Origin of the sequence: Streptomyces sp. HNM0575 (genome assembly GCF_012726265.1) — a bacterium.
In the GTDB taxonomy this organism is placed as follows: Bacteria; Actinomycetota; Actinomycetes; order Streptomycetales; family Streptomycetaceae; genus Streptomyces.
This window is the reverse complement of record NZ_JAASAG010000001.1, coordinates 1-57671: the sequence shown is the minus strand read 5'-3', so window position 1 is coordinate 57671 and position 57671 is coordinate 1. Positions and strand designations below refer to the sequence as shown.

The 57671-nt window shown below is 71.3% G+C and carries 43 protein-coding genes, 1 other RNA gene and 2 pseudogenes (1 of these 46 running past the window's edge); 8 read left to right on the top strand and 38 right to left on the bottom strand.

The genetic code is table 11. The features are described 5' to 3' along the window. Together HCC61_RS00230 and HCC61_RS00225 are read left to right on the top strand one after the other, a co-directional pair. On the top strand, nt 1-62 hold the end of the coding sequence (locus HCC61_RS00230) for a hypothetical protein (protein WP_169133170.1). The gene continues 661 nt to the left of window position 1, outside the view; 62 of the gene's 723 nt are visible here — the last part of the coding sequence; its start codon lies off the left edge, out of view; the stop codon is at nt 60-62. After that, nucleotides 59-1165 carry a hypothetical protein gene (locus tag HCC61_RS00225; protein ID WP_169133169.1) on the top strand — a complete coding sequence of 369 codons (1107 nt, stop codon included), beginning with the start codon at nt 59-61 and terminating at the stop codon, nt 1163-1165. Before HCC61_RS00230 ends, HCC61_RS00225 begins: the two co-directional genes overlap by 4 nt. A 182-nt stretch (nt 1166-1347) precedes the next feature. On the opposite strand, the gene HCC61_RS00220 is transcribed toward HCC61_RS00225, so the two are convergent. The 13 genes from HCC61_RS00220 to HCC61_RS00160 all read right to left on the bottom strand — a co-directional run bounded on the left by HCC61_RS00220 (nt 1348) and on the right by HCC61_RS00160 (nt 19255). Beyond that, nucleotides 1348-2607, bottom strand: a complete 1260-nt coding sequence (locus HCC61_RS00220; RefSeq protein WP_240968328.1) for a S8 family serine peptidase — start codon at nt 2605-2607, stop codon at nt 1348-1350. 115 nt (nt 2608-2722) lie between these two features. Then, a complete protein-coding gene (locus tag HCC61_RS00215; protein ID WP_169133167.1) occupies nt 2723-4123 on the bottom strand; it encodes a hypothetical protein in 1401 nt (466 codons plus the stop codon). 21 nt (nt 4124-4144) lie between these two features. Beyond that, nucleotides 4145-4474, bottom strand: coding sequence for a hypothetical protein (locus tag HCC61_RS00210; RefSeq protein ID WP_169133166.1), 330 nt, complete (start codon nt 4472-4474; stop codon nt 4145-4147). A gap of 432 nt (nt 4475-4906) precedes the next feature. Continuing rightward, complete coding sequence (locus HCC61_RS00205; RefSeq protein WP_169133165.1) at nt 4907-6238, bottom strand: hypothetical protein; 1332 nt, start codon at nt 6236-6238, stop codon at nt 4907-4909. A gap of 139 nt (nt 6239-6377) precedes the next feature. Continuing rightward, nucleotides 6378-8708 carry a molybdopterin cofactor-binding domain-containing protein gene (locus HCC61_RS00200; protein WP_169133164.1) on the bottom strand — a complete coding sequence of 777 codons (2331 nt, stop codon included), beginning with the start codon at nt 8706-8708 and terminating at the stop codon, nt 6378-6380. A 274-nt stretch (nt 8709-8982) separates the two neighbouring features. After that, the gene (locus HCC61_RS30370) at nt 8983-11265 is read right to left on the bottom strand and encodes a (2Fe-2S)-binding protein (protein ID WP_240968327.1); all 2283 of its coding nucleotides are present in this window, start codon (nt 11263-11265) and stop codon (nt 8983-8985) included. Then, complete coding sequence (locus tag HCC61_RS00190; protein WP_240968326.1) at nt 11262-12122, bottom strand: FAD binding domain-containing protein; 861 nt, start codon at nt 12120-12122, stop codon at nt 11262-11264. Before HCC61_RS00190 ends, HCC61_RS30370 begins: the two co-directional genes overlap by 4 nt. Nucleotides 12123-12607: 485 nt before the next feature. Continuing rightward, nucleotides 12608-14371, bottom strand: coding sequence for a beta-N-acetylhexosaminidase (locus HCC61_RS00185; RefSeq protein WP_346777006.1), 1764 nt, complete (start codon nt 14369-14371; stop codon nt 12608-12610). 143 nt (nt 14372-14514) lie between these two features. Beyond that, complete coding sequence (locus HCC61_RS00180; RefSeq protein WP_346776948.1) at nt 14515-15384, bottom strand: carbohydrate ABC transporter permease; 870 nt, start codon at nt 15382-15384, stop codon at nt 14515-14517. A gap of 41 nt (nt 15385-15425) precedes the next feature. Next, nucleotides 15426-16448 carry a sugar ABC transporter permease gene (locus HCC61_RS00175; RefSeq protein WP_346776947.1) on the bottom strand — a complete coding sequence of 341 codons (1023 nt, stop codon included), beginning with the start codon at nt 16446-16448 and terminating at the stop codon, nt 15426-15428. Then, a complete protein-coding gene (locus HCC61_RS00170) occupies nt 16445-17779 on the bottom strand; it encodes an extracellular solute-binding protein (RefSeq protein ID WP_169133163.1) in 1335 nt (444 codons plus the stop codon). The genes HCC61_RS00175 and HCC61_RS00170 overlap by 4 nt, the downstream gene beginning before the upstream one ends. Before the next feature lie 484 nt (nt 17780-18263). Next, complete coding sequence (locus HCC61_RS00165; protein WP_169133162.1) at nt 18264-18569, bottom strand: DUF3039 domain-containing protein; 306 nt, start codon at nt 18567-18569, stop codon at nt 18264-18266. A gap of 11 nt (nt 18570-18580) precedes the next feature. Continuing rightward, nucleotides 18581-19255 carry a YqgE/AlgH family protein gene (locus HCC61_RS00160; protein ID WP_169133161.1) on the bottom strand — a complete coding sequence of 225 codons (675 nt, stop codon included), beginning with the start codon at nt 19253-19255 and terminating at the stop codon, nt 18581-18583. 366 nt (nt 19256-19621) lie between these two features. Here HCC61_RS00160 and murA point away from each other — a divergent pair, with 366 nt between their 5' ends. Next, nucleotides 19622-20941 (top strand): UDP-N-acetylglucosamine 1-carboxyvinyltransferase, encoded by a 1320-nt coding sequence (gene murA / locus HCC61_RS00155; protein WP_169133160.1) that lies wholly within the window; start codon nt 19622-19624, stop codon nt 20939-20941. Nucleotides 20942-21114: 173 nt separating this feature from the next. On the opposite strand, the gene HCC61_RS00150 is transcribed toward murA, so the two are convergent. Continuing rightward, entirely contained in the window at nt 21115-21396 is a 282-nt protein-coding gene (locus tag HCC61_RS00150) for an HU family DNA-binding protein (RefSeq protein WP_028433116.1), read from the bottom strand. A gap of 455 nt (nt 21397-21851) precedes the next feature. Beyond that, a complete protein-coding gene (locus HCC61_RS00145; protein WP_169133159.1) occupies nt 21852-23333 on the bottom strand; it encodes an NAD-dependent malic enzyme in 1482 nt (493 codons plus the stop codon). Between the two features lie 340 nt (nt 23334-23673). On the opposite strand from HCC61_RS00145, the gene HCC61_RS00140 reads away from it, so the two are divergent. Continuing rightward, entirely contained in the window at nt 23674-23880 is a 207-nt protein-coding gene (locus HCC61_RS00140; RefSeq protein WP_169133158.1) for a cold-shock protein, read from the top strand. Nucleotides 23881-24205: 325 nt separating this feature from the next. Here HCC61_RS00140 and HCC61_RS00135 read toward each other — a convergent pair whose 3' ends face one another. Continuing rightward, nucleotides 24206-26638, bottom strand: coding sequence for a UvrD-helicase domain-containing protein (locus tag HCC61_RS00135; RefSeq protein ID WP_240968325.1), 2433 nt, complete (start codon nt 26636-26638; stop codon nt 24206-24208). Nucleotides 26639-27042: 404 nt separating this feature from the next. On the opposite strand from HCC61_RS00135, the gene HCC61_RS00130 reads away from it, so the two are divergent. Beyond that, complete coding sequence (locus HCC61_RS00130; protein ID WP_206321913.1) at nt 27043-27558, top strand: DUF4190 domain-containing protein; 516 nt, start codon at nt 27043-27045, stop codon at nt 27556-27558. A 122-nt stretch (nt 27559-27680) separates the two neighbouring features. Here the strand turns inward: HCC61_RS00130 and HCC61_RS00125 are convergent, their stop codons facing one another. The 5 genes from HCC61_RS00125 to HCC61_RS00105 all read right to left on the bottom strand — a co-directional run bounded on the left by HCC61_RS00125 (nt 27681) and on the right by HCC61_RS00105 (nt 34912). Continuing rightward, nucleotides 27681-29015, bottom strand: coding sequence for a uroporphyrinogen-III synthase (locus HCC61_RS00125; protein ID WP_240968323.1), 1335 nt, complete (start codon nt 29013-29015; stop codon nt 27681-27683). Nucleotides 29016-29102: 87 nt separating this feature from the next. After that, nucleotides 29103-30527: a nitrate/nitrite transporter gene (locus tag HCC61_RS00120; RefSeq protein ID WP_169133157.1), complete on the bottom strand. Its 1425-nt coding sequence runs from the start codon at nt 30525-30527 to the stop codon at nt 29103-29105. A 97-nt stretch (nt 30528-30624) separates the two neighbouring features. Then, on the bottom strand, nt 30625-31944 hold the full coding sequence (locus tag HCC61_RS00115; RefSeq protein ID WP_169133156.1) for an acyltransferase: 1320 nt from the start codon (nt 31942-31944) through the stop codon (nt 30625-30627). Further along, nucleotides 31941-34199, bottom strand: a complete 2259-nt coding sequence (locus HCC61_RS00110) for a glycosyltransferase (protein WP_169133155.1) — start codon at nt 34197-34199, stop codon at nt 31941-31943. Before HCC61_RS00110 ends, HCC61_RS00115 begins: the two co-directional genes overlap by 4 nt. Beyond that, nucleotides 34196-34912 (bottom strand): hypothetical protein, encoded by a 717-nt coding sequence (locus HCC61_RS00105; protein WP_169133154.1) that lies wholly within the window; start codon nt 34910-34912, stop codon nt 34196-34198. The genes HCC61_RS00110 and HCC61_RS00105 overlap by 4 nt, the downstream gene beginning before the upstream one ends. A gap of 264 nt (nt 34913-35176) precedes the next feature. On the opposite strand from HCC61_RS00105, the gene HCC61_RS00100 reads away from it, so the two are divergent. Together HCC61_RS00100 and HCC61_RS00095 are read left to right on the top strand one after the other, a co-directional pair. Continuing rightward, on the top strand, nt 35177-36547 hold the full coding sequence (locus HCC61_RS00100; RefSeq protein WP_169133153.1) for an MFS transporter: 1371 nt from the start codon (nt 35177-35179) through the stop codon (nt 36545-36547). A gap of 160 nt (nt 36548-36707) precedes the next feature. After that, nucleotides 36708-38075, top strand: a complete 1368-nt coding sequence (locus HCC61_RS00095; RefSeq protein WP_169133152.1) for a lipase family protein — start codon at nt 36708-36710, stop codon at nt 38073-38075. 132 nt (nt 38076-38207) lie between these two features. Here HCC61_RS00095 and HCC61_RS00090 read toward each other — a convergent pair whose 3' ends face one another. The 13 genes and pseudogenes from HCC61_RS00090 to ftsE form a co-directional block, all read right to left on the bottom strand. Then, the gene (locus HCC61_RS00090) at nt 38208-38696 is read right to left on the bottom strand and encodes a carbonic anhydrase (protein ID WP_169133151.1); all 489 of its coding nucleotides are present in this window, start codon (nt 38694-38696) and stop codon (nt 38208-38210) included. Between the two features lie 124 nt (nt 38697-38820). Then, a complete protein-coding gene (locus HCC61_RS00085) occupies nt 38821-40188 on the bottom strand; it encodes an LLM class flavin-dependent oxidoreductase (RefSeq protein ID WP_169133150.1) in 1368 nt (455 codons plus the stop codon). Between the two features lie 263 nt (nt 40189-40451). After that, nucleotides 40452-41051, bottom strand: a pseudogene (locus tag HCC61_RS00080) (ABC transporter ATP-binding protein); the annotation flags it as partial. Between the two features lie 158 nt (nt 41052-41209). Then, on the bottom strand, nt 41210-42022 hold the full coding sequence (locus tag HCC61_RS00075; protein WP_206321964.1) for an ABC transporter permease: 813 nt from the start codon (nt 42020-42022) through the stop codon (nt 41210-41212). A 29-nt stretch (nt 42023-42051) separates the two neighbouring features. Beyond that, the gene (locus HCC61_RS00070; RefSeq protein ID WP_169133148.1) at nt 42052-43290 is read right to left on the bottom strand and encodes an ABC transporter substrate-binding protein; all 1239 of its coding nucleotides are present in this window, start codon (nt 43288-43290) and stop codon (nt 42052-42054) included. Nucleotides 43291-43659: 369 nt separating this feature from the next. After that, nucleotides 43660-44652, bottom strand: coding sequence for an oxygenase MpaB family protein (locus HCC61_RS00065; protein WP_169133147.1), 993 nt, complete (start codon nt 44650-44652; stop codon nt 43660-43662). Between the two features lie 52 nt (nt 44653-44704). Next, a complete protein-coding gene (locus tag HCC61_RS00060; RefSeq protein WP_169133146.1) occupies nt 44705-45388 on the bottom strand; it encodes a GPP34 family phosphoprotein in 684 nt (227 codons plus the stop codon). Between the two features lie 208 nt (nt 45389-45596). After that, nucleotides 45597-46937, bottom strand: coding sequence for an MFS transporter (locus HCC61_RS00055; RefSeq protein ID WP_346776946.1), 1341 nt, complete (start codon nt 46935-46937; stop codon nt 45597-45599). A gap of 990 nt (nt 46938-47927) precedes the next feature. Then, nucleotides 47928-48298, bottom strand: a transfer-messenger RNA (tmRNA) gene (gene ssrA, locus HCC61_RS00050). A gap of 244 nt (nt 48299-48542) precedes the next feature. After that, entirely contained in the window at nt 48543-49073 is a 531-nt protein-coding gene (gene smpB, locus HCC61_RS00045; RefSeq protein WP_169133145.1) for an SsrA-binding protein SmpB, read from the bottom strand. 18 nt (nt 49074-49091) lie between these two features. Continuing rightward, complete coding sequence (locus tag HCC61_RS00040; RefSeq protein ID WP_169133144.1) at nt 49092-50384, bottom strand: S41 family peptidase; 1293 nt, start codon at nt 50382-50384, stop codon at nt 49092-49094. Nucleotides 50385-50452: 68 nt separating this feature from the next. Then, nucleotides 50453-51364, bottom strand: coding sequence for a permease-like cell division protein FtsX (gene ftsX, locus HCC61_RS00035; protein WP_169133143.1), 912 nt, complete (start codon nt 51362-51364; stop codon nt 50453-50455). A 106-nt stretch (nt 51365-51470) separates the two neighbouring features. Beyond that, nucleotides 51471-52160 (bottom strand): cell division ATP-binding protein FtsE, encoded by a 690-nt coding sequence (gene ftsE / locus HCC61_RS00030; protein ID WP_169133142.1) that lies wholly within the window; start codon nt 52158-52160, stop codon nt 51471-51473. A gap of 431 nt (nt 52161-52591) precedes the next feature. Between ftsE and HCC61_RS00025 the strand changes: the two genes are divergently transcribed. Beyond that, nucleotides 52592-52786: a hypothetical protein gene (locus tag HCC61_RS00025; protein ID WP_169133141.1), complete on the top strand. Its 195-nt coding sequence runs from the start codon at nt 52592-52594 to the stop codon at nt 52784-52786. A 173-nt stretch (nt 52787-52959) separates the two neighbouring features. On the opposite strand, the gene HCC61_RS00020 is transcribed toward HCC61_RS00025, so the two are convergent. The 4 genes and pseudogenes from HCC61_RS00020 to HCC61_RS00005 all read right to left on the bottom strand — a co-directional run. Beyond that, nucleotides 52960-53688: an LPXTG cell wall anchor domain-containing protein gene (locus HCC61_RS00020; RefSeq protein ID WP_206321912.1), complete on the bottom strand. Its 729-nt coding sequence runs from the start codon at nt 53686-53688 to the stop codon at nt 52960-52962. Nucleotides 53689-53962: 274 nt separating this feature from the next. After that, nucleotides 53963-55081, bottom strand: a complete 1119-nt coding sequence (gene prfB / locus HCC61_RS00015; protein WP_169133140.1) for a peptide chain release factor 2 — start codon at nt 55079-55081, stop codon at nt 53963-53965. A gap of 205 nt (nt 55082-55286) precedes the next feature. Then, complete coding sequence (locus tag HCC61_RS00010) at nt 55287-56747, bottom strand: serine/threonine-protein kinase (RefSeq protein ID WP_169133139.1); 1461 nt, start codon at nt 56745-56747, stop codon at nt 55287-55289. Nucleotides 56748-56878: 131 nt separating this feature from the next. Continuing rightward, a pseudogene (locus HCC61_RS00005) lies at nt 56879-57671 on the bottom strand (serine/threonine protein kinase); the annotation flags it as partial.

Sequence of the window (57671 nt, the reverse complement as noted above, 5' to 3'; positions counted from 1 at the left end):
TGCCTCAGACGGAGCAGATCCCTGCTTTCCACATCACGGAGGAGAACGCACCCGCACGATGAGGACGGAGACTCTGGAAACCCGGGGCCGTCTGCGGGTCGGCTGGATCATGCCGCCCTTCTTTCTGGACCTCCCTGTGCAGGCCACCGACGCAGACGATGTGGCTCGGCGGGTGCACTCGCTGGCCACCGAAATCCTGGCCGACCGCAGCACGGAAGAGCAGTACCGATTCGCCCGGATGCTGCTCGGCGAGACCGGCCAACTGATGGACGCACAGGCGGAGTACGCCGGGCTCTGCTTCCTCGACCAGGACGGGCGTACGAGCATGGCGACCGTCATCGCGAACCGCATTCCGCAGGAAAGCGGCACGCCTGAGGAGATCTGCGCCCTGACGGTCACCACGCTGCGCGGCACATATCCCGAGGACGACGTACAGGCCGTCCAGCTGCCGAAGGGGGACGCGGCGATCCGCGTCGGTTCCTCGCCCTTCCTGCTGCCCGCGGACGCAGCGCCCGACGGCCAGTCCCACGTGATTCCAAGGAACCTGATCCAGGCCTACGTTCCGCTTCCCGGCGAGCCGGAAATGCTTGTCTTCGAGATGAGCACGACGTCACTCGAAGACTGGGATCTCTACTCGGAGATGTTCGCCGAGATCCTCAAGACGCTCGACTGGACCACCGACCAGGAGGTCGAAAAGGCGGCGACGCTCGCGCAGCAGAGCAGCTTCCAGCGGGCCGGCAACGAGGGACATGACGAGTCGGCCAGGCGACAACTCACCCGAATATCGGCCCGGTTGCTGGATACGTTGGCTGTGGCGAACGGTCTCTCCGGCCTCGCCCCGGAAGCCGAGCGGCTGTCCGACACCACATGTTCGAACTGCTCGGCCAAGGGACACCGTTCGCCGTGCGAGACCACGCACGAATGGCAGGTCAGCGGCGAGGCGGAAGAGGACCTCGCTACGTCACTGGCAGAGACGGCGAGTCGCTTCGCCGAACTCGGCTGGCAGGTCGAAGAGTTGGGAGCGCCAACAGTCCTCACTCTCGGCAAGGGCACCCACAGGATCGTGGTGTCGACCGCGCTGAACACGGACAACGGCTTGCACGCCGAAGTCACGGCTCTGTGCACAAGGATGTCCAGCACGGCCGTGGCAGACGATTTCGGATGACTGGCCACAACGAGACGAAGCGAAGCGAGGTGTATGGCTGACGCATCGGTCGAAGAACGCGTCAGCCACGCCCTGGCGGGGGTGCTGCGTCCGGAGCACCGGCGCCGTGCGGAGCTTCCTCTGGCCATCAATACTGCTCGCGCAAGCAACCACGCGAGCCGTCTTGATGCCGGTCAGTCGCGTCAGTGGTACGGCGGCTGCTGCGGCGGAGCCGTCGGCTGGGCGTACGGCCCCTGCTGCTGCGGGAACTGCCCGGGCGGGTACGCGTAGCCCCCACCGGCTCCGGGGCCTCCGGGGCCTCCTGGGCCGTTGTTGCGGTTCCTCTTGCGGCGCCGAACAACGACGACGATCAGGACGATGCCGCCGACGAAGAGGACGGCGAGGATGCCCGTGATGGTCCAAAGAATCACGAACTGCCGGTCTGCCTCCGCCTGTTGGGCCTTGGATTCCCGCTCCTTCTCGGCGACCTTTGCGTCGTTCTTGAGCTCCTCGGGGAGAGAGAGCGGACCGTACTTGGAGCCCTTCGGGACGTCCTTCTGGAGCGCTGCGAGCGGGCGGATGGCGCCGTAACCGTATCGCTCGTCGGGGAGCTTCGCCCCCTTCTCGGAGGCGGGCATCTCAGCGGTCTTCGTCAGGCGGTTGACGACCTGGCCGGCGGTGAGATGGGGGTACTTCGAGCGGACGAGGGCTGCGGCGGCGGACGCAAGAGCGGTCGAGTCGGACGTGCCCGTGCCACTGCGGTAGGAGCCGCTCTTCCCGCCGGCCGAGAAGATCCGCGTGGCAGGCGCTGTCAGGAGCGTCTGGGGGCCCTTGTTGGAGTTCCGCCAAATGGTTCCGTCTTGGTTCACGCCGCCGACCGCGACCGCGCCCGGATTCACGGCCGGATACTCAATTTCCCCACCTGAGTTTCCAGTTGAGGCGAAAACCGGCACGTCCTTCTTCAGGGCATAAGAAATCGCCGAAGCCTCGTCAAGGGAGTTGGAACTGGTCCCTCCGCGAGAGATATTGATGACCGAAGCGCCTTGATCCACTGCGTACTTGATCGCCTCGGCAAAGCCGTTCTTGCCGCCGGCGTCGTCGCGGATCGGCAAGATTTTCGCCTCAGGAGCGAGGCCCATGATCCCACTCGCGCTCCCGGGGCCATGACCGTGTCCTGCAATGAGCGCCGCCATCGCCGTACCGTGGTCGTCTCCGCCCTCGGGAGTCGCGGGACCGCCGTCGATGAAGTCCTTGCCCTTGAGTACGTTGCCCTTGAGGTCGGGATGCTGGGCGTTGACACCGTCATCGATGACAGCGACCGTCTCACCGTTGCCTTTAGTCACCTTCCCGATGGATTCGGCATCGAGCGCGTCAAGCACCCACTGCTTGTCTCTGACGTCGTCTGCCGCGGTGTTCGGTGCTGAAGCGAAAACGAGCGCACTTGCCAGCGCCGCGCTGCTCATGACGCGCAGAGTCCGCGTGATGCCCATCTGTGAGTCCTCTGTTCCGGCGGAAGGGGTGCGGCCTGATGGCCGCACCCCCCGAGCTTGCGGTAATTCGTAGTCTGCCGGTACTTCGTCAGCCGATCGTGGGCGGGGCCACGTCGCGCCGCTCGGGCATCCACGTCTCCTCGTCCTCGACAAGGTAGTCCGGACGCTCTCCCTGGCTCGTTTCACCCTGCTTGCGCCGGGAGTTGTTGCCGGCGGCACCCGCGCCCAGCGCGCCCCGCCCGGCGTTGCCGCGGGCACCCGCCTGTGTGCCGCCACGGCTGGAGTGCAGACCCTGACCGCCCTGCTTGGCAGCGCCCTTCCCCTGCTGCGGGGTGTCGAGGACACCGCCTCGCGAACGCGCGAGCGGTCCCCGGCCTGCCGCGCCGGCCGCGCCCTTGCCCGCGGCTCCGCCTGCTCCTCCGGCACCGAGGCCGCCGGGAACACGCCCGGCGGCGCCTCGACCGGCACGAGCACCGAGACCGGCAGCACCGCGACCGGCTCCGGCCTGGCCGACATAACCCGGACCTCCGGGCACGCCACCCATGCCACCGGCGCCTGCTCCCGCGGCACCGCCAGCGCCTGCAACGCCTCCGGCGGGTGCTCCCGAACCCGCGCCTCCGGGGCGAGGAGTCGTGGCGGTACCGCCAGAGACTCCGTCCACCTTCGTGGCCGCGGCGGGCGTGCCAGAAGCACCAGGCGACGTCGACTTGGGCGTGCCCTTTCCGACAGCGCCGCCAGTCCTGGACGCACCGGGGACCGCTGCACCGAACCCGCCGTCGTCAGGAGTCACGCCGATCGGGACCGGAGCCACTCCACCGGGATCGCCCGGGTAGTCCTCCCCCGGGTCATCTCGCCGCGGCTTTCTCCACGACCCCATCGTCTTCGCCTGAGACGTATACGTCAGAGCCAGGTTCTCCATGTGCGCGGCGGCCTTGAGCTGCTCTTCCTTGCCCGCCGAGAGACCGCCGTCGTGGTTGTCCAGGGCCTTCTGCGCGCCCTGGTTGCCATGGATCTCGCCCCGCCAGTCCTCGTCACGCGAGAAGCCGTCGCCGATCTTGTCCATGGCCTTGCCGAAGCCGCTCGGCTTCTCGATCGCGTCGACCTTCGGCTTGATGTCGCTCAGCTTGTGGCCGACGTTCCGCATCACGGTGGAGGTGCGGGTGGCGTACGTGGCGCAGTCGGTGATCGACTTGCTGATCTGCTTCGCCCTCTTGGCGAACTCGTCGGCGGACTCACCCTCCCAGTGCTGAAGGATGTGGTCGACGGCCTTGTCGAAGTCGCCCTTGACGCTGCCGCTGCCCCCGGCCAGATGTTCGTGGATGTTCTGCCACGCGTCGGCCACGTCGAGGACCTGTCCCGGGTTGGCGTCCGCGAGCATCGCCTTCATCGAGTCGAGGTCTTCCCCGGTCGCGAACGGGGTCTTGACCTCCCCCATGTAGCACATGTTGCCGGTGTCGTTGAACTCCGGCAGCCCAGCGTTGTCGCCCATGTCGTCCTCGCCCCCTGACCGTTAGTTCCCGGACCCTGAACGGCCGCCGTCCATGCCGTACTTCGCGTCGTGCTCAGCGTTCTGATACCGGCCGTGCGCGTGCTTCGTCTTCGTGCCGAAGTCGTCGATCATCTCGTGGATGGCCTTGACGACCTGCTCGATGTGCGACTTCATCTCCGCGTGCGCGTTGTCGATGTCTGTCTGCTCGGCGAAGCCCTTGCCCAGCGCATTCTTGGGAAGGAAGGTGTTGTACTCGCTCTTGGTCACCGACTCGCCCATGGCGGTCGTCACCCGACCGAGTTTGCGTACCGTCTCCTCTAGTTCACTGAGGTCGACTCGCATCTCACCCACGACTGCGCCTCCCCGTTCCCGTCTCCGTCATGCGGCTGCGCCGCTCCACCCTGCGCTTTGCAGGTGCGTGCCGGCCGTCCAAGTCGCCGCGGGGCGAACAGCCGTACACCATGGTGCCTTACGCGCGTATCAGGTACACCCTAGTAAGTGCCACTGACAGTCTGTCATCGGCCCAGAGTGACCTGCACTACCGTGCACGGAATCCGGCCGCCGGGACGGGTACTGCCCGCACCGTGCGGGAACCCGCTGGCAGCAGCCGAAGCGGACTCCGGGCACCCCGGAGCAAAGGGTGCAAATGCCGCACGGCGGCGGCCAGTTGCACGGGATCAGCGATACCGGATCGTGATGCTGCTCTTGTCACACACGTCAGCGGCCCTCATCGAGTCCTCACTTAGGGACTGCGCCGGTGGCGAGTAGAGGATGTCGGGAGCGTTATCGGGTCTTGTTCATGCCGACCGAGGGCGGTTCGGATACAGCCTCGTCCAGGTACATCCCGCGGGCGATGTACACGGCGAAGGAGGCCAGCGGCAGCATTGCCCAAGCCACGGTGAGGGCGATCCATGAGCCGAGGTACGCGTAGGCCAGGAGGGCGGCCACGGCAGTGGTGATGAAAGGGACAGCTGCGGCTTGGACCCGGGGTTGCCAGGTGATCGGGTGGATGACTGGGCGACGTTCCAGCGGCCGGGGGTCGGCACGGTCGACCTGCGTGCCGGCGATCTGCCAGGCGAAGGCATCGGAGCGCTGTATGACACCGTCGATCTCCTCGCCCGAGTCCAGGACGAACAGCGCCCAGGTCGAGTCGGCACCGCGGACAGGTGGCGTGGCGTCCCAGTAAAGGGTGCCGTGCCCTTCCCTCAACTGCCGTGCCAGTGTGTCCGGTTCGATGGACTTGGTGACGAACAGCCGGACGGCCGTTCCGTCGAGCAGGGCGAGTTCCACGTACGGGCCGGCTTTTTCGGGGAGTTCGGAGCGGTCCTTGCGGTTATTGGTCCGCTCCGGCGCCCGGTGGCGGGCGATTCCCGTACGGCCCGCATTGGCTGAAGCGGACCGGAGCGATCCCCGCCGACTGCCGTCCCTCACCGACTTGTTGCCGGCGAACAGGCCAAGTGCGACGAACATCCCGGCAAGGCCGAGGTTCCCGACCGTGATCAGCTTCCACCAGAAGTCGGCGACCCCGCCCCGCAGGGCTTCGAGCTGGTCCCTGCTCTCTTCCGTGTGCCCGCCGATGTCGGGCTTGCCGGGGTCGTAGAGGACCCAGACCGTGCTGCCGGGCGAGATCTTCTGGAAGGAGTCGACTGTGCTCTCGACCGTCTCCGTCCCGGAGTCGAATCGGACCCGATGGTGGATGGTGTACGAGAGCTGGTCCGGGCCTCGTCCGCTGTCGTCGCCGGTGACCCTGGTCACTTCGGTCACCTGCGACGAGCGGATCACCGGATCGGCATCGAGGATGCGCTGGACCTTGGGAGTGAGATCAGAGACCCCCGATCCGAGAAAGAGACCGACCACCGCGGCTGCAAAGGCGCCGGCGAAAACCATCATGGGCCGCCCGTAGTGCCACCGTGAGGAACGCACCTCGCGCCCCACCGGGCCAGAAGCCCTGCGCACGCGCCACACCACCAGTGCCGCGACGGCCAGGACGGCGGTCCAGGCGATCATGTCCCAACGGGGCGCCGAGGCCACGTACTTCACCATTCCCTGGACGAGCAGTCCCACCAGGGCGAGGACACACAGCCACGGGCCGTGGCGGCGCAAGGCACGCTGCATTATCCGAAGTCCTTCCTGACCTGGCAGCGTGGAGTCTCCGGCCATGCCGCCGACCGCGCTGGCCGGGCGAAGCCGAGACGCGCGAAGAACCTCTCGCGCCACAAGTCGGGGGGCCCTGATCTTGCCGTGGTCCCGCCCCTCAGCCCCCCACCGCCGTCTGCGGGCGGATCGGGAGGCGGTTGACCGGCATGCCCGTGGCCGCGCGGACCGCTGCCGCTACCGCCGCCGGGGAGACGACCACCGGGATCGCCGAGGCGGCCTTGGCGCCGAAGGGGGCCACCACGTCCTGTTCCTCGATGAGTTGGACGATGCGGATGTCCGGTGCGTCCAGTGCCGTCGGCAGGGCGTAGCCCGTGAAGTCGGGCTGGCGGACCACTCCGCGGTTGATGCGGAGGTGTTCGGTGAGGGCCGCGCCGACGCCCTGGGTGACGCCCGCCTCGATGCGGGCGATGAGCTGACGCGGGTTCAGCACGCGGCCGACGTCCTGCGCGATGGCCATCTCCACGACCCGGATGGAGCCGAGTTCGACGTCGACGTCGACCACCGCCCGTACGGCGGCGAAGGCCAGTCCGACGAAGGCGTCGCCCTGCCCGGTCTCGTCGAGCGGTTCCGTGGGGTGCGGGCGGCACTGGGCGGTGGCCCAGAGCTCCTTGTCCTCCAGTGCCTCGGCGACCGTCGTGGACAGGACGCCGTCGTAGGAGGTGATCTTCCCGTCGGCGATGGTCAGCAGCTCCGTCGACATTCCGAACTTCGCGGCCAGCGGCTGGAGAAGCTGCGTACGCACCATCTTCGCCGCCCGCTCGACCGCGCCGCCCGACACCCACGTGTGTCTGCTGTGCGAGCCCGCGCCCGCAGGCGGCTGGTCGGTGTCGACGGGCGCGACGTACACCTCGTCGATGCCGAGGGTCTCCTGCACGATCTGCCGGGCGAGCGTCGTGAAGCCCTGACCGCTCTCGACGGCGGCGCACATCACCGTCGCCACGGGTCCGTTGACCTTCACGGTGGCCGTCGAGACCTCGTCGGCGCCCTCCGCGCCGAGCATGTGCACCATGCCGAGCGCGTAGCCGACGCCGCGCCGCACGGCGCCCGGTTCGCCTGCTCCTTCGGGCCCGCCGGGCAGCAGCCAGTCGCGTTCGGGGCTGTCCTTCGGCAGGGCGGGCAGGGGCGTCTCCCGTACGGCGCGCAGGAGTTCGGCCACGGGCGCCGGGCAGGTGACGGTCTGGCCGATGGGCAGCAGGTCGCCGGTGGCCAGTACGTTGCGCATGCGCAGATCGGCCGGGTCCATCTGCAACTGGGCGGCCAGCTTGTCCATTTGGCCCTCGTAGGCGGCGCACACCTGCATCGCGCCCTCGCCGCGCACATGCCCGGACGGCGGGTTGTTCGTGCGTACGGCCCAGCCGTCGATCGTCGCGTGCGGCACGACGTACGGACCGGCCGCGAAGGAGACGGCGGCGGCGAGCGCGTCGGCGGTGGTGTCGGCGTAGGCGCCCGCGTCGAGGAGGATCTGGGCCTCGACCCGCACCAACCGGCCCTCGCTGTCGGCGTGATGGCGGTAGCGCAGCAGCGTCGGATGGCGGTGCGCGTGGCCGAGGAAGGACTCCTCACGGGTCGCGGCGAGCTTCACGGGGCTGCCGGTCTTCATCGCGAGCAGGCCCAACGGCACCTGGAGCGCGGTGTCTTCGCGGTCGCCCATCGCCCCCGGCACGCCCGTGACGACGATCTTGACCTGCTCGGGCGGCAGTCCGAAGCACGCGGCGGCCAGGTCGCGGTCGGTGTGCGGGTCGGTGGAGGCGGTGTAGATCTCCACGCCGCCGTCGGGGCGCGGCACCGCCAGGCCCGCCTCGGCGCCGATGGGTGCCGGGTCCTGGCGGCCGATGCGGTAGAGGCCCTCGACGACGACGTCGCCCGTGACCTCCTGGTCGCCGAAGCGCAGCGGGATGTGGCGGATCAAGTTGCCGTCAGGGTGCAGCGGTTCGGCCTCGAAGGACTTCTCCGGGTCGGTGACCGCCTCCAGCGGCTCGTACTCCACGGCGATGGCCGCCGCCGCCAGGCGCGCGGTGTCCGGGTGGTCGGCGGCCACCGCGGCGACGGGCTCTCCGTAGTAGCGCACCATGTCGCGGGCGAAGGCCGGCTGGTCGGCGACCCTGCGGCCGTGGCCCGCGTCGCCCGGAACGTCCTCGTGGGTGACGACGGCGTGCACGCCGGTGAGCGCGGCCGCGGCTTCGGTGTCGATGGAGACGATTCGGGCGTGCGGGTGCGGTGCGCGCAGCACGGCGGCCCACAGCAGGCCCTCGGCCCACAGGTCGGCGGCGTAGGGGAAGGTGCCCTCGGCCTTGGAGGGCGCGTCGGCGGAGGGGAGGGACGCGCCGATTCCGTGGGTGACGGGGCCGCCTTCGGGGCCGTCGGGCAGCGGCGTGCCCTGCGCCGGTGTCGCTGTGACGGCGCCGGGGCCGTCGGCCGTGCTGGTCATGCCGCTGCTGCCTTCCCGCGTCGGCCGCCGGCGCGTCGTCCCCGCACGCGGTGCTCCTGCTCCTGTTCCTGTGGCTGTCGCCGTGCCTGTGCCTGTGTCTGTGCTTGTACGTGGTCACGCGCTCGTACGTCGTCACGTGCTCGTACGTCGTCACGCGCCCGTACGTGGTCACGCGCTCGTACGTGGTCAAGTGCCCGTGCCTGTACGTGATCCCGTGCCCGTGCGTCCCGTGCCGGTGCCCGGGCCGGCAGCGCCGCCGGGGTGTCCCCGTGCCTCATGCGCCGCCTCCCCCCGGGTACTGCCCGGTGCCGCCGGGGGACGCCTGGTGCGGGATGCGTGCCGACGCCTCCGCCAACTCCCGTTCGTACGCCTCCGCTTCGGCCTCCGCCTCGGCTTCCTCGCGGGCGGCCTGCTCGGCGCGCTCGGCCACGACCGTACGTACGGCGTCGAGCACCCCGCGGTAGCCGGAGCAGCGGCACAGGTTGCCGCAGATCGCCTTGCGGGTCTCCAGCTCGCTGGGCGCGTGGTTGCCCTCCAGCAGGTCGTGGACCGTCATGGCGAGTCCGGGCACGCAGAAGCCGCACTGCACGGCGCCCGATTCGGTGAGCGCACGCTGCACGTCGGAGGGGACGCCTTCGGCGGCGAGGCCCTCGACCGTACGGATCTCGCTGCCCGCGGCGGTCGCGGCCGGTACGAGGCACGAGGCGACGAGACGGCCGTCGACCTGCACCGAGCACGCGCCGCACTCGCCCTGCGAGCAGCCGTCCTTGGCGCCGGCCAGGCCGAGGCGCTCGCGCAGTACGTAGAGGAGGGATTCGCCGATCCAGGCGTCGGTGACCGGGCGGTCGACGCCGTTGACGTGCAGGACGTAGGAGACGTGGGGGTGTTCGCCGCCGAGTTCGGGGGCGAGTTCCAGAGGGGGTTCCTCGGAGACCTCGGCGTCGGTGGCGCTCTCGCCCTGGCCGCGCTCCCCGGGCTCCGGGGCGGGCTCACGGGTAGCTGCGTCCGGGGCCCGGGTCTGCGCCGGGTCGGGGCCGACGCCCGTACCGGCACCGGGGCCGGTCCCGGTGCCGATGTGGGCTTCGGGCCCGTGGTCCTGAGCGCCCGCGTCGAAGCGGGCGGCGTCCGGCGGGGACCCGGCGTCCGCGACGGCGCTGCCCGCCGCGCTGCTTCCGGCGGTGTCGGCGACGTCGCCGGCGGCGCCCGCGTCTCCGAGGTCCGGGACCGTCACGCTGCCGGTGCCCGACGACGGCGTGAACGGAAGCCCGGAGCGCACGGTCCCCATCGGGCGGGCCTCGCCCTCCCCGGTGTCTCCGTCGTCCTCGGTACGGCCGTCCTGAACTCCGCCGTCGTCGAAGGGCGCGGCGCCCGCGCCGAGGCCGACGCCGCCGAGTCCGGTACCCGTGCCGGCACCGGGGGTCGCGTCGCTCTCGTGCGGCCGGGCCGTGTAAGCGTCCGGGCCGTCACCGGGCGCCGGGAACGCGCCGGGACCCGCGGCGGTGCCGGGGGTGCCGGGGGTGGTGCCAGCGGTGGGCACGGCCTCGTGCTCATGCCCGTCGAACGGCACCTGCCGCCGGGCGTGCGCCTCCGCTTCGGCCTCCGCGAAGTGGGCGCCCGCGGGGTTCGGCGCACCCGCCCCACCCGCCGCGCCTCCCCCGGGAGACTGCTGTGCCGCGGGCCGCTGCGGAGCGGCGGGACCGCCCGGCTGCGGGCCGGGTCCTATCGCTTCCGCTTCGTCGGTGGCCGCGCCGCCGCCCGTGCCGAGCGGCCGGCGCGTACGTGCCTCGTGCGAGCCCGCGAGTGCCGCGGCGGCGCCCTGTCCGGTGGGACCGGCACCGCCCTGGCCTCCCTGATCACCCGGACCGCCCTGACCACCCGGGTCGCCCTGGTCGCCGAACGCCGAAGGCATGCCCGGCTGTTGGTCGTGCTGCCCGGGGTGCTGCGGGTGCTGTTCGTACTGCCCGCCGTACTGCTGCTGACCGTATGCCGCCGGGTCCTCGCCGAACGGCATCGCCCACTGCCCGCCGGACGCGGGGCCGCCCTCCGCGGGCGGCGGCACGGCCTGCCCGCCCGGGTCCTGACCCGCGACCTCCGCCGGGTCGAGCGGCGGCGGCGTGTAGCCGCCCTGACCCGTGCCGGGCGCGGCCAGCGGACCCCAGGCGTCCACTCCGGCGCCGGGCGGCGGCAGCGGACCGGCGGGCAACTGCACGAAGGCGGTGGCGTCCTGGTCGGACTCGCCGCCCCAGCCCTCCTGCGGGTACGAGACGTCCTGCGGGTACGAGGCGTACTGCTGCTGCCCCGCCTGCGGGTGCCCGTGCTGCTGATGCGGGTGCTGTTGATGCGGGTGCTGCTGATGCTGTTGCAGGTGGTGCTGCCGCTGTTCTCCGTAGTCCCCGTAATCGCCGTATTCGGAGCCGTACTCCGGTCCGTATTCCGGGTATTCGCCGTAGCCCCCGTACTCGGAGTACTCGCCGTATCCGCCGCCGTAGGCGTCCGCGTACCCCTGCCCGTACCCGTCGCTGTGGGCGTTGGGATCGTGCGGGCTGCCGTTGCTCATGCGAGCGCCCTCCCGAGTCCTCGGCGGGCCAGTGTCGCCACGGTACGCCGCAAGTGGAAGGCCGCGGGCGGAAGTGCGGGAGCCTCTCCGCCGTCCTCGGCGGGGGCGGGGTCGGGGATGCAGGCCATGGCCACGTAGTCGCCGAACGCGGCGAGCGCCTCGGGGGCCAGCCCGCGCTGCCCGTCCCAGTCGATCAGCGACGCGATCCAGCGCTCGGCCTCCAGCGGACGCAGCGGCATCGGGGCCACCGCGCCGACCGCACAGCGCACCCCGCGCCGCACCGGGTCGAGCACGACCGCGACGGAGGCCATGGCACGGCCGGGTCCCGTACGCCCCGTGGCCTTCAGGAAGGTCTGCGGCGCGTGCAGCAGCGGCACCCTGACATGCCCGACGACCTCGCTGGGCCGCAGCATGTCCACGTTCGCGAGCAGGTGGCTCACCGGGATCTCCCGCCGCTCGCCCTCCGGGCCCGCGACGACGAGCGTGGCCTCCAGCGCGGCCAGCACCGGCAGGGTGTCGCCGGTCGGGTGGGCGCTGACGACGTTGCCGCCGAGCGTGCCGGCGTTACGGATCTGGGGCGGCCCGGCGGCGCGTGCGCTCGCCGCCAGCGCGGGGATGAGGGCGGAGAAGTCGGGGCGTCCCATGCGGGCGTGGGTGAGGCCGGCGCCGAGCAGCGCCTCCCCGTCCAGGTACTGCCAGCCGCGGATCTCGCTGATGCGTCCGAGGCCCACGAGCGCGGCGGGGCGCAGATGCCCGGCGTTGACCCCGGTCATCAGGTCCGTGCCGCCGGCTACGGGCACCGCCGCGGGCACCGCGGTGAGCGCGGCCACGGCCTCGTCGAGTGTGGTGGGCAGCATGACCGACGGCACAGCCTGTGGCGCATGTTGTTCATGCTGTGCTTGCGTGCTCAATCCAGCCGCCCCTTCCCCGGTCGACCCGGCTGCCGTGCCCGTACGGTACGTGCTCACCGGTCGGACGAGGCAACTCTGGCACATCTCGGCGGGCAGTCGGAGCGGGGGCCCGGTATGGGCTGTTCCGTCAGCTGACATCACTCTCGTCCCATGTCCGGAACGAGAACCGGTAATCCCCAGCTCACAAGGGACGGCCCGGAATCAGCACTCTCGGGGACTCTTGTGCGGATCGCCGCTGCCGTGCGGACTTTCGTGCTACGGACCATGGTGGCCACTCCCGGTTACACGGCGGTTCACGCGGGAGGCCGGGCGGGCGCCCGTGCCGGAGATCACGCGGGACGTCCCGCGGGGGCTCGTACGGCTCGTACGGCTCGTACGGAAGGCCGTGCACGGCTTTCCGCGGGAGGCCGTGCGGGGTGTCATGGGGAAGGTCATGCGGGCCCGCCCTCCGGTCCGGCGCGCGGCGCAGCTTCCTCCGGTCCGGAGCGCGGCCGTCCCACGATGCCCGGCCGTCGCTGCCACGGGTGCGGGCCCCCTGGCGGGCGGAAGTCCACGCCCATCGCGTCCAGTCGTGCGTAGTGGGCGTCCGTCATGCGCCGCTCGAAGTCCGCGAAGTCCCGCCCGGCCAGGGCCTCGTGACCGGCGTCACCGGCAGGACCGGCGTCACCGGCAGGACCGGCAGGACCGGAGCCGCCGTGCGCCGGCGGCGACCAGACGGTCTCCGCGAAGGCGGCCAGCCGCGGAAAGGTCTGGTAGTCGACGCGCTGCTGGTTCTCGGCGCACTCGGTCCACATGTTGGCCTGCGCGCCCAGCACATGACGTTCGTACGAAGTTCCCGCCAACTCCGGGGGCACGGGCTCGAATTCGTAGACGTCGCGGAGCGTGCGCACGTACCCGAGCGGCACCGGCTCGCTCTCTCCCGCGTCCTGCCGGTGGTCCAGGTACACCTGCTGCTCGGGGCACATCACCACGTCGTGCCCGGCCAGCGCGGCCGCGATACCGCCGGTCCGGCCGCGCCAGGAGGAGACGGCGGCGCCCTCGGCGAGGCCGCCCTCGAGGATCTCGTCCCAGCCGATGAGGCGGCGACCGCGTGCGGTCAGCCAACGGTCGAAGTGCCCCATGAACCAGGCCTGGAGCCCTTCCTCGCCGTCGAGTCCCAGCTCCCGTATGCGGGCCTGCGCGGCGGCCGAAGCACGCCACTGGTCCTTGGGGCACTCGTCGCCGCCGAGGTGGACGAAGCGGGAGGGGAAGATCTCCAGCACCTCCTCCAGCACGCCCTCGTAGAAGCGCAGCACGTGGTCGCCGGGGGCCAGCACGTTGGGGCTCACGCCCCACTCCGTCCACACCCCGAGAGCAGCGGTGTCGACGACGTCGGTGTTGCCGAGCTCCGGGTACGCGGCGATCGCGGCCTGCGAGTGCCCGGGTACGTCGATCTCGGGTACGACGGTGATGTGCCGCTCGGCGGCGTAGGCGACGATCTCCCGCAGGTCGTCCTGGCTGTACCGGCCGCCGTGCGCCCGCTCGTCCCACAGCGGCGCCGTCCCCGGCCGGCGGCCGCCGTGCCCGACGCGGCTGCGGTCCCGTGCGCCGCCCACCCCGGTCAGCCGTGGCCGTCCGCGGATCTCGACGCGCCAGCCCTGGTCGTCGGTGAGGTGCAGGTGCAGGACGTTGAGCTTGTGCGCGGCGAGCAGGTCGAGGGTGCGCAGGACGCCGTCCTTCGGCATGAAGTGCCGTGCCACGTCGAGGAGATGACCGCGCCAGGGGAAGCGGGGAGCGTCCTCGATGTGCACAGCGGGGATCCGCCGGGTCCGCGGCTCCCCCGTGTGCGCTCGCCGGTACGCGTCCGGGCCGAGCAGCTGCCGCAGCGTCTGCGCGCCCCAGAAGACCCCGGCCGGGCCGCCTCCGGTGATGCGCAACGCGCCCTGGGCGGCGTGGAGTTCATAGCCCTCCGGGCCGAGCCGTGCGGCGACGTCCTCGTCCGTACGGAGCACGATCACGCGGTGGCCGGAGTCGTCACCGGCATCGTGGGCGCCCGCGGACGGCATCGAGTGCGGCGTCGCGTACGGCGTCGAATACGGCACCGCGTACGGCGGCAGCAGCGGCAGGCCCGTCGCCGGGGTGAGCACGGTACGCAGCCAGCGTGCGGTGCCGGACGTGCCGGGCCCCTCGTCGAGCGCCGTATGCGGACCGAGCACGAACTCCCGGCCGTCGCCGCGGTCGCCGCCGTCGCCGCCGGGCCGGCGCCCGGCGGCCACGGAACGGGGTGCGGGTACGAGGTCCCGGTACGGCTCGCGCGGCACTCGCAATCACCTTTCGTCGAGCGGCCGTTGCGGCCGCCTCAGTCCTTCACCGCGCCCCCGAGCCCGGAGACCAGGCGGCGCTGCACGAGGACGAAGAAGACCAGCACGGGCAGGGTCATCACCGTCGAGGCGGCCATCACCCCGCCCCAGTCGGGGGTTTCGGTGTCGAAGAAGACCAGCAGGGCCATGGGGAGGGTTGAGTTCTCGGTGGCGGAGATGATGAACGACTTGGCGAAGAGGAAGTCGTTCCACGTGGAGATGAACGAGAAGACGCTGGTGGCGACGAGCCCTGGAAAGACCAGCGGGAAGAGGATCTGCCACAGGAACCGCGCGCGGCTCGCACCGTCGATCACGGCCTGTTCCTCCAGCGCGTCCGGCACCGCCTTCACAAAGCCCCGCAGCATCCACACCGCGAACGGCAGCGAGAAGGCGAGATGCGGAAGCACCAGCGACACAAGGGAGTTGAGGGCGCCGAAATCCCGCATGAGGAAGAACATGGGAATGGTCAGCGCCTCGACCGGCACCATCTGCGCCACGAGGAAAAGGATCAGCAGCGTCGTACGGAAGCGGAAACGGAAACGCGTCACCGCCGTCGCCGCGAGAAACGCGATGAGGGCGGAGGCCGCCACCACCGTGCCCGCGACCAGCAGGCTGTTGAGGAAGTAGCGGCCGAAGTCCTGCTGCCCCAAGACGCGCCGGAACGACTCCAGCGAGGGATTCAGCGTCCACGGAACGGGGTGTGCGGAGCGCACTTCCCCGGCCGGTTTGAAGGCCGAAAGCACCATCCAGTAAAGGGGAAAGGCGACGACGAGCGCGACGGCGACCGCCGAGATCTCCGCCGCCGCCCGCCACAGCCTCGTCGAGGGCCTGCCCCGCCGTATGCCCGGCCGTATGCCGCCGGTCCGCACGCGCCGCCCGGCCCGTGCACGACGTACCGCGACCGCCGTTCTCACAACTCACCGCCCCTGCGCCGCAGCAGCCGCAGATAGACCAGCGTGACGGCGAGAAGAAGCAGCAGCATCACGACGCCGATCGCCGAGCCGAGGCTGTACTGCGAGGACGCGAACGCCTTCTGGTACGCGTACACATTGAGCACGAGATTCTGTCCCGCGATGCCTCCGCCGCCCGTCATCACATAGATCTGCGTGAAGATCTTGAAGTCCCAGATCACCGACTGGATCGTCACGACGAGCAGCACCGGCCGCAGCATCGGCGCGGTCACGCTGCGCCAAGTGCGCCACTGCGAGGCCCCGTCGAGCGCCGCCGCCTCCAGCACCTCCTCGGGCACGGCCCTGATGCCCGCGTAGACCGTCACCATCACCAGCGGGAACGAGCACCACACCACCTCCAGGAAGACCAGCGCGAAGGCGCTCATCCGCCCGTACGTCCAGGAGAAGTCGCCCAGCCCCAGCACCCTGTTGACGGGCCCGAAGTCGGCGTCGAAGAGGAACACCCACACCGTGGAGCCCGTGACGGCGGGCGTCGCCCACGCACCCAGCGCCGCCAGCATCAGCAGCAGCCGCGGCGCCGCCCGTACGCGCGTGAGCAGCACCGCGAGCGCACAGCCCGCCGTGAGGGTGCCCGCCACGCAGGCGGCGGCGAAGAGCACCGTCGCCAGCAGCACCTGCCAGAACTGTCCGTCCGAGAACAGCTCCGCGTAGTTGCCCAGGCCCTGGAACGAGGTCGGTTCGCCGCCGCTGACCTGCGCCTGGGTGTATTCGAGCAGCGAGATCAGCCCGAGCTGGTAGACGGGGTAGACGAGCAGCGCGGCGAGCACCACGAGCGCGGGCGCCAGATACAGCCACGGCGTCCAGCGCCCTTGCCGTACCCGCGATCCGGACGCCTCGGGAGTACGGCCGGTCCACCAGCGCCCATATCGCGTGCGCGACGGCGGCCCGGACGGTGACCCGTGCGGGGACGCGGACGAGGAGGAGGACGGAGCGGGCCGGTGCACGGGCGCGAAGGCGCTCACTCCGCGAACGCCTCGTCCATCTTCCGCGCCGCCCGCTGCGCGGCCTCGTCCACGCCGCGCTTGCCGCCGGCGATCTCCTGGAACATCGTCGGCAGCACGAGGCCCGCGTCGATCTCCGTCCACGCGGGCGTCGCGGGCACGAACTCCGTTCCCGCGTCGAGGGTTTCGACGAACGGCCTGACGAACGGCTCCTTCTTCGCGGCCTGTTCACGTACGTCCGTGAACGTCGGAAGGAACCCCATGGCGTCGAACAGCCGCCGCTGCGTGTCCTTCCCCGCCAGCTCCCGCATCAGCGCGACGGCGAGCGTGCGGTGCGAAGTGCTCTTCAGCACGCCGACGTTGTTGCCGCCGGCGAAGGCGGGCGCGATGCTGCCGCGCCCGGTGCCGGGAAGCGGCACCACGTCGTAGTGGCCCTTCGCCTTGCCGTCCTCCATGGCCTGCCGGTTGAAGTCGCCCGCGACGGCCATTCCGGCCTTGCCCGCGGCGAAGGCCTCGACGTTGTCGTTGCCGCCCATCTGCGCGCACTTCGCGGCAGGACAGTTGTCGTCGCCGAACAGGTCCGTGTAGGCGGCGATTCCGCGCTTCGCGCGGGCACCGTCGACGGCCGCGGCGTAGGTGCCGTCCCGCTTCTTCGCGGCGAGCGCCCCGCCGTGCGCCCAGATGAAGGGCATCGCCGTGTAGGTCGCCGCGCCGCCCACGGCGAGGCCGTACATGCCGGGTCGCTTCGCGTGTATCCGCCGTGCGGCGCCCGCGACTTCGCCGAGCGTACGGGGCGTCTCGATGCCGAGGTCGTCGAAGACGTCGGTGCGGTAGTACAGCGCGCGGACGCCGACGAAGAGCGGCGCGCCGTAGACCTTGCCGTCGACGGTCACCGACCTCTTCGCCGTCGGGTCCAGGTCGCGCGCCTGCGGCCAGTCGGCGAACTCGTCGCTCACGTCGGCCAGTCCGCCGTTCTCGACGTACCCGGCCGTGTCGGTGTTGCCGTACTCGATCACGTCGGGCGCCGACGCCGGATCGTTGAAGGCGCCCTTGATCTTCTCGGCGCGGCTGTCGACGGGGATGTACTGCACATCGACGCGCACGCCGTCGTGGCGCTTCTCGAACTTCCGCACCACGCCGTCGACCACGCGCTTCTTCGGCTCGTTGCCGACCTCGCGGAAGAGCCACACCCGCAGCGTGCCGGTCTTCTCGTCCTTCTGCGGTCCGCCACCGGACGTGGACGGCGCACAGCCCGCGAGCAGCGTCCCGGTCAGCGCGAGCGGCAGCGCAAGTGCCGCCAGACGTGAGGCAGTTCGTACGGCCGACTTCACGGCGAGTCCCCCAACCCTCATAGGGCGTTGCAGAATTCGCAACGCAAGTTCCGCGTCGCACAACCGCTCAGGAGATTACGAGCCGCCGACCCGCCCGGCAATAGGTCTCAACCAATCCGTTCCCTGTGCGCGTCCCGAAGCACTCACGGAAGCGCACCGGCCACCGCCCGCCCCCGCACAAGCCGACGCGCCCCGCCCGTCCCGCTGAGGGGACGGACGGGGCGCGCCATGAGCCTTGCTGCGCGGTGAGCGGACGGGCCCGCGGACGGACACTCGCGGGACCGCGTCCGGCCGCCGGAGCCCGGCGACCGCACGACGGACCGAACGAGGAACTACGGGGATCGACGAAGCGCGGGAATCGGCGAACCGCGGAAACCGGCCGGGTGGCGAAGAACCGGGAACGGCGAGCCACGGAGGCCGCCGTGCTACCGGACCGCGGGCCCGTGAACGGCGAGGCGGCCCGGCGACCGGGCCGTCTCCGCGGCCGTTCCGCAGGCGGGGACGGCTACTTGCCGCCGCCCTTGCCGTTACCGTCCTTGCCGCCGCCGCCCTTGTCGCCGCCGGAGCTCATCGTCTCGTAGATCTCTTTGCACATGGGACAGACCGGGTACTTCTTCGGGTCACGCCCGGGGACCCAGACCTTCCCGCAGAGCGCGACGACGGGCGTGCCGTCCATGGCGCTCGCCATGATCTTGTCCTTCTGGACGTAATGGGCGAACCGCTCGTGATCGCCGTCTCCGTGCGACGTCTGCGGCGTCGGTTCGACGAGTGTGCCGGTGCCCGTACCGCGCTCAGGCTCAAGAGTGCTCATGCGGACCAAGCCTAATTCAGCGAGGCATCGTCCGGGTATGTGGCCACCATGGCCAGTTCGCTGCGCTGACGGCGCAGCACGGACCGCCACAGACGCTCCGGCGACGGCGACGAGACGTCGCCCGGCTCGGACTCCACCACGTACCACGCGCCCTCGGCCAGCTCCTTCTCCAGCTGCCCCGGACCCCAGCCGGCGTACCCGGCGAAGATGCGCAGCGAGCCCAGCTCGGCGGCGAGCAGCTCCGGCGGCGCCTCCAGGTCGACCAGGCCGATCGCGCCGTGGACACGGCGCCACCCCAGCGGTCCGTCGGCGCTCTCCTCGTCGTCCTCGTATCCCTCGTGCCCTTGATCGCGACGGTCCGCGGGCCCGCCGGCACCGTCCCGTACGGCACCGCGGTCCACCGTGGCCCGCCTGCCGTCCTGCGAGGCCGGCACGACGGCGACTCCGAGCGCCGCGTCGAGCGAGACGGGCCCGCCCTGGAAGACCACGCCGGGCTCCCCGGCGAGGGCCGCCCAGGGCTCCAGGATGTCGCCGACGTCCACGGGCGTCGGGCGGTTGAGCACCACACCGAGCGACCCCTCCGCGTCGTGGTCGAGCAGCAGCACCACGGCCCGGTCGAAGTTGGGGTCAGCCAGCACCGGAGTGGCGACCAGCAGCCGCCCGGTGAGCGAAGACACCTCGGTCATGTGGCAATGATCCCGCACCTGCGGCCTTCGTGTGAGCCAACGGCGGGATCGGTCCCCGTGGACCCGGCGTACGCCCAGGTCACCGCGTATGCACGGAATCTCCGCCGATCCGGCGCGAACCCTGTGCGAACCTCCCGCACAATCCGCCCACTTGTGCAACTCCTGTCACGCAACGGCACATTCAAGTCACACACCGTGAGATTTTCCGCGTGCCGGGACGCCGCGGTCCTCACTGTCCTTACGCGGGCGTGCGCGAGGACCATTACGATTGTGCTTCGTCCTTGCCCCGGGCTTCTCCAGGGGCACCCGAGGCGCACCGAGCCTCAAGTCACCTGCCCCGAACCGTCTTCAGGAACGCGGAGACCCATGACCGACGACGTCCTGCTTGTCCACGGCGGCACCCCGCTCGATGGCGAGATCCGTGTCCGTGGCGCCAAGAACCTCGTTCCGAAGGCGATGGTCGCAGCGCTGCTGGGAAGCGAGCCGAGCCGGCTGCGCAACGTCCCCGACATCCGCGACGTGCGGGTCGTGCGGGGCCTTCTGGAACTGCACGGCACGACCGTGACCACCGGTGAGGAGACGGACGAGCTCGTGCTCGACCCGTCCCACGTCGAGAGCGCCAACGTCGCCGACATCGACGCGCACGCCGGCTCCTCCCGCATCCCGATCCTCTTCTGCGGCCCGCTGCTGCACCGCCTGGGCCACGCCTTCATCCCGGGCCTCGGCGGCTGCGACATCGGGGGCCGTCCCGTCGACTTCCACTTCGACGTGCTGCGCCAGTTCGGCGCGACGATCGAGAAGCGCGCCGACGGCCAGTACCTGGAGGCGCCGCAGCGGCTGCGCGGCACGAAGATCCGGCTGCCCTACCCGTCCGTCGGCTCCACCGAGCAGGTGCTGCTCACGGCTGTCCTCGCCGAGGGCTCCACCGAGCTGAGCAACGCCGCCGTCGAGCCCGAGATCGAAGACCTCATCTGCGTCCTCCAGAAGATGGGCGCGATCATCTCGATGGACACGGACCGCACGATCCGCATCACGGGCGTCGACAAGCTCGGCGGCTACACCCACCGCGCGCTCCCCGACCGCCTGGAGGCCGCCTCGTGGGCCAGCGCGGCGCTCGCGACGGAGGGCAGCGTCTTCGTACGGGGCGCGAGCCAGCCCGAGATGATGACCTTCCTCAACACCTTCCGCAAGGTGGGCGGCGCCTTCGAGGTGATCGACGAGGGGATCCGCTTCTGGCACCCGGGCGGCCCGCTGAAGTCCATCGCGCTGGAGACCGACGTGCACCCCGGCTTCCAGACCGACTGGCAGCAGCCGCTCGTGGTCGCCCTCACGCAGGCGACGGGGCTGTCCATCGTCCACGAGACGGTCTACGAGTCCCGCCTCGGCTTCACCTCCGCGCTGAACCAGATGGGCGCCCACATCCAGCTCTACCGCGAGTGCCTCGGCGGCTCCGCCTGCCGCTTCGGGCAGCGCAACTTCCTTCACTCCGCGGTGGTTTCGGGCCCCACGAAGCTCCAGGGCTCGGACCTGATCATCCCCGACCTCCGCGGCGGCTTCTCGTACCTGATCGCGGCGCTGGCCGCCCAGGGCACCTCCCGCGTGCACGGCATCGACCTGATCAACCGCGGCTACGAGAACTTCATGAACAAACTCGCCGAACTCGGCGCCAAAGCCGAACGGCCCTGAACGGCCGGTGCGTTCGCCCGCAAGCCCCCGGCGAGTGCTGAATATCACGCGGAATTCACGCGGAAAACAACGTAGTTGAGCACACACGAAGGGCGGTCACCCTCACTGGGGTGACCGCCCTCGTGTTACGTGGCCCGGAGCGGCCGGCAGCCGTTCCCGGCCCCTTGGGCCGCTTACTTGCCCTTGGCGGATTCCTTGAGCTTCGAGCCGGCCGACACCTTCACGCTGTACCCGGCCGGAATCTCGATCGGGTCGCCGGTCTGCGGGTTCCGCGCCGTGCGGGCCGCACGGTGCGTGCGCTCGAAGGTGAGGAAACCGGGGATGGTGACCTTCTCGTCGCCCTTGGAGACGACCTCGCCGACGGTCTCGGCGAGGGCGGCCAGAACGGCGTCGGCGTCCTTACGGGTCACCTCGGCGCGCTCGGAGAGAGCGGCCACCAGCTCACTGCGGTTCATAACTCGTTACTCCCGTGTTCTTCTTGCCGATGAGGCGTGAGATCGAAGCCGATGCTGCCAGGGCCCTCGGACAGTCCCCTGACCAGGGTCTGCTTTGAGACCCTCCCGCCCCTTTGGGGAATCCCCAGGACGAAGTCCCCTGGGAACGAATCCTGCCCCTACGTGTGGCGGGAAAGCCAATCCGGAACGTGCTGACAGCTGCGGAGTCACACGAGCGGCGGCGACGGGCCGCGCTGTGCTGACGCCCCACAGGCTTGTGTCTGCCGCAACCCTAGAGGGGGCGTCGTAACCCTGCACCTCGCGACGCGCCGTGCCACCACGCGGTGAGCGGCCGGGACCCGGACCGCTTCGGGCATGAACTCACCGGGCGCGTGTACCCCTTCCGGTCCGCGCAAACCACCGGCGGGCGCGCGAGCGGGGCTTCCGCGGCCACGTGCAGAGCCACCCGAACGTGCTCAGCGCGCGGGCCCGTCCCCCACCGTGGCGGCGGCGGCCGTCGTCGCCGTGGCCGCGGTCGCGGATGTGATCGCCGCCTCGCCCGCGGCACGTGCGGCGTCCCGTACGGCGCCCGCCACGGCGCCGGAGACCTTCTCGTTGAAGACGCTGGGGATGATGTAGTTCGGGTTCAGCTCGTCCGCGAGCACGACGTCGGCGAGGGCGCGCGCCGCGGCGAGCATCATCTCGTCGTTGACGGAGCGCGACTGGGCGTCCAGCAGACCGCGGAAGACACCGGGGAAGACCAGCACGTTGTTGATCTGGTTCGGGAAGTCGGAACGGCCCGTGGCGACGACGGAGGCGGTCTCGCGCGCCACCGCCGGGTCGACCTCCGGGTCGGGATTGGCGAGAGCGAACACGATCGCGCCCTCCGCCATGCGCGCCACGTCCTCGCCGCCGAGCACGTTCGGCGCGGAGACGCCGATGAAGACGTCCGCGCCGACGACGGCGTCCTTCAACGTGCCCGTGACGCCTTCGGAGTTGGTGTTCTCCGCGATCCAACGCAGCGGCGAGCCCTCGGCCTCGCCCACGAGGTCCTCGCGGCCGTCGTGCACAACTCCGTGGATGTCGGCGACGATGGCGTGCTTGACGCCCGCCTCCAGCAGCAGCTTCAGAATGGCCGTGCCCGCGGCTCCCGCACCGGACATCACCACGCGGATGTCCTCGATGCGCTTGTCCACGACGCGCAGCGCGTTGTACAGCGCGGCGAGCACGACGATGGCCGTGCCGTGCTGGTCGTCGTGGAAGACGGGGATGTCGACGAGCTCACGCAGCCGCGCCTCGATCTCGAAGCAGCGCGGTGCGGAGATGTCCTCCAGATTGATCCCGGCGAAGCCCGGCGCCAGCGACCGCACGACCTCCACGATCGTGTCCGTGTCCTGGGTGTCGAGGCAGATCGGCCAGGCGTCGATGCCGGCGAAGCGTTTGAAGAGGGCCGCCTTGCCCTCCATCACGGGCAGCGCCGCCTGCGGCCCGATGTTGCCCAGGCCGAGGACCGCAGAGCCGTCGGTGACCACGGCGACGCTGTTCCGCTTGATCGTCAACCGCCGTGCGTCCTCCGGGTGTTCGGCGATCTGTGTGCACACGCGGGCCACGCCGGGCGTGTAGACCATCGACAGGTCGTCGCGATTGCGAATGGGATGCTTCGACGACATCTCGATCTTGCCGCCGAGATGCATCAGGAACGTACGGTCGGAGACCTTGCCGAGCACGACGCCCTCGATGCCGCGCAGCTCCGCCACGATCTCGTCGGCGTGCGCGGTGGACGACGCGGCGATCGTGACGTCGATACGGAGCCGCTCGTGCCCCGAGGCGGTGACATCGAGGCCGGTCACCGAACCGCCCGACGACTCCACGACCGTGGTGATCTGGCTGACCGCGGTCCCTCCTGCGGGAACCTCCAGGCGGACAGTCATCGAGTAGGAGACGCTGGGCGCGCTCATGGCCGACTTCCCTCTGCTTTCACTTGACGCGTGGTGCCGCACCGGACCGGGGCGCCGAAGTATCGGCGTCCGGGGGTGGGGCGCGTCAACAGATCGTCCCACCTACCCTCCGGTACGAGGTAACCCCTGAACCGGACGGGCCTCCAGCGCGGAAAGAGCCTTCCACAGTACGAGATACCGGCGCCCGAGTCGCCCCCGCCCCCGGCTTTCCGGGAGAGGCTTCCGCGGCCGCTTCGGCACGGGCGCGAAACTCTGTGTCTACGCCCCAAATCACCTCAAAGCGCCCCACTTCAGCCTAGGATCGGCCCGCAAACCCCATATGCATACAGGGAGACCAGGAATGGCTCAGGGCACCGTCAAGTGGTTCAACGCCGAGAAGGGCTACGGCTTCATCGCCCAGGAGAACGGCGGACCGGACGTCTTCGTCCACTACAGCTCGATCCACGGAGAGGGCTACCGCAGTCTGCAGGACACCCAGCGGGTCGAGTTCGAGATCGCGGAGGGCCGCAAGGGCCCGCAGGCGGAAGGGGTCCGCATCATCGGCTGAAGGCCGGAGACGCGAACCCCTGCGGAGAGCTTCAACGAATCGGAAGCACCGGAAGCTGAAGCTGGAGAAGTCTTTGGTGACACCGACCCGCCAGCTCGCCTCGCGGCAAGTGGTCGCTCGAAGCGACAATGGTTGGGCCCGGGGGCATGGATCGGGCCGGTGCCACATCCAGGCTAACAAACAGCCTCTGGAAGGGATTCCCTTCACCGGCGGCGATTCACATCGGCCGCCCGCGGCCCTCCCGGCGCCCGGCGCGTGCCCTTCCCAAGGCCCGTTCCCACGGCCCGTCGGCCGGCCCCTCGCCCGCCGTCCGCCGCTCTGCACGTCAGTCCCTGAGCAGCTCCGGGACGCCGTCCGCGTCCGGCAGATCCCGCTCCCCGGACAGCACAGTCAGCCGCTGCGTCGCCCGCGTCAGGGCCACGTACAGCACCCGTAGTCCGGCCGTCTCGGGGCCGCCGGTGCCGGGCCGCGCCTCGTCCGGCTCGCGCTCGGTGCCCGCCTCTCGTCCGGCGCCGGCGATCTCCGCGGGAGAGACCACGAGCGTCGCGTCGTACTCAAGTCCCTTGGCCTCCAGGCTCCCCAGCGCGACCACGCGCTCGCCGAGGCCCGCCAGCCACTGCCGTGCCTCCTCCCTGCGGTGCATCGGGACGACCACGCCGACCGTGCCGTCCACTCCGGCCAGCGCGCGCTGCGCCTCCTCGCGTACGGCGGCGCCCAACTCGCCCCGTACTGCGGTGAATCGGGGGCGCAGGCCCGTCGAGCGCACCGCCTTCGGGGGTGCCATGCCGGGCATGGCGAGGGCCAGCACCCGGTCGGCGAGTTCCGCGATCTCCGCCGGATTGCGGTAGTTGACGGTCAGTTCGAAGCGGCGGCGGGGACGGGAGCCCAGGGCCTCGGAGCGCGCCTCGTCCGCCTCCCGGGTGTCGGGCCAGGAGCTCTGGGCCGGGTCGCCGACGACCGTCCAGGTGGCGTGCCGTCCGCGGCGTCCGACCATGCGCCACTGCATGGGCGTCAGGTCCTGCGCCTCGTCGACGATGACGTGCGCGTAGTCGGTGCGCTCCTCGGTGTGCCGCTCGGCGCGGTCGCGGCGCGAGGTGGGGTCGCGGTCGGCGGCGGTGGTCAACTCCTCCAGGCCGGTGAGCTGTTCGAGCACCTCCGTGGGGGAGGCCTCCGCCTCGCGCCGGCTCGGCCTGGGCGGCGGGCCGAGCAGCACGCGCAGCTCGTCGAGGAGCGCCACGTCGTGCACGGACAGCGGGCCCTCGCCGTCGGCGCCGAGGCGGCGCAGGGACGCGGAGACGGCGGTCACCTCGTCCCGCTCCAGCAGACGGCGGGCACGGCCTCCGCCGCGGCCCGGTGCGCCGGAGGCCCCGGGCCTGCCCGGCCGTACGGGGACCCCGGCGGCGCGGGCGAGGGCGGCTTCGTCGGCGAGCGACGCCAGCACCAGACGGGGTGTCAGCTCCGGCCACCAGGCGTCGAGGAAGGCGGCGAACTCGTCCTCGGAGGAGATGTCCTCGTCGAACCCTTCGCGCGCCTCGGCCGCCAGCTCGGGATCGGTGTAGCGGCGTTCCGCGCCGGACTTCTCCCACAGCGCGTCCAGCAGGAACTTGCGGGCGCGTGGCCGCATCAGGTTCACGGGCGCGGTGCCGCCGAGCACCTGACGGCGCACCTGGCGCAGTTCGGCGGCGCCGAGTTCGACACGGCTGCGGAAGGCCACCACGCGCAGCGTCTCCGGCACCCGGCCGGCGGCCGGCGCGGCGCGCGCCGCGCGGTGCAGCACCTTCGCCATGCGCGGCGAGCCCTTGATCCGCGCGACGTGCTGCTCGTCGTACGCGGTCGCCTCGGCGCCCTCGACGAGCGAGCCGAGGGCGCGGATGGCGACCTGCCCCTCCTCGCCGAGCGAGGGCAGCACGCCCTCCGTGTACGAGACGAGCAGCGGAGTCGGGCTGACGACGAGGATGCCGCCCGCGTAACGGCGCCGGTCCTGGTAGAGGAGGTAGGCGGCGCGGTGCAGCGCCACGGCGGTCTTGCCCGTGCCGGGGCCGCCCTCGACCTCCGTGACGGACGCGGCGGGCGCGCGGATCACCATGTCCTGCTCGGCCTGGATGGACGAGACGATGTCGCGCATCACGTGCCCGCGGGCCCGCCCGAGCGCCGCCATCAGCGCGCCGTCGCCGACGACGGACAGTTCCTCGCCGCCGAGGCTGGCGGTGACCTCCGGGCGCAGCAGGTCGTCCTCCACGCCGAGGACCTTGCGGCCCTTGCTGCGGATGACCCGGCGGCGCACGACACGGCCGGGCGCGACCGGCGTCGCACGGTAGAAGGGCGCGGCGGCGGGGGCGCGCCAGTCGATGACGAGCGGGGTGTAGTCGGCGTCGAGCACGCCCATGCGGCCCACGTGCAGCGTCTCGGCGATGTCGGCGGTGCCGTCGGGACGTACGGCGCCCTCGGCGGGCTCGACCGAGGTGTACGCCCCGTCGGGGCCGCGCTCCGCGTCCGCGCCGTACAGCAGGTCGATGCGTCCGAAGAGGAAGTCCTCGAACTCGCGGTTCAGCCTGTTGAGATGCACACCCGCGCGGAAGACCTGGGCGTCGCGCTCGGCGAGCGCACCCGGGGTGCCGACCTGAGCCCGCTTCGAGGCGTCGTCCATCAGGAACTCGGCCTCGTGGATCTTCTCCTCGAGGCGGCGGTACACCCCGTCCAGGTGCTGCTGCTCCTCGCGGATCTCCCGGTCACGGACGGAATCGTGCTGCGCTGCCAACGACGCGGCCCCCTTCTGCTGGTTCAGGCCCCTGCCGGCCCGGGGCGAGGAGGCGAGGACGGATGGGACACGGGTGGGACTCGGGTGGGACACAGGCTGGAGCGGACGGGGGCGGGCGGGGACGGATGCCGCCGTGGCTGGTGCCGACGGCTGCGTCCGCCGGCTTCCGCATGCGTGCGTCCGGCTTCCTTCCGGCTTTCCCTCCGGCGTCCGTGGGCGTCCGCCGTGCGCATTTCACGGGCTCACCCAGGGGCAGCCGTCAACCGTACGCGAACGACGGCGCCCTGTGCATCCGCCCGGTGTCCGGGCCCGCAGGAGTAACCGGGCGGCAGCGGGGCAGGCAGCCGGGCAGGCGGCCGCACGGACGGCGGCCGGCCGGGACGGGTTACGCCGGAGGGCGCGCCATGACTTCACCGCAGAGCTGGGGAGAGGCACACGAGGGGAAGGGCGGTCCCGCGCCGGGCGGAGGACCGGGCGGGCCAAGCGGTCCCGGTGATCCCGGTGGTCCCGGCGGACCGACCGGACCCGGCGGCCCCGGTGGGCCCGCGATGTGGGACCCCGCGCTCTCCCGCCCGCCGCGCAACGGTCTCGGTGTCGCCGCGCTGACTCTCGGGCTGATCGGCGCGCTGCTGTTCTGGACGGTGCTGGGAGGTGTCGTACTCGGGCTGCTCGCGCTGATCTTCGGCATCGTCGGCTTCCGGCGCGGCAGGCGCGGCGAGGCCACGAACGGCACCCTCGCGGCGGTCGGAGCGGTCATCGGGACCCTCGCTCTCCTCGGTTCGACGGTCGTGCTCGTCTTCGCGGTGTCGCTGCTGAGTTCCGGGGACTACGACGAGCTGCGCAGCTGCGTGGAGAAGGCGACGACGCAGGCCGAACAGGAGCAGTGCCAGAAGGACTTCGTGGACAGCGTCAGCCCGTAGCCCCGGGCCGCGGCGCCGGGCCCCGGAGTGCGGAGCATGGTGCGTCGCCGATGTCTGCGGCCTTCCCGGCCGTACCGGCATCGCTGCCGATCCCCGCATCGCCGTCGGCCGCTGCTTCGCGGTCAGTCCGCGGCGGCGTCGTACTTGCCGCTGTCCGGTGCGGTGTCGAGTGCCAGCCGGTATCCCCTCTTGACGACGGTCTGGATCAGCTTCGCGTCGCCGAGGGCGGTCCGCAGCCGTGCCATGGCGGTCTCCACGGCGTGCTCGTCGGTTCCCGACCCCGGCAGTGCGCGCAGCAGTTCGGCCCGAGACACCACCCAGCCGGGGCGGCGGGCCAGCGCCCGCAGCAGCGCCATGCCCGCGGGCTGCACCGTACGCAGCTCGCCGTCGACGACGGCGGCGCTCCCCCGTATCGCGACCCGGTGACCCGCGACGGGCAGCGCCCGGACCCGGCCGGGCAGGCGGGTGCACAGCAGCTGTACGAGGGGGCCGAGGCGGAAGCGTTCCGGCTGCACGGTGGGCACGTCCTCGTTCTCCAGCGGTGCCGCCGTCACGGGGCCGACGCACGCGGCGAGCACCTCCGTACGCATGACTTGCAGCAGTTCGTCCCGTACGCCGCGGCGTGCAGCCCGCTCCAGCAGGGACGCGGCGGCCGGGGCGCTGGTGAAGGTGAGGGCGTCGACGCCGCGGGCGAGAGTCGCGTCGATGAGGCGGTCGACGGGGGCGATGTCCTCCGGCGGCATCCAGCGGTAGACCGGCACCCCGACGACCTCGGCGCCCGCCGCGCGCAGCGACTCGATGAACCCGGGCAGCGGCTCGCCGTGCAGCTGGAGCGCGATGCGGCGGCCGTCGACGCCCTGTGCGAGCAGCCGGTCCAGCACCTCCGCCATCGACTCCGACTCCGGCGACCACGTCTCCTTCAGGCCCGCCGCGCGTACGGCGCCGCGCACCTTCGGGCCGCGGGCCAGCACCTCCGTATCGCCGAGGCACTTCAGCAGCTCCTGGCCGAAGCCCCAGCCCTCGGCCGCCTCGACCCAGCCGCGGAATCCGATCGCCGTCGTCGCGATCACGGTGTCCGGTACGTGCTCGACGAGGGCCTTGGTGGCGTCGAGGAGTTCGCCGTCGTCCGCGAGCGGGACGATGCGCAGCGCGGGTGCGTGCTGGACCGCGGCGCCGCGCCGCTCCAGCAGCGCGCCCAGCTCCTCGGCCCGGCGCGCGGCGGTCACGCCGACGGTGAATCCGGCGAGGGGCTTGACCTGCTGCGGGGCGGTCCGCCGGGAGCTCCGGGCGCCGGGCGGCACGTCGCCCTGTTCGTGCCGGGCATCGTGCACAGCCTGCTCGCCGTCCGCGTCCGGCCCGCCCTGCGCGTCAGACTCGTCCTGCGCGTCCGGCCCGCCCTGCGCGTCCGGCGCCCCGTGCACGTCCCGCTCGTGCCGCCCGTCGTGCCGTTCTTGCATGTCCTTCTCGCTCCGCCCCTGCTCGTGCGAAGCACCGAGCCTGTCGACAGCCGATGACGGGCTCGGTACTCCGGGGTTTCCCGGCCGTTACGCCGGAACCGGCGCCGCCGGTTCCGGTGCTGCCGGGCGCCGCAGATACACGGCACGGGTGACCGCGCAGCACACCGCATAGAAGACCAGGAAGGTCAGATATGCCGCCGTCCCCGTCCCCACGGTCTCAAACGACTGCCGGAAGGCGAGGTTGATGCCCAGTCCGCCCAGCGCACCGACGGCGCCGATCAGGCCCATCGCCGCGCCGGAGCGCCGGCGGCCGTCGGCAGCGGCGGCCGCCGCGACGCCGGCGTCCGCCGTCTCCCCGGCCTGCGCCGCCTCCGCCAGCGCCCTCTCCTGGAAGACCGCCGGGATCATCTTGTACGTCGACCCGTTGCCGACTCCGCTCAGTACGAACAGCGCGGTGAACCCCACCAGGAAGACCGGAAGCGACTCCAGCACCGACGCCGCCACGACCACGAGCGTCGCCGCGCCCATGGCCGCGAAGTTCCACAGCGTGATCCGCGCGCCGCCGAACCGGTCGGCGAGCTGCCCGCCCACCGGCCGCACCAGCGAACCCAGCAGCGGCCCGAGGAAGGTGAGCGACGCCGCCTGGAGCGGCGTACGCGCGAACTGGGTCTGAAGCACCAGCCCGAACGCGAAGCTGTAGCCGATGAAGGAGCCGAACGTCCCGATGTAGAGGAACGACATGATCCAGGTGTGCCGGTCCCGCAGCGCCTCCCGGGCGGCGCCGGTGTCGTTGCGCACGGGCGCGAGGTTGTCCATCCAGCGTGCCGAGCACACGGCGGCGATCACGATCAGCGGGACGTATATCGCCAGCAGCACGCGCGGATGCCCGGCTCCCGCGGTGGCGATCACGGCGAGTCCCGCGAGCTGCACGACGGGCACGCCGATGTTGCCTCCGCCCGCGTTGACGCCGAGGGCCCAGCCCTTGCGGCGCAGCGGGAAGAAGGAGTTGATGTTGGTCATGGACGAGGCGAAGTTGCCGCCGCCCACGCCCGTGAGCAGCGCGACCACCATGAACGTCGCGAACGAGGTGCCGGGCCGCATCACCACCAGCGCCGCCACCGTCGGGATCAGCAGCAGACTCGCGCTGATCACCGTCCAGTTGCGGCCGCCGAAGCGGGCGACGGCGAAGGTGTACGGGACGCGGGCGACCGCCCCCACCAGCGTCGCGGCGGAGATCAGCAGGAACTTCCCGGCCGGGTCGACGCCGTACTCGGGGCCCATGAACAGCACCAGCACCGACCACAGCGTCCACACGGAGAATCCGATGTGTTCGGAGAAGACGGACAGCAGGAGGTTGCGGTGCGCGACGCGCTCACCGGTCTCCCGCCAGAAGGTCTCGTCCTCCGGCTGCCAGCTCTCGATCCAGCGGCCCTTGCCCGGCCCGCGGCCGGTGTGCGTACTGCGTGTGCCGTCGGGCTCAGTGCCGTCCGGCGCGGTGGTTGCAGCGGTCATGGCGCCTCGCCTCCCTGCTTGTCGGGTGCTGCGCCCGAAGCTAGGGACCTCTCGTTTCGGCGCCGTGCCGTGAGGTGTCGTACGGGAAACCTTGCGCTCACGTGGGGCGGCGGGCGCCGGTGAGCCGTGGCGCAGGAGGCCCGGCGTGCGTGGAGCCGGCTGCCTCCGTGCCGGGCGGCCGTCCCGGCGGTGTCTTCGTACGGGGCCACAGCCGGACCGGTCGCCGTGCCGCCAGGTCCTCCGCCCATCCGAACGCCGCGAGCAGCAGCCCCGCCAGCGGCCACACGGCCAGGAACATCAGCACGTCGTAGGAGCTCTCCACCGCTCGCGACACGGACTCCGAGTCGCCGACCGCGGGTATCCGCCACAGCAGATCCAGCAGCGGCACCGTCGCGATCAGTGCCGGCTGGTGCCACAGGTAGAGCGTGACGGCACGGGAGTTGGCCAGCGTGACGGGGCGCTCCAGCAGGCGCAGCGGCCCCGGCAGCCGGTGCCAGGACGGGCTGACGCGCAGCAGCACCGCACAGAACCCGAACGACCACAGGGCCTGTCCGAGCGGAATGCCGTTGAGGTCGAGACCGTCCTCGCCGGGGTGTGTGCACGCCCACCACGTGCCCGCCGCCATCGCCACGGGCGCCGCCACGGCCACCGCGCGGACGGGAAACCGCCGCAGCAGACCGTCGTGGTGGGCGAAGCCCAGCAGCCAGCAGGAGCCGTAGACCGCGAAGTCCGTCACCGCCTCGCCGGTCTCACCGGGCACGCGGACGAGGCCCGTGCCGATGACGGCGGTCAGCGCGAGCGGCGCGAGCAGCGTCGCCCACCGCAGCCGCCGGAAGGCGCGCAGCAGCAGCGGCGAGGCGAGCACGAACCACAGATAGGCCCGCAGGTACCACAGGGGACCGGCCGCCTCCATCGCCCAAGTGACGTCCAGCAGGCCGCCGTTGCCTCCGATCTCCTCGGGATAGGGCGGGCTGCCCAGCGGCACGAGCCAGCACAGCATCCGCAGCGCACCACCGGGCTCGTGCCAGGGCCGCCATCCCTGTACGAACAGCACGCCGAGCAGCGCGGCCCCGTACAGCCACATCGGCAGCAGGAGACGGCGCACCCTGCCGCGTACGACGCCGAGTGCGGGCCGGGCCAGCGAGCGGGCCGTCAGGGAACCGGCGAGCGCGAACATCACGCCCATGGACGGGAAGAGGAACGTCAGCCAGGCGAAGCCGAAGGTGTGGTAGACGACGACGCGCACCAGAGCGAGGGCGCGCAGCAGGTCGAGATAGCGGTCGCGCACGGGTGCCGGTCCGGCGGCGGGTGCGCCCACCGGCGCCTGCGGCCGCACGGGCTCCTTGGGCCGCACGGGCGCCTGCGGCTCCGCCGTCGCATGGACCCCTGGGCGCGGCTGCACCGGGTTCCCGCTCATCCGACGGCGCTCCTCTCGGGTGCACGCCGGTCGCCCGGCGCTGCTCCTGACGCTCCCGGCCCGGGTACCGCCGGCTCATCCGCCGGTCCCGCCCGTCCTCTCGGAGCCGCGCCCAGCAACCCCGTACGCCGCAGCTTCTGCCAGCTCAGCCGCCCGCCCGTGAGCGCCGTGATCCAGGACTGCATGAGCACGACGTACATCAACTGCCGGTAGAGCAACTGCTGGAGCGGAAGCGTCAGCAGAGGCGTCATCCGCTCCCGGTCCAGGCGGAACGCATACGCCGCGCACACCGCCTGCACCGCCAGCACGCCCAGCCACGCCGCCGCCGTGCGCAGCGTCGGCCCGAAGACCAGCCCATAGACGAGGAACACGTCGATCAGCGGCGCCAGCAGCGGCGCGACGACCGTGAACATCGTCACCAGAGGCAGCCCGACCCGTCCGAAGTGCCCCGACGGGCCGCGCTCCAGCACGGACCGCCGGTGCTTCCAGATCGCCTGCATGGTGCCGTAGCTCCAGCGGTAGCGCTGCGACCAGAGCTGTCTCACGCTCCCGGGCGCCTCTGTCCAGGCCCGCGCACGCTCCTCGTACACCACGCGCCAGCCGTCGCGTTGCAGCGCCATCGTGACGTCGGTGTCCTCGGCGAGCGTGTCGTCGCTCATTCCGCCCACCCGCAACAGCGCCTCCCGCCGGAACGCGCCGACGGCGCCGGGGATGGTGGGCATGCACCGCAGTACGTCGTACATGCGGCGGTCGAGGTTGAAGCCCATCACGTACTCGATGTGCTGCCATGCGCCGATGAGTCTGCCCCGGTTGCCCACCTTGGCGTTGCCGGCGACGGCGCCCACTCTCGCGGCCTTCCCGCCGGAGGCGGGGGAAGGCTCCGCGAAGGGCTGCACCAGTTCGCGCACCGTGGACGGCTCGAAGACGGTGTCGCCGTCCATCATCACGATCAGGTCGTAACAGGCGTGCCGCAGGCCGTTGTTGAGGGCCGCCGCCTTGCCCGCGTTGGCCTGGCGCAGCACGCGCACGCCGGGCAGACCGAGGGATTCGACGATGGCGGCGGTGCCGTCCGTCGAGCCGTCGTCGATGACGATCACTTCGAGCGGGTGGTCGCTCGCGACGAGCGAGCGCACGGTGTTCGCGATGCACTCGCGTTCGTTGTACGCGGGCACCAGCACGCTCACGGGCCGCGTCACCGGGGGGCGGGTGCCGTCGTGCCGGCGCCTTCGCCGATCGCGCCGCGCATGCACCGCCGACAGTACGAGCATCATCGCGAACCGGGCGACGACCAGGGACCCGACGACGATCAGCGCCACCACGAGCACGCCCATGACGCTTTCGGACACGCCGACCGCGCCGACGAAGGCGCGGCCCTTCCACAACTGCGGCCCGTGCACGGCGGTATGGGGGCTGGGGGCGCCCAACGCCTCGGTCAGCCGCGGGAATTCGTAACCACGCGCTCGCAGTTCGGGGATCAGCCGGTCCAGGGCGGCCACCGTCTGCGAACGGTCGCCGCCGGAGTCGTGCAGCAGCACGACCGCTCCCTTTCCGGGCTGCCGCGGCATCGCGCGCCGCACGATCTCGCCGACTCCGGGACGTGCCCAGTCCTCGCTGTCGGTGTCGATGAACGCGTTGATGTAGCCCCGCCCGGCGACCTCGCGGATCACGGGCCACGACTTGTCGTCGATGGCGTCGGCCGTCGAGGAGTAGGGCGGCCTGAACAGGGACGTACGTATTCCCGCCGCGCCCGCCAACGCGAGCTGGCTCTGGGCGAGTTCACGATCGACCCGGGAGGCCGGCTGGTAGGAGAGATCCGGGTGGTTGAAGGTGTGCAGCCCGACCTCGTGGCCCTCGTCGACCATCCGCCGCACCAGGTCCGGGTAGCGCGCCGTCATGGTGCCGGTGACGAAGAAGACGGCGTGCGCGTGGTGTTGGGCGAGCTTGTCGAGGATCTTCGGCGTCCACTCCGGGTCGGGGCCGTCGTCGAAGGTGAGCACGATCTTTCGGTCCGGCACGCGGTGGCTGACGGGCTTCTCACCGCGCGCGTCGAGCACCGGCCCGCCCGAGAGAACCTCCTCGGGCACGGTGCCGGTCGGGGCCGGTGGACGCACCCGGTGGTCGGCGAGGAATTCGCTGTGCACGTAGCCGCGCAGCAGCAGCATCACCACGACGACGACGAGCAGTACGGACGGCAGCAGGTAACGCAGGGGCAGCCGGGGGCGCCGGGGCCGGGCCGCCGCGTGCCTGTGCCTCATCCGGCACCTGCCGCGTCGGTGTCGCCTCCGGCACCGGACGCGCTGCCGGTGAGCTGGCCGAGGAGGCCGCCCAGCAGGCCGCCGCTCTCGGACGGGGACGGCGAGGGGGACGGGTCGTCCGGTGCCGTCCCCGGATCCTCGGGAACGCCGCCGGTGGAGCCGCCGGCCCCGCCGCTCGCGGGCTCGGCGGGCGGGTCTGCGGGCCCAAGGACCGAACCGCCGCCGCCCTGGCCGCCGTCGGCGCCCGCCGTACCGCCGTTGCCGCCCCCGCCGGCGGTGGCTGCCTGGCCGCTGCCGGCAGACTTCCTGCCGGCGGTCGCGGCGCCGGCTGCGTCCGCCTGCGCGTCCTTCGCGGACGAACCGCCCCGCGTACGCGCTCCGTCGGCGCCCGGCGCGCCCGCCGAGGCGGAGGCGCCGGAGCCCGGCTCGCCCGTACCCGTCGCCGGCCCCGGCGGCTGCTTCCGCGCCGCCCCGTCGTCTCCCTCCGGTATGACGCGCACAGCCGAGCCGTCGTCCGCTCCCGGAATCAGCACTCCCCAGGGGGCGTCGGAGCTTCCACCGATCATGCTCAGCGCCACGACGAGCGCGTAGCCGCCGCCGACGGCGCCCGCCGCCAGACCGAGACGGCGCCAAGTGCGCCGCCTGCCACCGCTGTTGTCCACGAAGACGGGGGCGGTGCCGCTGCCCGGCTGCCCCTCGGAGTTGTCTGCCATGTTCACTTCGCGCCCTCCCACCCTGGGTGAGCACGCCCCCTCCTGATCGAGGGAGAAAATGTATCGGAGATGTGAAGGGATAAAAGTGACTAGTAGGGTTTTTTGCCTATTCATTGGACAGTGCTGTGACAACACGGTGACAAGCCGAATCCAGCCCGCGTGATCCTTCCGGGGTCACGCCGCAACCACTGCCCGCTTGCCCGCCGGCTCCGCCCGCGCGAAAACCGGTTGGCCCCCGAGACGTTGACCGCGAGCCTGGTGGGCATGCCGCCGAGTCACGTCCACCGCAGTCATGGCCGGCGCGTTCCCCGCCCGGCCCGGGACGGCTCGCTCTTCCTGGGCGTGACCGGCCATACGCTCATCGCCCGGCCCGGGGCCACGGGCGGCCCCGCACGGGCAGCGCGCCGTCCGCGTCTCACGGCGGGCCGACTCGCGCCGTACGCAAGGCTGTTCGCCGTGCCCGGGGCCCGCGCGTTCACCGTCGGGAACATGCTCGCCCGGCTGCCCATGGGGATGCTCTCCGTCTCCGCCGTGATCATGATCGCGAGCACGCGTGGCTCGTACGCGCTGGCGGGCGCCGTCACCGCGACGGGACTCGCCGCGACCGCCGTCGTCGGTCCGCTCACCGCGCGGCTGGTCGACCGGCACGGGCAGGCGCGGATCGCCCTGCCCGCGGCCCTGATCGCGGCGGCGGGGGCGCTGGCGCTCGCCGCGTGCGTACGGTTCGGGGCGCCCGACTGGGCGCTGTTCGCCTCGTACTTGCCGACCGCGACCACGCCCAACACCGGTGGGATGTCGCGGGCGCGCTGGGCGCATCTCTTCCGTGCCGACCCGGCCGCCAGGCACACGGCGAACTCCTTCGAACAGGCCGCGGACGAGCTGTGCTTCGTGGCCGGTCCGCCGCTGGCGGCGCTGCTGTGCACCGGACTCTTCCCGGAATCGGGGACGTTGGCGGGGGCCGTGCTGCTGCTCGCGGGCATGGGGATCTTCACGGCGCAGCGCGCCACCGAACCGCCCGTGACGCGGGAGGCCGGTGACCGTTCCGCTCCTTCTCTCCGACTGCCCGCCCTCGCCCCGCTGTTGGGCGCCTTCCTGGGCATCGGCGTCGTCTTCGGGTCGATGGAGGTCGCCACGATCGCCTTCGCCGACGGGCGCGGGCAGCAGGGCGCGGCGGGCGTCGTGCTCGCCTTCCACGCCGCGGGCTCGGCGGTGGCGGGGCTCGTCGTCGGTGCGGTACGGCCGCCGGAGGGTTCGATGACGCGGCGGTTCGCGCTGTGCGTGGGCGTGGTGGCGGTGCTGGCGCTGGTGTCGTTCGCCGCCGCGAGCAGCGGGAGCCTCGTGCTGCTCGGTGCGGCGCTGCTGGTCGCCGGGATGGGGACGGCGCCCGCGATGGTGACCGGCATGACGCTGATCCAGTCGACCGTTCCGGCGGCGCGGTTGAACGAGGGCATGACCTGGGCGGTGACCGCGCTGCTGAGCGGCATCGCGACGGGGTCGGCCACGGCGGGCCGGGTGGCCGATCTCCTGCCGCCGCCGGCGGCGTTCACGGTGCCGCCGTGCGCCGCGGTTCTCGCCGCGGCCGCGGCGTCGTCGGCCGTCGTCCGACTCAAGTGGCGTGCCCGACGGGCGGGTTGACGACCCTCCCGGCGGGGGCTGGCCGTACCCGGCGAGCCGGCCGGACAGTTGAGTCGAGCAATAGTTACTTGTACGTAACCTACCGATGGGTTACCGGTGGTACGCGCTTGCGCTTAGCGTTCCCCCACTCCGTGAACGAGCACGGCGAGGGGAGAGAGCGATGGGACAGGTGTCCAGGAACCTCCGCGCCCGCACGGGCCTCGGCCGCACCGCACGGCTGGCGGCCGTCGCGGTCGCCGCCCTCGCCTGCCTGGGCGCGCAGGCCGTACCGGCGGGCGCGGCCGACGGGCCGGAACAGCCGTCCGTGCCGAGCGCCGACGTACCGGCGTTCTACGATCCACCTGCGCAACTGCCGCAGAGGAACGGCGACTTGGTCCGCTCCGAGCCGCTGCCTCTGCCGCTGAGCCTGCCCGGTCCGCGCGGTCCGCTGCCGGGCGAGGCGACCCGTCTGATGTACAAGTCCACCGATTCCAACGGGAATCCGGTCGCGGTGACCGGCGCCTATGTCGAGCCGTCCGCCGAGTGGAAGGGCGGCGGCCCCCGCCCGGTGATCGCGCTTGCACCGGGCACGATGGGACAGGGCGACCAGTGCGCCGCCTCGCTGGCGCTGGAGCATCCGCTCTCGTTCGACGGACGCTCCGTGTCCGTCGGTTACGAGGATCTGGCGATCTACCGGCTGCTGTCCGCCGGCGTCGCCGTGGTGCTCACCGACTACGCGGGCCTCGGCGCGACCGACCGGCTGCACACCTACGTCGACCGGCGCGACGAGGGGCATGCGGTGCTGGACGCGGTGCGCGCCGCCCGCAGGCTGGACGGGGCGTCGGTCGGCGCTGACTCGCGCGTCGGGCTGTACGGCTACAGCCAGGGCGGCGGGGCCAGCGCCGCCGCGGCCGAGCTCCAGCCCTCGTACGCGCCCGACGTCGAGCTCGCTGGCGCCTACGCCGGAGCGCCGCCCGCGGACCTGGCCGAGGTGGTGAAGGGCATCGACGGCAGCGCGCTGACGGGTGCCCTGGCGTGGTCCGTCAACGGCTTCCTCCAGTCCGACCCGTCGCTGAAGGAGGTCGCCGACAGGAACATCAACTCCGCGGGCAGGGCCGCCCTCAAGGACCTCTCCACGCGGTGCACGGGCGACGCGGTCTTCACCTACGGCTTCCAGCACAGCGAGGAGTGGACGACCAGCGGCAAGTCCCTCACCGAGATCATCGCCGACGAGCCGAAGCTCCGGGCGACGCTGGAAGAGCAGCGCCTCGGTTCGCTGAAGCCCGAGGCGCCCGTGCGTGTGGCGACCGGCACGCAGGACGACATCGTGGGGCACGAGCAGGCACGCCGGCTGGCGGTGGACTGGTGCAAGAAGGGCGCGGACGTGACGTACAAGCCCGTCCAGCTGCCCAACCTCGGGGACAAGCTGCTCACCAACCACCTCGCGCCGCTGCTGGTGGACCAGGGCGAGGCGATCTCCTGGCTCACGGACCGGCTCTCCGGGCAGAGCGCGGCCTCGGAGTGCTCGCAGCTGTCCGGGCAGCCGTGAGTTCCGAGTGGCCCTGAGGTCCGGGTGACCCTGAACTCCGGGCTGTCCGGGCAGCCTTGAACTCCGGGTGGCCCTGAGCACCCCCTGAACTCCGGCTGGTCGGCGGCGGCCCGCTGCGGCGGGCCGCCGCCGTCAGGCGACCTCGCGGAGGCGGCCGTCCGCGACGTCGAAGACGAAGCCGCGTACGGAGTCCTTGTGCGGCACGAACGGGTTCGCGGAGATGCGCTTCACCGACTGCCGTACGTCCGTGTCGAGTTCGGGGAAGGCCTCCGGCGACCACGGCGGGCGGAACCCGGCGTCCTCCTCGATCTGCCGTTTGAAGTCGTCGTCGGCGAAGGTGAGCATGCCGCAGTCGGTGTGGTGGATGAGGATGATCTCCCGCGTGCCGAGCAGCCGTTGGCTGATGGCGAGCGAGCGGATCACGTCGTCGGTGACGACTCCGCCCGCGTTGCGGATGACGTGCGCTTCGCCCTCTTGGAGGCCCAGCACGCCGTAGGGGTTGAGCCGGGCGTCCATGCATGCGACCACGGCGGTCTGCCGCGCGGGCGGCAGGGGCAGCGGGCCCTCGAAGGCGGCCGCGTAGGAGTCGTTGTTGGCGAGGAAGTCATCGGTGGCGCTCATGTCTGCTCCATCTCTTCCGTGATCCCCCGTGCGGTTCAGCCGATGCGGCTGACGGGGCTGATGCGTCCGGTTCGGCCGGTTCGGCCGGTTCGGCCGGTTCGGCCGGTTCGGCCGACGGGCGCGGTCAGCCGACGGGCACGGCGGCGGCGCTCCGCGGGGGCGCGTAGCGGCTCGACGGGCGGTCCAGTCCGTAGTGTTCGCGCAGCGTGCGGCCGGTGTACGCCTCCCGGAACAGGCCGCGCCGGCGCAGCAGCGGCACGACGTGGTCGGCGAACAGGCCGAAGCCGCCGGGCAGCCACGGCGGCATCACGTTGAAGCCGTCGGCCGCGCCCTCCTCGTACCACTGCTGAAGCTGGTCGGCGACCTGCTCGGGCGTGCCGGCGATGACGCGGTGGCCGCGTGCGCCCGCGAGACGGTGCAACAGCTCCCGCACGGTGGGCTGTTCGCGCTCGACGATGTCGAGTACGAGCTGGAAGCGGCTGCCGTTGCCGCGCTCGCCGTCAGTATCGATCAGCTCGCGCGGTACGGGGCCGTCCAACTCCTCCTGCGTCAGGCGGACTCCGAGGAGCCGGTGGAGGAGCTGAAGTGAATACTCGGGCTGCGTCAGTTCGTTGAACTCGTCGTGCAGCCGCCGCGCCCCGGCCTCGGTCGACGCGATGAACGGGCTGACGCCCGGCAGCACCAGCAGCCTCCCCGGGTCACGGCCGAGCCGGGCCGCACGCTTCTTGATGTCCGCGTAGAAGTCCTGGCCGCTGCGGAGCGTCTGGTGCGCGGTGAAGACCGCCTCGGCGTACCGCGCGGCGAAGGCCCGTCCGTCCTCCGACGAACCCGCCTGCACGTAGACGGGTCTGCCCTGCGGGGAGCGGGGGATGTTGAGCGGGCCGCGCACCTTCAGCAGCGGCCCCTCGTGGTCGACGGCGTGGATGCGGTCGGTGTCGGCGAAGAGGCCGCTGTGCCGGTCGGCGACGAGCGCGTCGTCCTCCCAGCTGTCCCAGAGCTTGCCCACGGCTTCGAGGAAGTCGCGGGCGCGCTCGTACCGTTCGGCGTGCACCGGGTGTGCGTCTAGGCCGAAGTTCCCGGCGGCCTGCGGTGCTCCCGTCGTGACGATGTTCCAGCCCGCCCGGCCTCCGCTGAGATGGTCGAGCGAGGCGAAGAGCCGCGCCAGGTTGTACGGCTCGGAGTAGGTGGTGGACGCGGTCCCGATGAGGCCGACGCGCTCGGTGGCGGCGGCGATCGCCGACAGCCACGTGAAGGGTTCGAGGCGGAAGCGGCTGGCGTAGCGGACGTTGTCGGCGAGCGCCGATCCGTCGGCGAAGAAGACGCCGTCGAAGGCGGCGGCCTCGGCGCTGCGGGCGAGGTCCTGGTAGAAGCGGACGTCCAGCAGCCGGTCGGGGGCGGCGGAGGCGCTGTGGCGCCAGGCGGCCTCGTGGTGACCGCCCGGGTAGACGAAGAGATTGAGGTGCAGCTGCCTGGACGGAGTCTCCGCGCTCATGCGGACACCTCTTCCTTTTTCTTCTGGTCCTCGCGGTCCCTGGCGCGTCCGTCCTCGGTGTCCTCGCCGGTTTCGCCGTCCTCGCCGTCCTCGCCGTCCTTCGTACGGTCCGACGCGTGTTCCGACTCGTGTTCCGACTCGTGTTCCGGCGCCCGCTCCTCGTCCCGCTCCTGCGAGCGCTCCGCGTCCACGCCGAGCCGTGCCAGCAGCGATTCGCGCAGCGCCGCGTACTCCCTGGTGCCGTGACCGCTCGCACCGTCCAGCTCCACGGGCACGTCCGCGGTGATGCGGCCGTCCTCCAGCACCGCGACGCGGTCGGCGAGTTCGATCGCCTCGTCCACGTCGTGCGTCACCAGCAGCACCGCGGGACGGTGCGCCGCGCACAGCTTCCGCAGCAGCTTGTGCATGCGGATGCGGGTGAGCGCGTCCAGCGCGCCGAACGGCTCGTCGGCCAGGAGGAGTTCGGGCTCCCGTACGAGGGAGCGGGCCAGCGACACACGCTGCTGCTCACCGCCGGACAGCTCCACCGGCCACGCCGACTCCCGGTCGGACAGGCCGACTTCGGCGAGCGCCGCACGCCCGCGCTCCCGCGCCCCCGGACCGGTCAGGCCCAGCAGCACGTTGTCCAGGACCCGCTTCCACGGCAGGAGCCGGGCGTCCTGGAAGACGACCGAGACGTTCGCGGGCGCGTTCAGCAGTCCCTTGCCCGCGACGTCGTGGTCGAGGCCCGCCAGCGCCCGCAGCAGCGTCGACTTGCCGGAGCCGCTGCGGCCGAGCAGCGCCACGAACTCGCCCGCCCGGATGTCGAGTTCGAGCCCGTCGAGGACCTTCCTGGCCCCGAAGGAACGCTCCAGGCCGTGGATGCGTACGGCCGTGTCCGCGGCGTGCGCGGGCTTCGTCCCGCCCTCGTCCCGTACGCCGGTATCCGTGCCGTCCACGCCGTCCACGTCAGTACCGACCGCGTCCGCGCCGTCCGGACTCGCGCTCGCACTTGTGCTCGCGCTCGTGCTCGTGCCGCCGTTCAGCCCGCGAGTGTCCGTCGCCATGACAGCACCCTCCTCTCCGCATATCGCACCAGCCCGTCGGAGAGGAGCCCCAGCAGCCCGTAGACGACCAGTCCGACGATGATGACCTCGGTCTGTCCGTACGTGCGTGCCAGCTCCATCATGTAGCCGAGTCCGCTGGTGGCATTGACCTGTTCGACGACGACGAGGGTCAGCCAGGCCGACGTCACCGCGAAGCGCATGCCGAGCAGGAAGCCGGGCAGCGCTCCGGGCAGCACGACATGGCGGATGAACTGGCGCCGCTTCAGCCGTACCGTCTCCGAGAGTTCGACGTAGCGGCTGTCGATCGTGCGCAGCCCGTTGTGCGTGTGGATGTAGACGGGGACGAAGACGGCGAGCGCGACGGTGATGACCTTCATCGACTCGCCGATCCCGAACCACAGCACCAGCAGCGGCACCAGTGCCAGCGAGGGCAGGGCCCGTTTGATCTGCACGGGGCCGTCGATCAGCGCCTCGCCGATGCGGCTCAGTCCGGAGGCGACCGCCAGCACCAGGCCGGCGAGGGTGCCGAACACCAGCCCCAGCACGACGCGTTGGGTGGAGCTCGCCAGATGCCCCTGGAGGCGGCCGTCGGCCACGAGGTCGCCCGCCGTGGTCACGACCGTCCACGGTGCCGACAGCAGCCGCGGCTCGATGAGCCCCGCCGCGGAACCGGCCGACCATACGGCGAGCAGCAGCAACGGGCCGAGGGCGGTGCCGAATCGGAGCGGGCGGCCCGGCGCGAGGCGTGGACCCGTTCTGGTGCGCGGGCGCCGGGCGGCGCCCGCCAGGCGCCCGAGGGTCTGCGTGGTCACGGCGCTCACGGCTTCTCCTTCCCCTGCGCCTCGGCACCCTCCGACTTGCCGCCGTTCGACTTGGCACCGTCCGACTTGCCGCCGTCCGACTTGGCACCGTCCGACTTGGCACCGTCCGACTTGCCGCCGTCCGACTTGGCGCCGCCGGACTTGAGGGCGTCGGCGGCGACGTGCTCGAAGCGCCGGTCGAAGAGCGTCGCCGCGTCGAACCTCTTCTTGCCGGTCTCCTTCGCGAGCAGGTCGACCGTCTTCTGATGCCGCCGGATCACCGGGCCCCAGTCGTCCGGGATCTCGGGCTCGCCGTTGTGCTTGTGCAGGTATTCGCCGTCCTCGCGGCTGAGCCCCTGGTCCTTCACGGCGTAACCCTCGACCCACTCCTTCGGGTGCTCGTATCCCCACACCTGCGCCCGCGCCCAGAGCTTGATGAACTCCCTTATGGCCGCGGCCTTCTGGGGATCCGCCACGGACTGCGTCGGCGCCCACAGATGGGAGGCGTCGTCGCGCAGACCGTGCGGGATGGTCTTGCCGCCCTGCTTGCCGTACTTGGCCGGATAGCGCTTGAGGTTGACGTCCCCGAGCGGGGCCGCGTCGACCTGGTGCTCGCCGAGCGCGGTCGAGTAGACGTCGCCGGTGCTGGGCATCTCGACGAGCTTCACGTCGCTCTTCTTCAGACCGGCCTTGTGCAGGATCCGCAGCACCAGCGCGCCCTGCGCCTGCCCGGGGCTGAAGGCGATCTTCTTGCCGCGCAGGTCCTTGAGGGAGTCGATGCCGGCGCCCGGGGCGATGCCCAGCCGGTAGATCGGGTTCTTCGCCGGATCCTTGCGGAATTCCGCCGCGACCAGCTTCGTGTCCAGACCCGTCCAATGGGCGTGTATGGACGGGACTTCGGCCGCCGCGCACAGATCCAGCGAATGCGCACGGAAGGCCTCCGAGCACTGCGGACCGCCGCTGATGTTCGCCCACTTCACCTTGAACGGCAGCTTCTTCGCCGCCCCGGAGAGCTTCAGCAGTACGCGGTCCTCCGGCGCCCCGATGGTGAGCGTCGTCTTCGGCGAGACCTTCGCGGGTATGTCCGTCTTCGCGAGCTTCGCGTCGGACGGACCGCCGGTGCCCTGCTGGGCGCAACCGACCAGCAGAGCGGGGGCCGTCGCAGCGGCGAGCAGCGCGAGCCCCCGGCTTTCGCGCCGTCGCCGGGCGCCGGTGCCGGAGCGGGTTCTTGGCTGATCAGGAGCGGGCCTGGGCATGTTCGTGTCCCGGTTCGTTCAGGTACTGCTGCGGTACGTACGGGCACACGCCACCGGGCCGCCCGCGGTCGGATACGCGGACAGGCGGCCGGAAGGCGTGGATGAGGAATGTGGGGGAGAAAGAGGTGGAGAGAAGGGACGCCGCAGGGGCGTCGCAGCACGGTGCGCGCAGCGCTCTGCCGCGCGCGGCGAGGGAATTCAGCTACACAGCGCGGAGGCGACGCGCCGTAGATCCACGGAGCGGCGCTGGGTGAAGCCGGGCGAATCGTGCATGCCGTCGAAGCTAATGACGCCCCGTACCCCGGTCAACAGCCCGCAGCCGCAAGGGAGAAAACGCAATACGCGGTTCGTGGCCCCGCCATTGCCGTGTTACACGGGGAAACGAGCCCGCGAGGGCGACTCCGGCGGAGAGGGCGGCACATAGTGCTTGGGCGAGTCACGCTCCTCCGGAGGCGGCGAATTCCGTACGGGGGACTCGACTTGGGGCGCGTCCGCCGCCCGCAGCCCCGCCTCGCGCGCCCAGCCGGCGCGCGCCCGCGGGTGATAGCGGTACCGGAACGGCACGAACCGCCACACGTGATGGACCAGCCGCCCGAGGAGCCGCAGCCTCCGCTCGTCGCGCACGGTCCACCGGTGGCCCAGCCGCTCACGCACCGGCGCGGGGAAGAGCCCCACCGTGAACCAGACGGTGAACCGCGCCTGCGGCCCGCGCAGCACACGCCACACCGGGTGCGGCAGCCAGGAGAGCGCGGGCGGCCTGGCGATGAAGCGGATGTCGAGCACGTCGCGCGTGGGCTGGTTGTCCTCCAGCACCTCGCGCGCCATCCGGTCCCAGTACGCCTGGAAGGCGGGCCAGCTCTCCGGCACGGGCCGCATGCTCATCCCGTACAGCCGCCACCAGCGCACGTGTTCGTCGAAGAGCTGCCGCTTCTCGTCCTCGCTCAGGCCCGGCCCGAAACGGTCGGCGACGAGCAGCGTGAGCATGAAGAACGTCGAATGCGCCCAGTAGAAGGTGTCGGGATCGAGCGCGTGGTACGGGCGGCCGTGCCGGTCGACGCCCTTGATCGTGTCGTGGTATCCGCGCACCTGGCGCGCGGTCGCGGCGGCGCACGGACCGTCGTACACGACGCCGCCGATCGGATACAGCGAACGGAACAGCCGCTCCCAGCGCTCCTCGAAGAAACGCGAGTGCTCGGCGACTCCGGCGCCCAGCCCGGGGTGCATGTTCTGCATGGCGCCCGCCCACGGGGCGAGCAGCACCCCGCGCCAGTCGCCGAAGAACTTCCAGGTGAGCGAGCCGGGGCCGAGCGGCTCCGTAGGGCGCCCGACGGGCACGTGCCGGGCGTGCGGCTGCTGCTTCATACACCCGATCCTTCCCCGCCCGGGCGCCGTTTGAGCCCGGCCCCGCCTTCCCCTACGAGCCGCTGGCCCCCGCGGACGCGACGGCGCCGACGATCGCCGCGTTCGCCATCTGCATCTCGTCCAGCGCCCTCTTCAGCGCGGGCCCGGCCTCACCGGCGCGCTCCGTCAGCTCCTTGATGCGCTTCTTGTGCTGGCGCCGGTCCTTGCCGGAGGTGACGGTCGGGAACCCGCCCACGGCGGCCAGCGCCGTCAACGCGGCCTGCCGCGTGGTGAATTCCTTGACGGGACGCCCGCCGGTCAGCGTCTCCTGAGCCTCCGCGTGCAGCCGCTTCACCTGGGCGGTGTCCTTCACGACGACCTTGTCGGAGAGCCACGTGCGCCGCTCGACGCCGATCACACGCTCCTTCTCCAACTGCCGCTCCACCGCCTGGAAGGTCTGCTTGCGCTCCCGCTGCACCAGCGCCTTCCACTTGCGCGGGCGCTTCTCCGCGGCTATCCCGCGCAGCGCCTCGTCGAGCAGCGGGTCTCCCGTACGCCTGTCGCCGACGGTACGCGCCTTGCCGTCGTCGTCGGTCAGACAGCCGCGGTCGGTCAACTCGACGAGCACAGCGGCCCGCAGCACACTGCCGAGCACGTCCCGCTTCGTGAGCTTCTCCCTCTCGGTGTCGCACGCGAGCAGATACAACTCGGCGGGGAGGCTGCGCCCGTCCCCCGGATTCTTGTCCTTACGGTCCATGCCCCCCATCACAGCACGGAAGCGGGGCCCGGCCGAAGGCCCGGTAACGGGCTTTGTCACCGGCCCCCGCGGTTCCTTGAGCCCGCTGCCCACCCGCTGCCTGCTTCGCCCCGCCGGGCAGTGGCTCGACGGGGCGAAGCGGGCACCGAGTCAGACGACAGCGCTCCGCGCCGTCCGTCGGGGCCAGGGGATCAGACCCCCAGCAGGGTCAACCCGCATGGGCTGCGGCCAACTCGCGTGCCTGCTCCTTGGTTTCCACCGAGGGCGGTGAGCCGGGCAGTGGCCTGCCCGACGACTCGCCGGCGAAGTAGCACGCGACCGCACCGATCACACCGGCGGCCATCAGGTAGTAGCCAGGAATATCGACGTTCCCGGTCCCCTCCACGAGCAACGCGTTGAAGAACGCCGTCGTACCGCCGAACAAGGAAACCGACAGGTTGTAGGCGACCGACAGCCCGCCGTACCGGATCTCGGTCGGGAAGAGCGCCGGCAGCGCGGAGGGCATGGTGCTGTTGAAGCACAACAGCATCAGGGCCATGAGAGCCAACCCGGCGAAGACCGAGGTCACGGTGTTCTGCTGGATCAGCAGAACGGAGGGCAGCCCCAGCACGACCAGCAACGCACACCCTGTGAAAATCACGGGCTTGCGTCCGACCCGGTCCGAGAACCGCCCGGCGAAGGTGATGAGCACCATACCGATCGCCAGGACGATGATCTCCAGGATCTGGGCCCAGGTCGAGCTGACCGCCGGCGCCTGGGAGCCGATGTACTCCAGCATGTACGTGGTGAGCATGTAGTTGGTCACGTTGAAGACCAGCACCATGCCCATGCACACCAGCACCGGACGCCAGTAGCGGACGAAGATCTCCCGGATCTCCCTGAGCGTCGTGGCCTCGCGGCCCTCCGACTTCTCGCTGAGCGCCCGGAACGCGGGCGTGTCCTCCAGCTTCATCCGCAGGTACAGCCCGATGATGCCGAGCGGCCCCGAGATCAGGAACGGGATGCGCCAGCCCCAACTCACCAGCGAGTCATGGGACATGACACCCGGCAGCGTCACCACCAGCGCGATGATCCCGCCGAACAGGTAGCCGGTCAGGGTGCCGAACTCCAGCCAGCTGCCCAGGAAGCCGCGCTTCTTGTCGGGTGCGTACTCCGAGATGAAGGTCATCGCCCCGCCGTACTCACCACCGGTGGAGAAGCCCTGAACCAGGCGGGCCACCAGCATCAGGATGGGCGCAGCCGCGCCCCATGTCGCGTAGCCGGGTATGAACGCGATGGCGAACGTCCCCAGCGCCATGAGGATCACGGTCAGCGAGAGCACCCGCTGACGCCCGATCCTGTCACCGAGCGGTCCGAAGAACATGCCGCCTATGGGACGCACGAGGAAGGCCACGGCGAAGAGTCCCAGCGTTCCGATCAGCCCGACGGTCTTGCTGGAACCGGTGAAGAAGACCTCGGTGATGACCGGGGTCAGGTTGGCGAATACGCCGAAGTCGAACCATTCAGTGACATTGCCGATGGCAGCGGCACCGATGGCGCGTTTGATCACGCCGGGTGTGGTGACCGAAATTTCCTCAACACGTAGTGGATTCCCTCCTGCGGGCTCGGCATCTGAAGCCGCCACAAGAATCTCTCCTCACATCGCTCCTGGCAGACGCAGCCAGAAGGGCTTTCGGCGCGGATCTGGGCTGTGCCGCCGATCCGCACCGCGTACGAGCCACAACGCTGTGGTTCCGGATGCCGGGGCCTGCTCGTCAAATCCTCCACGGGCCTGGACTATTGGTGATTCATTTACGGAATTGATTGTCCATTTACCGAGGAGCGGAGATCCGGCCTTCGGCTGTCCGAATGTGCAGCCTGCCCAGCTTCTCGCGCTTGATTACCCACGATTTCTTCGGAGCGGCGGGCGGCATGGATTGCACCTGACGGCAGGCGGGGCCCTGGCGGCGGTCTCGGCCGACGGGGCCGGTGTCTCGGCGCCGAGCGGCGGCAGGCAGCGGTCACGCACGCGCGAGCGGAGACGGTGGGCCCCACCAGCGGGGCGGGGGTGCGGAGTTGGGAGGCCCGCCAGGGGTGCGCCGGGGCGAAGCCCTACCCAGGGGACGCCAGGGAGCCCGGGGTCCCTGGCTCCGGGGCACAGCTTCGCCAGAGCGCGGGGGGCCGCAGCCAACCAGAGACACAGGGGGTCAGGGCGTTGGGGGCGAAGCCCCTGCCGGGGGTGCAAGGGGCTCAGGGGCACAGCCCTGCCGAGGGAGCCAGGGGGCCAGCCCAAGGGCGAAGCCCCGCCCGGGAAAGCCAGAATCAACGCCCAACCCCGGAGGGAACAACAGGGGCGAAGCCCCGCCCGGGAAAGTCGAAAACGATGCGCAGCCCCGAGGGGGACGGCAGGGGGCGGAGCCCCCGCCCAAGGGGGTGCCGGGGGGCGAAGCCCCCGCCGGGGGTGCGGGTGGCGGAGCCCCCGCCCCGCGCGGCGAAGCCGCGCAAAAACAACGAGGGCGGCCCGGTCCGCGCCTTCCGCGGACACACGTCGCCCTCGCACTCGTGGAGATGGCGGGAATCGAACCCGCGTCCAACGGAGCAGAAGAAGGGCTTCTCCGAGCGCAGTCCACTTCGATTTTCTCGGCCCCGGAGATCACGTGGACAAGTCTCCGACGGGCCCAGTCACTGTTTGATGTCCCGGCAGACCCCGTGACCGGGTCTACGCGGTGAGTTCCCTAGCTGATGCCAGGATCCGGGGCGGGAACGCACCCGGGCTGACACTTCACGCTCGCTGCTCAGGCAGCGAGGGCGAAGGAATCGCGCTTAGAATTGGCGATTATTTTTTTGCGGCACATGGTTAACGAGATCATTGCCGCGTTCCTCGGCTCGCTTCACCTGCTTCGACATCCGCTGTCGAAACCGATCATCCCCATGTTGAGTTGACAACCCGCGTCGCCCTCGCGGGCGGCGCTGTGACCATGGTACGGGACCTGCTCACACGGTGGCCAACCGATTCGGGGCTCTCCGGTATTCCCGCCCCGCCGCGGCACCGGCCGTGCACCGACAGCACACGTCACGGCACCCGACCGTAAGGTTCCGCACCGTGTGCAACGGGCCCCTCCCAGGCCCCCGGCCCCCGGTCGCGCCGCCCCGCCCCGACACTGAGAACTCCCGCTCAGACCTTCACCCGCTGCCGGCGCCGCGCCGCGGCCATCGCACGGTCCGACTCCCGCCGGTCCTGCCGCTCCCGCAGCGCGTGCCGCTTGTCGTACTCCTTCTTGCCCTTCGCGAGCGCGATCTCGACCTTCGCCCGGCCGTTGAAGAAGTACAGCTGGAGCGGCACCAGCGTGTGACCCGTCTCCTGGGTCTTGCCGATCAGCTTGTCGATCTCGTACCGGTGCAGCAGCAGCTTCCGCTTGCGCCGGGCGGTGTGGTTCGTCCACGTGCCCTGTGCGTATTCGGGGATGTGCACGTTGTGCAGCCAGACCTCGCCGCCGTCCAGCTGGGCGAAGCCGTCGACCAGCGAAGCACGGCCCTGCCGCAGCGACTTGACCTCGGTGCCGGTGAGCGCGATGCCGCACTCGTAGGTGTCGAGGATGTGGTAGTCGTGGCGGGCCTTCTTGTTCTGCGCGATGAGCTTACGGCCGCCCCGCGCGTCCTCGGCCTTCTTGGCCCTGCTCTTCTTCTTGTCGTCCTTCTTCGCCATAGCCCGGCCATTCTCCCACTACGACCGGGCCTCCAGGCCACTCAATACCGTACGGGCCCGCTCGGCGGCGTCCCCCTGGCCGTCTATCGGCAGGTCCGGCACGATGCCCTCGCCGTCGAGGGAGCGGCCCGAGGGCGTCGCGTAGCGGCCGACGGTCAGTTCCGCGACGGAGCCGTCCGGCAGCTGCCGCGGCATCTGCACGGACCCCTTGCCGAAGGTGCGGGAGCCGACCACGACGGCACGCCCGCGGTCCTGCAACGCTCCGGTCAGCAGCTCCGCGGCGCTCATCGTGCCGCCGTCGACGAGCACCACCAGCGGCGGCGCCGTCCTGACGCCGGCCGCCGCTCCCGGGCGGCTGTCGGCGTAGAGGGCGCGCTGGCGGCCGTGCTCCTCGTATGTGGCGACGAGCCCGCCGTCGAGGAAGACGGAGGCCGCCTCGACCGCCTCGTCGACCAGTCCACCGGAGTTGCCGCGCAGGTCGAGCAGGAGGCCGGAGCCGGCCCGTACCTCATGGGCGACGGCCTCGCGCACCTGCCGGGCGGAGCCCTTCGTGAAGGAGGAGACCTTGATGCGGGTGACGCCGTGGCCCATGCGGTGGACGGTCACGGCGTCGGCGCTGAGCCGCGACCGGCGCAGCGTCTCCTTCCACTGCCGCCCGTCGCGGTCGAGCCGGAGGTCCACGCTGCTGCCCAGCGGCGAGGGCTCCGCGGAACGGCCGCCGGTCTCGGCGCCGCGCAGCCGCGCAACGACATCGGTGACGGGATGGTCGGAGACGTCCTGGCCGTCGACGGCCCGCAGCCGGTCGCCGGGGCGCACGCCCGCACGGTCGGCGGGGCTGCCCGGCGAGACCCGGGCGACGGCGACGAACGGTGCGCCCTGCGCGTCCCGTTGACGTCGTACGGAGACGCCGACGCCCACGTATTCGCCGTCGAGTGTCTGTTGAAGTCCCTCGTACTCGCGGGCGGTGTAGGCGGAGGACCAGCGGTCGCCGCTGCGGCTGACCAGCTGTTCGGCGGCTTCGTCGCCGCCGGGGCCTCCCTCGCCCCGTACCCGCTCGGTGTCCTCGTGCAGTCCGGCTCTGCTCGCGGGGTCGCCGTACGCACCGCCGGCGAAGTCCGCCTCGGCGGGGGACTCCCCCGCCATGTCACGCGAGCCCGCGAAGGCCCGTACGCCGTCGCCCCATGCACCGGTCGCCGCGCCCGTCGCGAGTACGCCCGCGAAGACCAGTGCCAGACCCGCCCCGCGGCGCAACTGCCGGGAGCTTCCCCTGCGTTTGTCGGGGGATGGGGCGGAATACCACGAGTCCGACATGATTCGGAGTCTAAGCCAGAGGAGGGGCGCCGCACGGCCCGTTGGCCGTACGGCGCCAGCGTCGTGCGTCACACCTTCAAGTACTTGCGCAGCGTGAAGAACGCGGCCACCGCAGGCATCAGGACTCCCACCGCGACGAGCAGCGGCAGCACCTTGAACACGGCGTCCCAGCCGATGAAGTTGATGAGCGCGATCTTCTCCGCGAGCCAGCTGTCGATGAGGAAGAACTTGCCGCCGAGGAGGAGTACGCAGGCGAATCCCGCGCCGATGAGGCCCGCGATCGCCGCCTCCAGGATGAACGGCATCTGGATGTAGAAGCTGGATGCGCCCACCAGCCGCATGATGCCCGTCTCACGGCGGCGGCTGAACGCGGAGACCCTGACCGTGTTGACGATCAGCAGCAGCGCGACGACGAGCATCAGCCCCATCACGAACAGGGCAGCGATGTTCATGCCGTTGAGCAGATTGAAGAGGTTCTCCAGCAGGTTCCGCTGGTCCTGTACCTCCTGCACCCCTGGTCTGCCGGAGAACGCGGTCTGCAACACCCGGTACTTGGTGGGGTCCTTGAGCTTGACGCGGTAGGACTCCTGCATCTGGTCCGGTGTGAGGGAGTCGGCGAGGGGCGAGTCCTTGAACTGCTCCTTGTAGTGCTTGTAAGCCGCGTCCGCGGACTCGTGGTAGACCTTGTCGACCACGCGGAGCTTCTCCAACTCCCCGCGGATCTGGTCCTTCTGCTGCGCGGTGACCGCGCCCTTGGCGCAGTTCGGGTCGGAGTCGGCGTCGTTCTCGTTGCACAGGTAGACCGACACCTGGACCTTGTCGTACCAGTAGCCCTTCATCGTGCTGACCTGTTCGCGGGCGAGCAGGGAACCGCCCGCGAGGGCCAGAGACAGGGCTACCGAAACGATCACCGCGAAGGTCATCGTGAGATTGCGGCGGAGACCGACGCTGATCTCCGACAGTACGAACTGGGCGCGCATGGCGTCCTTTCAGTGTGTTGCCGTCTCAACTGCTCAGACTGCTCAGACTGTTCGACGGCGGCGCGGCCGTTCCGGTTCGCAGCACCGGCCGGCGCCCGCCGGCGGCTCAGTGCTGGTAGCCGTAGACACCGCGCGTCTGGTCACGCACGAGCCTGCCTCGCTCCAGCTCGACGACGCGCTTGCGCATCTGGTCGACGATCTGCTGGTCGTGCGTGGCCATCACGACCGTCGTGCCCGTCCGGTTGATCCGGTCCAGCAGCTTCATGATCCCGACGGAGGTCTGCGGGTCCAGGTTGCCTGTCGGCTCGTCCGCGATCAGCAGCATCGGACGGTTCGCGAACGCGCGGGCGATGGCCACCCGTTGCTGCTCGCCGCCGGACAGCTCGCCGGGCATGCGGTCGCCCTTGCCGCCGAGGCCCACCAGGTCGAGCACTTCCGGGACCGTCTTGCGGATCTGCACCCGGGACTTGCCGATGACTTCGAGCGCGAACGCGACGTTCTCACCGACCGTCTTGTTGGCCAGCAGCCGGAAGTCCTGGAAGACGGTGCCCAGTTGGCGGCGCATCTGCGGCACCTTCCAGTTGGACAGCCGGGCGAGATCCTTGCCCAGTACGTGCACCTGGCCGTTGCTCGCGCGCTCTTCGCGGAGGATCAGCCGCAGGAAGGTGGACTTGCCGGAGCCGGACGAGCCCACCAGGAAGACGAACTCGCCGCGCTCGATGTCCAGCGAGACATCGTGCAGCGCCGGGCGGTTCTGCTTGGGGTAGGACTTGGAGACGCTGTCGAATCGGATCACGGATACACCATGTCGGCCTGGGGTAGGGGCAGCGGAAGCCGGGTGGCGGCTTCCTGGGGTACTCAGGGGCGCACCCGGTGCGCCGGGGACCCCCCTCCCTTCCGGCGTTGGCCGGATGGGGGCGCTCCCCCTGGCTTCGCCGGGGGACCCCCACCCACCGTCAGCCGGGGGAGTGTGGCGACCCTACGCGAACCGGTGCGCGCCGCGCAGTCGGCGTCCGTTCGCAGTGGGCTTGGTCACGTGCCTTTTGGGACGAAGCGGAGCATTCCCGGTTCTTTCCTCCGCCGGTACGCGCCGAGGGGCGCCGTCGGCGGGCGGACGAGGCGGAGCATCTGCGCTCGCGCGCGGATGCTGGCACAGTGGAGTCGAGAGCGCAGCCCCCGGGGAACCGATCATTCCCCGGCGTCGTTGGCAGACTGAGAGGAGTTCGCATGACATGCGACCGACTGGTGTGTGCCAACTGCGCCGGCCCCGTCAGCGAGGGCCGCTGCGCCGTCTGCCGCGCACACCGTGAGCGCCTGCACCGGGAGTCGCCGCTCGCGAGCCTCTCCCCCACCGCCCTGTTCGCGCTGCTGCTCGGACTGCTGGCAGTGGCGCTCGTGGCACAGCGGATGGCCGTGGCGTAACGGGAGCGGTACGGGGTGTGATGCCCGTGCTGTGAGACCCGTGCCGTGAGGGCCGGTGCGCCCGTCGGCCTGCGATGGCGAGCGCCGGGGACATACGAGAGGACATACGAGGGGGCCCGGAGCGCTGTGTGCGCTCCGGGCCCCTCGCTTGCGCGTGATTACGCCCGCGGACCTCAGGCCACGTTACGGCGGTTGATCATGCGCGGCATGACGCGGAAGGCCACACCGCCCGCGATCATCGTCGCGGCGCCGACCAGCAGGAAGGTCGTCTCGGCGGAACCGGTGTCGGCCAGCTCCTCCTTCGGCGCCTGCGGCTGCTCGGGCTGGCTGCCGGTGCTGTCGGGCTGGGTGTTGCCGCCCTCGCAGTCGACGCTGTCGTCGTTCAGGTTGCAGGTGTCGTCGCCGCCGCCGGAGCCGCCGATGGTGGCGGGCTCCTCGCCGCCGCTGTCACCACCGTTGTCGCCGCCGGTGGTGCCCTGGGTGTCACCGCCGGTCGTGGTGGTCGAACCGCCGTTGGCGTCACCGCCGTTGTCGCCGCCGGTGGTGCCCTCGGTGTCGCCACCGGTCGTGGTGGTCGAACCGCCGTCGGTGTCACCGCCGTTGTCGCCCTCGGTGTCACCGCCGATACCGCCGTCGACGCCGCCGCTCACGGTGCCCTCGGTGTCGCCACCGTCGTCACCACCGGTGGTGCCCTCAGTGTCGCCGCCGGTGTCACCACCGCTGTCGCCACCACCGATCACACCGCCGAGGAGGCCGCCGACGAGACCGTCGTTCTGCGCCGCAGGAGCGCTGTCGGTGTCCGCGGCCTGCGCGGCGCCCGCAGCGGTGAGCGAGGCGCCGACGGCGAACACGGTGCCGGCAGCGACACGCGCCACGCGCAGCCGCGTCTTCGATTTGATCATTGGCCAACTACCCCCAGTAGTTTCATTCTTCGATGGAGCAGCTGTGTGACGGGCTGCGGAGCCTCTTGCCGGGACACGGATTCTGTCCGCCTCTTCACCCCCGCGCGCGCCCCTGACACAGGCATGCGAGCGAACAGCTTTCCCAGTTTCCACACCTCAGTCAAGCGAGAACGGTGTGAATTGGCCGTACTGCACGGGGAGTTCACGACTGCGGCCCGAATCGTTATGCGGCCGTGGCATGTTGGGCCTCACGCGGCCGTCGCGGACGGCTCGTTCAGCCCTGGTCCTGCTGCTCCTGCTGCTTGCGCCAGCGGATGCCCGCTTCGAGAAAGCCGTCGATATCCCCGTCGAGAACGGCCTGGGGATTGCCGACTTCATGCTCCGTCCGCAAGTCCTTCACCATCTGGTACGGGTGCAGGACGTACGAACGCATCTGGCTACCCCAGGAGTTGCCCCCGTCCCCCTTGAGCGCGTCCATCTTCGCCTGCTCCTCCTGACGGCGGTGTGCGAGCAGACGCGACTGCATGACGCGCATGGCGGCGGCGCGGTTCTGGATCTGGGACTTCTCGTTCTGACAGGAGACGACGATGCCCGTGGGGATGTGGGTCATACGCACCGCGGAATCGGTGGTGTTGACCGACTGGCCGCCGGGACCGGAAGAGCGGAATACATCGATCCGCAATTCGTTCTCGGGAATGTCGATGTGGTCGACCTGCTCTACGACGGGCAGCACCTCGACGCCCGCGAAGGACGTCTGCCGACGGCCCTGATTGTCGAACGGCGAGATGCGCACCATGCGGTGCGTGCCCTGCTCGACGGAGAGAGTGCCGTAGGCGTAGGGCGCCTTGACGGCGAAGGTCGCGGACTTGATGCCCGCCTCCTCCGCGTAGCTGGTGTCGTAGACCTCGGTGGGATAGCCCCTGCGCTCGCTCCAGCGCAGATACATGCGCATCAGCTGCTCGGCGAAGTCCGCGGCGTCGACGCCGCCCGCCTCCGCGCGCACGCTGACGACCGCCTCGCGCGGGTCGTACTCACCGGAGAGGAGGGTGCGCACCTCCAGCTCGTCGACCGACTTGCGCAGCGCCTCCAGCTCGGCCTCGGCCTCGCCACGTGCGTCCGCGTCGTCCTCGCTGCCGGCGAGCTCGAAGAGCACCTCCACGTCGTCGATGCGGGAGCGCAGCTCCTCGACCTTGCGCAGCTGGCCCTGGAGATAGGACAGCCTGCTGGTGATCTTCTGCGCGTTCTCCACGTCGTCCCACAGGTCGGGGGCCGCCGCTTCCTCCTCGAGGGAGGCGATGTCGCCCCTCATCCTGTCGAGGTCCATCACGGCCTCGATCGACTCCATAGTGGAGCGGAGGGACTTGAGCTCTTCGGGGAAATCGGGGATGGCCACACCTCCACCCTAACGGCTGGGGGACCGGGCCGTTCCTGCCCGGGGCGGGGGTACGGACGGGGTGCGGACGCAGCGCTCACGGGGCCGTCGCGGGTCGCCCGCGGGCGGGGCCCCTGCCGCGTACCGGGGTCCCGGGTTCAGGGTCCCGGGCGCCGGTCCGGGTCACGGACCGGCGCCGGTGAGCGCTGCGGACCGGGGCCGCCGGTCAGGGCTCCTGCGGGTGTTCCACGGCGGGCGCCGGCTGCGTGGTCTCACCGTCGTCGCCGGACGCCGCCAGCCAACCGCCCAGACCGGCGACCGCCGCGATCACGGCCGCCCCGGCGCCGAGTTTGATGCGCCGGCGCCGCGCCGCCGCGGCCGAGAGCCGGTTGCGCGCGGAGCCGGCACGCGGCTCCCCCACCGCGCGTGGGGTGCGGGCGGTGCCGTGCGCTCCGCCCGCGAGCTCGTCGGCGCCGGGCACGCGCATGCTCGTATGGGTGTCGCGGTTGGAGTCGGGGCTCGCGCCGCCGTGCACCAGGGGCACGGCGGCCCTGCGGCTGCGGCCCGTCCCCGACGTGCCGTGACCGGAGCGGCCCGGCTGACCCGAGTCGCCGGCGCCCGCGCTCTGCGGACGCCCCTCTCCTCCCGTGGAGGCGGACACGCCCTCCCGCTCCGCCACGGCACGGCCGCCGGAACGGGCTTCACGGGAGCCGTCCTCGGCGTACGCGTCCGGCCCGTACCGCCCGCCGGAGCCCGCGGAGCCCTCGGAGCCCGTGGCGCCGTCGGAGGTCCCGCCGTGGTCGTAGGAGCCGTACGGCTCGTAGGGCTCCTCGGGCTGTTCGTCGATGTCCAGCGGCGGCAGGCCCTCCAGATCGGGCAGCAGCTCCCGCAGCCGCCCCGCCACCTCGACCGCGCGCAGCCGCGAGGCGGGGGCCTTGGCGAGGCACTGGTGGATCAGCAGCCACAGCTCGTCGGGGATGCCGGGCAGCGGGGCCACCGACTCGGTGACGTGCCGGCGCAGCACCGCGCCGGGGTGCCCGCCGCCGAACGGCGTGAATCCGGCGAGGAGCTCGTAGAGCACGGTGGCCAGCGCGTATATGTCGACCGACGCACGGGGCGGCAGGCCCTCCACGATCTCCGGCGCCAGATAGTCGGGGGTGCCGATGATCGACGTGGCCCGCGTCGTACGGGGAGAGTCGATCAGCTTGGCGACGCCGAAGTCCGTGAGCAGCGCCGGCGGCGCACCGCCGGGGCCCGCGGGGGCCAGCGCGTCCAGCAGTACGTTCTCCGGCTTGACGTCCCTGTGGACGATGCCCGCCGCGTGCGCCGCCGCCAGGCCGTCCGCCACGTCCGCCGCGATCGAGACCGCGGGCTGCGGAGCGATGCGGCGGTCGTGCTCCAGGCGCGTACGCAGATCCGTACCGCGGACCAGCTGCATGACGAGTGCGAGGTCGTCGCCGTCCACGACGAGGTCGCGGACGCCCACCACGCTCGGGTGGTCGAGGCAGAGCAGGGCGCTGCGCTCCTGCACGAAGCGCTCCACCAACTCCCCGTCGGAGGCGAGGTCCTCGCGCAGCAGCTTGACCGCGACGGGGCCCTCGGGGCCTTCACCGAGCCACACCGTGCCGGCGCTGCCGCGGCCGAGGATCCGGTGAGCGGTGTAGCGACTGCCGATCTTCCGTGCCATAGCGACAAAACTACGCGGCGGAAGGGGGGTTGAGGGGCCCGGAGCGCACTAACCGTCACTTTCGAGGGGGAATTCCCTCCCAGGAAGTCGACAAATCTCTGAACTCGCTCCGAACTCACGTACGCAGAAGGCTATTTGGGAGCGCTGTCGATCAGATTCCCGATCTCGTCGAAGAGGTTCTGAACGGACTCCCAGAAACTCTTGCCCTGCTCCCACCACTCGGGAAGCGGCGTGAGATTCCACACCAGTACCGCCGCCACCACCAGAAGCAGGATCATGAACAGGCAGCCCTTGAGACAACCCAGGCCGGGAATGTGCATCGGATTCGCGCTGCGCTGCCTCGGCTCACGCCTCGGGCGCGGCTCGCGGCGCGGCGGCGGCTCCGGCTCGTAACGCCGCGGCGGCGGCTGGGCCGGGCGCTGCTGCTGCCGTCCGTAGTAGTCCTGCGGCGGCGCCTGGGAGCGGCGGCCCTGCGGCGGCTGCTGCGGGGGCGCCTGACGCTGCGGGCGGCGCCGCAGCGGGTCCATGCTCGGGTCGAGCGGCTGGACCTGCGTCTGCTCGTTGCGGTCGCGGGCCGCGCGCAGCTGGTTCTCCCAGGGGTGCGGTCCGTCGGGCATGCCCGCGTCCGGGGACTGCGCCGGCGGGGGCGGGGCCCCGGGCACGGGCGGCATGACCTGGGTCGGGTCGGCGTTGGGGCCCTGTCCGGGCCGGTCGCCGCCGGCACCGCCCGGCCCCTGCCCGGCACCGCCGGACTGCGGCATGTAGCTGGTCGCCGCGTTCGGGTCGTACTGGCCGCCGCCCGGACCCTGCTGGTGCTGGGCGGACGGGGAGTTGGGCAGCACCTGGGTGGGGTCGGCGTTCCCGGCGGCGGCACCCGCCGCCGCCCCGGCCGCCGCAGCCTTCGAACTCCCGCGCACAGACGCA

Bases quoted from the DNA above. Each gene is read 5' to 3' on its own strand.
- HCC61_RS00225 (WP_169133169.1), top strand. From the start codon at position 59: ATGAGGACGGAGACTCTGGAAACCCGGGGCCGTCTGCGGGTCGGCTGG.
- HCC61_RS00220 (WP_240968328.1), bottom strand. From the start codon at position 2,607: ATGAGCAGCGCGGCGCTGGCAAGTGCGCTCGTTTTCGCTTCAGCACCG.
- HCC61_RS00215 (WP_169133167.1), bottom strand. From the start codon at position 4,123: ATGGGCGACAACGCTGGGCTGCCGGAGTTCAACGACACCGGCAACATG.
- HCC61_RS00205 (WP_169133165.1), bottom strand. From the start codon at position 6,238: ATGCAGCGTGCCTTGCGCCGCCACGGCCCGTGGCTGTGTGTCCTCGCC.
- HCC61_RS00200 (WP_169133164.1), bottom strand. From the start codon at position 8,708: ATGACCAGCACGGCCGACGGCCCCGGCGCCGTCACAGCGACACCGGCG.
- HCC61_RS30370 (WP_240968327.1), bottom strand. From the start codon at position 11,265: ATGAGCAACGGCAGCCCGCACGATCCCAACGCCCACAGCGACGGGTAC.
- HCC61_RS00190 (WP_240968326.1), bottom strand. From the start codon at position 12,122: ATGCTGCCCACCACACTCGACGAGGCCGTGGCCGCGCTCACCGCGGTG.
- HCC61_RS00170 (WP_169133163.1), bottom strand. From the start codon at position 17,779: ATGAGGGTTGGGGGACTCGCCGTGAAGTCGGCCGTACGAACTGCCTCA.
- HCC61_RS00165 (WP_169133162.1), bottom strand. From the start codon at position 18,569: ATGAGCACTCTTGAGCCTGAGCGCGGTACGGGCACCGGCACACTCGTC.
- HCC61_RS00160 (WP_169133161.1), bottom strand. From the start codon at position 19,255: ATGACCGAGGTGTCTTCGCTCACCGGGCGGCTGCTGGTCGCCACTCCG.
- murA (WP_169133160.1), top strand. From the start codon at position 19,622: ATGACCGACGACGTCCTGCTTGTCCACGGCGGCACCCCGCTCGATGGC.
- HCC61_RS00150 (WP_028433116.1), bottom strand. From the start codon at position 21,396: ATGAACCGCAGTGAGCTGGTGGCCGCTCTCTCCGAGCGCGCCGAGGTG.
- HCC61_RS00145 (WP_169133159.1), bottom strand. From the start codon at position 23,333: ATGAGCGCGCCCAGCGTCTCCTACTCGATGACTGTCCGCCTGGAGGTT.
- HCC61_RS00140 (WP_169133158.1), top strand. From the start codon at position 23,674: ATGGCTCAGGGCACCGTCAAGTGGTTCAACGCCGAGAAGGGCTACGGC.
- HCC61_RS00130 (WP_206321913.1), top strand. From the start codon at position 27,043: ATGACTTCACCGCAGAGCTGGGGAGAGGCACACGAGGGGAAGGGCGGT.
- HCC61_RS00125 (WP_240968323.1), bottom strand. From the start codon at position 29,015: ATGCAAGAACGGCACGACGGGCGGCACGAGCGGGACGTGCACGGGGCG.
- HCC61_RS00120 (WP_169133157.1), bottom strand. From the start codon at position 30,527: ATGACCGCTGCAACCACCGCGCCGGACGGCACTGAGCCCGACGGCACA.
- HCC61_RS00115 (WP_169133156.1), bottom strand. From the start codon at position 31,944: ATGAGCGGGAACCCGGTGCAGCCGCGCCCAGGGGTCCATGCGACGGCG.
- HCC61_RS00110 (WP_169133155.1), bottom strand. From the start codon at position 34,199: ATGAGGCACAGGCACGCGGCGGCCCGGCCCCGGCGCCCCCGGCTGCCC.
- HCC61_RS00105 (WP_169133154.1), bottom strand. From the start codon at position 34,912: ATGGCAGACAACTCCGAGGGGCAGCCGGGCAGCGGCACCGCCCCCGTC.
- HCC61_RS00100 (WP_169133153.1), top strand. From the start codon at position 35,177: ATGCCGCCGAGTCACGTCCACCGCAGTCATGGCCGGCGCGTTCCCCGC.
- HCC61_RS00095 (WP_169133152.1), top strand. From the start codon at position 36,708: ATGGGACAGGTGTCCAGGAACCTCCGCGCCCGCACGGGCCTCGGCCGC.
- HCC61_RS00090 (WP_169133151.1), bottom strand. From the start codon at position 38,696: ATGAGCGCCACCGATGACTTCCTCGCCAACAACGACTCCTACGCGGCC.
- HCC61_RS00085 (WP_169133150.1), bottom strand. From the start codon at position 40,188: ATGAGCGCGGAGACTCCGTCCAGGCAGCTGCACCTCAATCTCTTCGTC.
- HCC61_RS00070 (WP_169133148.1), bottom strand. From the start codon at position 43,290: ATGCCCAGGCCCGCTCCTGATCAGCCAAGAACCCGCTCCGGCACCGGC.
- HCC61_RS00065 (WP_169133147.1), bottom strand. From the start codon at position 44,652: ATGAAGCAGCAGCCGCACGCCCGGCACGTGCCCGTCGGGCGCCCTACG.
- HCC61_RS00060 (WP_169133146.1), bottom strand. From the start codon at position 45,388: ATGGACCGTAAGGACAAGAATCCGGGGGACGGGCGCAGCCTCCCCGCC.
- smpB (WP_169133145.1), bottom strand. From the start codon at position 49,073: ATGGCGAAGAAGGACGACAAGAAGAAGAGCAGGGCCAAGAAGGCCGAG.
- HCC61_RS00040 (WP_169133144.1), bottom strand. From the start codon at position 50,384: ATGTCGGACTCGTGGTATTCCGCCCCATCCCCCGACAAACGCAGGGGA.
- ftsX (WP_169133143.1), bottom strand. From the start codon at position 51,364: ATGCGCGCCCAGTTCGTACTGTCGGAGATCAGCGTCGGTCTCCGCCGC.
- HCC61_RS00025 (WP_169133141.1), top strand. From the start codon at position 52,592: ATGACATGCGACCGACTGGTGTGTGCCAACTGCGCCGGCCCCGTCAGC.
- HCC61_RS00020 (WP_206321912.1), bottom strand. From the start codon at position 53,688: ATGATCAAATCGAAGACGCGGCTGCGCGTGGCGCGTGTCGCTGCCGGC.
- HCC61_RS00010 (WP_169133139.1), bottom strand. From the start codon at position 56,747: ATGGCACGGAAGATCGGCAGTCGCTACACCGCTCACCGGATCCTCGGC.